Source organism: Parabacteroides sp. ASF519 (genome assembly GCF_000364265.2).
In the GTDB taxonomy this organism is placed as follows: Bacteria; Bacteroidota; Bacteroidia; order Bacteroidales; family Tannerellaceae; genus Parabacteroides; species Parabacteroides goldsteinii.
The window spans coordinates 5,940,007-5,997,677 of record NZ_AQFV02000006.1; the positions used below are offsets into that span (position 1 = coordinate 5,940,007).

49 protein-coding genes and 5 tRNA genes (2 of these 54 only partly in view) are annotated in these 57,671 nt (G+C 42.7%); 8 read left to right on the plus strand and 46 right to left on the minus strand.

All coding sequences use genetic code 11. The features are described 5' to 3' along the window. Window positions 1-816 carry the 3' portion of an NAD(P)/FAD-dependent oxidoreductase gene (locus tag C825_RS23855; protein WP_010800461.1) on the plus strand. 474 nt of this gene lie to the left of the window's left edge, so only the last 816 of its 1,290 coding nucleotides appear in the window; its start codon lies beyond the left edge, outside the window; it ends in the stop codon at window positions 814-816. A 37-nt stretch (window positions 817-853) separates the two neighbouring features. On the opposite strand, the gene C825_RS23860 is transcribed toward C825_RS23855, so the two are convergent. The 5 genes from C825_RS23860 to C825_RS23880 form a co-directional block, all read right to left on the minus strand. Further along, window positions 854-2,911, minus strand: coding sequence for an outer membrane beta-barrel family protein (locus C825_RS23860; protein WP_010800462.1), 2,058 nt, complete (start codon window positions 2,909-2,911; stop codon window positions 854-856). Between the two features lie 75 nt (window positions 2,912-2,986). Then, complete coding sequence (locus C825_RS23865) at window positions 2,987-3,211, minus strand: hypothetical protein (RefSeq protein WP_007654122.1); 225 nt, start codon at window positions 3,209-3,211, stop codon at window positions 2,987-2,989. 158 nt (window positions 3,212-3,369) lie between these two features. Next, window positions 3,370-5,034: an AMP-binding protein gene (locus C825_RS23870; protein WP_010800463.1), complete on the minus strand. Its 1,665-nt coding sequence runs from the start codon at window positions 5,032-5,034 to the stop codon at window positions 3,370-3,372. 109 nt (window positions 5,035-5,143) lie between these two features. Further along, entirely contained in the window at window positions 5,144-6,301 is a 1,158-nt protein-coding gene (locus tag C825_RS23875; RefSeq protein ID WP_010800464.1) for a 6-bladed beta-propeller, read from the minus strand. A gap of 177 nt (window positions 6,302-6,478) precedes the next feature. Beyond that, on the minus strand, window positions 6,479-7,162 hold the full coding sequence (locus tag C825_RS23880) for a hypothetical protein (protein ID WP_007654127.1): 684 nt from the start codon (window positions 7,160-7,162) through the stop codon (window positions 6,479-6,481). A gap of 207 nt (window positions 7,163-7,369) precedes the next feature. Here C825_RS23880 and mtaB point away from each other — a divergent pair, with 207 nt between their 5' ends. Genes mtaB through C825_RS23895 form a run of 3 tightly spaced genes read left to right on the plus strand, consistent with a single transcriptional unit; the run spans window position 7,370 to window position 10,691 of the window. Next, window positions 7,370-8,698 (plus strand): tRNA (N(6)-L-threonylcarbamoyladenosine(37)-C(2))-methylthiotransferase MtaB, encoded by a 1,329-nt coding sequence (mtaB, locus tag C825_RS23885; protein ID WP_044215218.1) that lies wholly within the window; start codon window positions 7,370-7,372, stop codon window positions 8,696-8,698. 1 nt (window position 8,699) lies between these two features. Beyond that, window positions 8,700-9,581: a lysophospholipid acyltransferase family protein gene (locus C825_RS23890; RefSeq protein WP_007654137.1), complete on the plus strand. Its 882-nt coding sequence runs from the start codon at window positions 8,700-8,702 to the stop codon at window positions 9,579-9,581. Between the two features lie 57 nt (window positions 9,582-9,638). Beyond that, on the plus strand, window positions 9,639-10,691 hold the full coding sequence (locus C825_RS23895; protein WP_010800466.1) for a glycosyltransferase family 2 protein: 1,053 nt from the start codon (window positions 9,639-9,641) through the stop codon (window positions 10,689-10,691). 222 nt (window positions 10,692-10,913) lie between these two features. Here the strand turns inward: C825_RS23895 and C825_RS23900 are convergent, their stop codons facing one another. The 5 genes from C825_RS23900 to folB form a co-directional block, all read right to left on the minus strand. After that, window positions 10,914-11,603: an HAD family hydrolase gene (locus C825_RS23900; protein WP_010800467.1), complete on the minus strand. Its 690-nt coding sequence runs from the start codon at window positions 11,601-11,603 to the stop codon at window positions 10,914-10,916. Next, a complete protein-coding gene (locus C825_RS23905) occupies window positions 11,603-12,247 on the minus strand; it encodes a MarC family protein (RefSeq protein ID WP_010800468.1) in 645 nt (214 codons plus the stop codon). The genes C825_RS23900 and C825_RS23905 overlap by 1 nt, the downstream gene beginning before the upstream one ends. A gap of 171 nt (window positions 12,248-12,418) precedes the next feature. Continuing rightward, the gene (locus C825_RS23910) at window positions 12,419-13,660 is read right to left on the minus strand and encodes a PNGase F N-terminal domain-containing protein (RefSeq protein WP_010800469.1); all 1,242 of its coding nucleotides are present in this window, start codon (window positions 13,658-13,660) and stop codon (window positions 12,419-12,421) included. A gap of 6 nt (window positions 13,661-13,666) precedes the next feature. Then, on the minus strand, window positions 13,667-15,103 hold the full coding sequence (locus C825_RS23915; RefSeq protein WP_007654143.1) for a monomeric [FeFe] hydrogenase: 1,437 nt from the start codon (window positions 15,101-15,103) through the stop codon (window positions 13,667-13,669). Between the two features lie 56 nt (window positions 15,104-15,159). Continuing rightward, the gene (folB, locus tag C825_RS23920; RefSeq protein WP_010800470.1) at window positions 15,160-15,522 is read right to left on the minus strand and encodes a dihydroneopterin aldolase; all 363 of its coding nucleotides are present in this window, start codon (window positions 15,520-15,522) and stop codon (window positions 15,160-15,162) included. Window positions 15,523-15,610: 88 nt separating this feature from the next. On the opposite strand from folB, the gene C825_RS23925 reads away from it, so the two are divergent. Then, window positions 15,611-15,991, plus strand: a complete 381-nt coding sequence (locus C825_RS23925) for a bactofilin family protein (RefSeq protein ID WP_010800471.1) — start codon at window positions 15,611-15,613, stop codon at window positions 15,989-15,991. A gap of 33 nt (window positions 15,992-16,024) precedes the next feature. On the opposite strand, the gene C825_RS23930 is transcribed toward C825_RS23925, so the two are convergent. The 10 genes from C825_RS23930 to C825_RS23975 form a co-directional block, all read right to left on the minus strand. Beyond that, window positions 16,025-18,718 (minus strand): 4-alpha-glucanotransferase, encoded by a 2,694-nt coding sequence (locus tag C825_RS23930; RefSeq protein ID WP_010800472.1) that lies wholly within the window; start codon window positions 18,716-18,718, stop codon window positions 16,025-16,027. Window positions 18,719-18,805: 87 nt separating this feature from the next. Then, a complete protein-coding gene (locus C825_RS23935) occupies window positions 18,806-21,349 on the minus strand; it encodes an adenosylcobalamin-dependent ribonucleoside-diphosphate reductase (protein ID WP_010800473.1) in 2,544 nt (847 codons plus the stop codon). A 254-nt stretch (window positions 21,350-21,603) separates the two neighbouring features. Further along, window positions 21,604-23,001, minus strand: coding sequence for a chromosomal replication initiator protein DnaA (gene dnaA, locus C825_RS23940; RefSeq protein ID WP_010800474.1), 1,398 nt, complete (start codon window positions 22,999-23,001; stop codon window positions 21,604-21,606). A 367-nt stretch (window positions 23,002-23,368) separates the two neighbouring features. Continuing rightward, window positions 23,369-24,253, minus strand: coding sequence for an MlaD family protein (locus tag C825_RS23945; RefSeq protein WP_007654149.1), 885 nt, complete (start codon window positions 24,251-24,253; stop codon window positions 23,369-23,371). Window positions 24,254-24,277: 24 nt separating this feature from the next. Beyond that, window positions 24,278-25,477: an N-acetylmuramoyl-L-alanine amidase family protein gene (locus tag C825_RS23950; RefSeq protein WP_370686665.1), complete on the minus strand. Its 1,200-nt coding sequence runs from the start codon at window positions 25,475-25,477 to the stop codon at window positions 24,278-24,280. 247 nt (window positions 25,478-25,724) lie between these two features. Beyond that, on the minus strand, window positions 25,725-26,168 hold the full coding sequence (rplI, locus tag C825_RS23955) for a 50S ribosomal protein L9 (protein WP_007654153.1): 444 nt from the start codon (window positions 26,166-26,168) through the stop codon (window positions 25,725-25,727). 21 nt (window positions 26,169-26,189) lie between these two features. Next, entirely contained in the window at window positions 26,190-26,459 is a 270-nt protein-coding gene (gene rpsR, locus C825_RS23960; protein ID WP_007654155.1) for a 30S ribosomal protein S18, read from the minus strand. 2 nt (window positions 26,460-26,461) lie between these two features. Next, complete coding sequence (gene rpsF / locus C825_RS23965) at window positions 26,462-26,815, minus strand: 30S ribosomal protein S6 (RefSeq protein ID WP_007654157.1); 354 nt, start codon at window positions 26,813-26,815, stop codon at window positions 26,462-26,464. Between the two features lie 120 nt (window positions 26,816-26,935). Beyond that, complete coding sequence (locus C825_RS23970; protein ID WP_010800476.1) at window positions 26,936-28,444, minus strand: sulfatase; 1,509 nt, start codon at window positions 28,442-28,444, stop codon at window positions 26,936-26,938. A gap of 245 nt (window positions 28,445-28,689) precedes the next feature. Beyond that, on the minus strand, window positions 28,690-29,910 hold the full coding sequence (locus C825_RS23975) for an alkaline phosphatase family protein (protein ID WP_010800477.1): 1,221 nt from the start codon (window positions 29,908-29,910) through the stop codon (window positions 28,690-28,692). Between the two features lie 379 nt (window positions 29,911-30,289). On the opposite strand from C825_RS23975, the gene C825_RS23980 reads away from it, so the two are divergent. Then, window positions 30,290-31,297, plus strand: coding sequence for an alpha/beta hydrolase (locus C825_RS23980; protein WP_007654165.1), 1,008 nt, complete (start codon window positions 30,290-30,292; stop codon window positions 31,295-31,297). Here the strand turns inward: C825_RS23980 and C825_RS23985 are convergent, their stop codons facing one another. Then, complete coding sequence (locus C825_RS23985) at window positions 31,298-32,683, minus strand: protein kinase domain-containing protein (RefSeq protein WP_010800478.1); 1,386 nt, start codon at window positions 32,681-32,683, stop codon at window positions 31,298-31,300. Between the two features lie 141 nt (window positions 32,684-32,824). Between C825_RS23985 and C825_RS23990 the strand changes: the two genes are divergently transcribed. Then, a complete protein-coding gene (locus tag C825_RS23990) occupies window positions 32,825-34,312 on the plus strand; it encodes a capsule assembly Wzi family protein (protein ID WP_010800479.1) in 1,488 nt (495 codons plus the stop codon). 2 nt (window positions 34,313-34,314) lie between these two features. Here the strand turns inward: C825_RS23990 and C825_RS23995 are convergent, their stop codons facing one another. After that, window positions 34,315-35,052 (minus strand): lysophospholipid acyltransferase family protein, encoded by a 738-nt coding sequence (locus C825_RS23995; RefSeq protein ID WP_044215226.1) that lies wholly within the window; start codon window positions 35,050-35,052, stop codon window positions 34,315-34,317. Window positions 35,053-35,191: 139 nt separating this feature from the next. On the opposite strand from C825_RS23995, the gene C825_RS24000 reads away from it, so the two are divergent. Beyond that, the gene (locus tag C825_RS24000; protein ID WP_007654169.1) at window positions 35,192-35,362 is read left to right on the plus strand and encodes a hypothetical protein; all 171 of its coding nucleotides are present in this window, start codon (window positions 35,192-35,194) and stop codon (window positions 35,360-35,362) included. 80 nt (window positions 35,363-35,442) lie between these two features. On the opposite strand, the gene C825_RS24005 is transcribed toward C825_RS24000, so the two are convergent. From C825_RS24005 to C825_RS24120, 24 genes are all read right to left on the minus strand, one after another. After that, window positions 35,443-35,760 carry a DUF3467 domain-containing protein gene (locus C825_RS24005; RefSeq protein ID WP_007654170.1) on the minus strand — a complete coding sequence of 106 codons (318 nt, stop codon included), beginning with the start codon at window positions 35,758-35,760 and terminating at the stop codon, window positions 35,443-35,445. A 385-nt stretch (window positions 35,761-36,145) separates the two neighbouring features. Beyond that, window positions 36,146-37,009: an endonuclease/exonuclease/phosphatase family protein gene (locus C825_RS24010; RefSeq protein ID WP_010800481.1), complete on the minus strand. Its 864-nt coding sequence runs from the start codon at window positions 37,007-37,009 to the stop codon at window positions 36,146-36,148. Window positions 37,010-37,296: 287 nt separating this feature from the next. Next, window positions 37,297-37,605 (minus strand): hypothetical protein, encoded by a 309-nt coding sequence (locus C825_RS24015; RefSeq protein WP_007657317.1) that lies wholly within the window; start codon window positions 37,603-37,605, stop codon window positions 37,297-37,299. Beyond that, window positions 37,602-38,555, minus strand: coding sequence for an IS110 family RNA-guided transposase (locus tag C825_RS24020; protein WP_010800331.1), 954 nt, complete (start codon window positions 38,553-38,555; stop codon window positions 37,602-37,604). Before C825_RS24020 ends, C825_RS24015 begins: the two co-directional genes overlap by 4 nt. A 227-nt stretch (window positions 38,556-38,782) precedes the next feature. Then, the gene (gene rpoC / locus C825_RS24025) at window positions 38,783-43,075 is read right to left on the minus strand and encodes a DNA-directed RNA polymerase subunit beta' (RefSeq protein WP_007654173.1); all 4,293 of its coding nucleotides are present in this window, start codon (window positions 43,073-43,075) and stop codon (window positions 38,783-38,785) included. Window positions 43,076-43,149: 74 nt separating this feature from the next. Next, the gene (gene rpoB, locus C825_RS24030) at window positions 43,150-46,962 is read right to left on the minus strand and encodes a DNA-directed RNA polymerase subunit beta (RefSeq protein WP_010800482.1); all 3,813 of its coding nucleotides are present in this window, start codon (window positions 46,960-46,962) and stop codon (window positions 43,150-43,152) included. 107 nt (window positions 46,963-47,069) lie between these two features. Beyond that, complete coding sequence (rplL, locus tag C825_RS24035; protein WP_007654177.1) at window positions 47,070-47,447, minus strand: 50S ribosomal protein L7/L12; 378 nt, start codon at window positions 47,445-47,447, stop codon at window positions 47,070-47,072. A 44-nt stretch (window positions 47,448-47,491) separates the two neighbouring features. After that, window positions 47,492-48,022, minus strand: coding sequence for a 50S ribosomal protein L10 (gene rplJ, locus C825_RS24040; RefSeq protein ID WP_007654179.1), 531 nt, complete (start codon window positions 48,020-48,022; stop codon window positions 47,492-47,494). A 17-nt stretch (window positions 48,023-48,039) separates the two neighbouring features. Further along, window positions 48,040-48,738 (minus strand): 50S ribosomal protein L1, encoded by a 699-nt coding sequence (gene rplA, locus C825_RS24045; RefSeq protein ID WP_007654180.1) that lies wholly within the window; start codon window positions 48,736-48,738, stop codon window positions 48,040-48,042. A gap of 15 nt (window positions 48,739-48,753) precedes the next feature. Then, on the minus strand, window positions 48,754-49,197 hold the full coding sequence (gene rplK, locus C825_RS24050) for a 50S ribosomal protein L11 (protein ID WP_007654181.1): 444 nt from the start codon (window positions 49,195-49,197) through the stop codon (window positions 48,754-48,756). A gap of 63 nt (window positions 49,198-49,260) precedes the next feature. After that, on the minus strand, window positions 49,261-49,803 hold the full coding sequence (nusG, locus tag C825_RS24055; RefSeq protein WP_010800483.1) for a transcription termination/antitermination protein NusG: 543 nt from the start codon (window positions 49,801-49,803) through the stop codon (window positions 49,261-49,263). A 12-nt stretch (window positions 49,804-49,815) separates the two neighbouring features. Then, on the minus strand, window positions 49,816-50,010 hold the full coding sequence (gene secE, locus C825_RS24060) for a preprotein translocase subunit SecE (RefSeq protein WP_007654183.1): 195 nt from the start codon (window positions 50,008-50,010) through the stop codon (window positions 49,816-49,818). Between the two features lie 19 nt (window positions 50,011-50,029). Then, window positions 50,030-50,102, minus strand: a tRNA-Trp gene (locus C825_RS24065). A 48-nt stretch (window positions 50,103-50,150) separates the two neighbouring features. Beyond that, the gene (gene tuf / locus C825_RS24070; protein WP_010800484.1) at window positions 50,151-51,338 is read right to left on the minus strand and encodes an elongation factor Tu; all 1,188 of its coding nucleotides are present in this window, start codon (window positions 51,336-51,338) and stop codon (window positions 50,151-50,153) included. Between the two features lie 51 nt (window positions 51,339-51,389). Next, window positions 51,390-51,461: transfer RNA gene (locus tag C825_RS24075), tRNA-Thr, on the minus strand. 11 nt (window positions 51,462-51,472) lie between these two features. Further along, window positions 51,473-51,545, minus strand: a tRNA-Gly gene (locus tag C825_RS24080). Window positions 51,546-51,596: 51 nt separating this feature from the next. Then, window positions 51,597-51,679 (minus strand) — tRNA-Tyr (locus C825_RS24085). A gap of 22 nt (window positions 51,680-51,701) precedes the next feature. Further along, window positions 51,702-51,775, minus strand: a tRNA-Thr gene (locus C825_RS24090). A 97-nt stretch (window positions 51,776-51,872) separates the two neighbouring features. Next, window positions 51,873-52,172, minus strand: a complete 300-nt coding sequence (hpf, locus tag C825_RS24095; RefSeq protein ID WP_007654185.1) for a ribosome hibernation-promoting factor, HPF/YfiA family — start codon at window positions 52,170-52,172, stop codon at window positions 51,873-51,875. Window positions 52,173-52,174: 2 nt separating this feature from the next. Continuing rightward, on the minus strand, window positions 52,175-53,071 hold the full coding sequence (locus C825_RS24100) for a tyrosine recombinase XerC (RefSeq protein ID WP_010800485.1): 897 nt from the start codon (window positions 53,069-53,071) through the stop codon (window positions 52,175-52,177). Between the two features lie 73 nt (window positions 53,072-53,144). Further along, entirely contained in the window at window positions 53,145-53,336 is a 192-nt protein-coding gene (gene rpsU / locus C825_RS24105; protein WP_007654191.1) for a 30S ribosomal protein S21, read from the minus strand. 163 nt (window positions 53,337-53,499) lie between these two features. Next, the gene (locus C825_RS24110) at window positions 53,500-54,918 is read right to left on the minus strand and encodes a TolB family protein (RefSeq protein WP_010800486.1); all 1,419 of its coding nucleotides are present in this window, start codon (window positions 54,916-54,918) and stop codon (window positions 53,500-53,502) included. After that, window positions 54,915-56,597 carry a DUF6057 family protein gene (locus tag C825_RS24115; protein WP_010800487.1) on the minus strand — a complete coding sequence of 561 codons (1,683 nt, stop codon included), beginning with the start codon at window positions 56,595-56,597 and terminating at the stop codon, window positions 54,915-54,917. The genes C825_RS24110 and C825_RS24115 overlap by 4 nt, the downstream gene beginning before the upstream one ends. Beyond that, window positions 56,594-57,671, minus strand: the 3' portion of a protein-coding gene (locus C825_RS24120) for a hypothetical protein (RefSeq protein WP_228100149.1). Its footprint extends 1,124 nt past the window's final position; 1,078 of the gene's 2,202 nt are visible here — the last part of the coding sequence; the start codon falls outside the window, past its right edge; the stop codon is at window positions 56,594-56,596. Before C825_RS24120 ends, C825_RS24115 begins: the two co-directional genes overlap by 4 nt.

Consider the following 57,671-nt stretch of genomic DNA (forward strand, 5'->3'; position numbering starts at 1 on the left):
CGGCAAGCACTAATGAACGTAGTTATAGTCGGTGGCGGTGCAACAGGTGTTGAAATATCGGGAGTATTGGCTGAAATGAAAAGATTCGTTATGCCCAAGGATTATCCGGACCTGAAACAGTCGGACATGCACATCTACCTAGTGGAAGGTTCTCCCCAGCTACTCGGAGTAATGTCGCCCGAAGCATCAGCCAATGCAGAAAAGTTCCTGAAAGGAATGGGAGTAAACATCATACTCAACAAACGCGTTACTGATTATCAGGACGGGAAAGTGATACTGGACGACAACTCCACCATCGCAACCCAAACACTCGTATGGGTTAGCGGAGTAACTGCCACCCACTTCGAACATATTGATAAAGAAGCGTTAAACCGTGGTGGACGAATAACGGTAAATGAATTTAACCAGATGCCGGGAATGGCAAACGTTTTTGCCATCGGAGATGTCTGCTTCCAAACAGAGGAAGACTACCCAAACGGCCACCCACAGGTAGCCCAGGTAGCAATCCAACAAGGTAACCTGCTTGCCGACAACCTCAAACGGCTGGAATCGGGCAAAGAATTGAAAGCCTTCCATTATCTAAATCTCGGAACACTGGCTACCGTTGGACGCAATAAAGCAGTGGCCGACCTGAAAAAGTTAAAGCTGCAAGGGTTCATTGCCTGGATGGTGTGGATGGGGGTACACCTCCGTTCTATCCTGGGTGTCAAGAACAAACTGATGGTACTGATCGAATGGATATGGAGTTACTTCACATACGACCAGTCCATTCGCCTGATATTGTATATTCCTAAAAAGAAAGTGGGGAAGAGTTAACATTCAGCCCCCTTCCCCACCTATATAGTTTCGTTTATTACAAACTATAGGTCAATGTCAGCCAGGTCACCCGTGCATCCCGGTTGCGTACTTGCTCCATGTGCATTTTGCTTGTATCGATAAGGGTCGTCTCTTCCAGGCCGTCAAAGATATTATTGATACTCAGATTGGCACGCAGTTTACGATGCATGAAATATTGGGAAAGCCCGGCATTCACACTGCTGTGGCTTTTGATTTTACCCTGCGGAGTCAGTTGGTCCGAGATAAAGAAGCCATCCAGCTGAAACTCCGTGGTCGGGGTGATATAGATACTCACACTTCCTTTCAGGTCGGTGCAAACCATTGACTTCTTCTCCTCATAGCCAACCGTTCTGCCATCGATCTCATCTCTGTACACATTACCGGAAAAACCGATATTCAGGATACGGATAGGATTCCAGTTTCCGGAAAGTTCAAAACCCAATGCCTGGCTGTGGCCTATATTCTCTTTCTGCCAGATAGACTCCTCGTTTATCACTTCCATAATCCGGTTCGATTTATTACGGTAATAAATGGCCGGAGAGAAACGGAAACGATTTGCAACCAACAGATAAGACAATTCCAATGAATGAATGAACTCATCCTTCAAATCCGGATTTCCCTGTGACAGATGAGTCGGGTCACTGTAATTGGTGAAAGGACTCAAATCCGCTCCATTAGGACGAATCACGCGTTGCAGATAACTCAATGACAAACTGCCCGCGTTGCCGGTCTGCAAAGAAAACTTTACCCGGGGATACACATGAAAACGAGTATTGCTTTTTTGTGTTTTGAATTTCTGTGCATTGACTTCCGCCTGCAGACCGGCTTCGGCAGAGAAGCGGTCCCAGTGTCTGTCGACCGAGGCGTACAACAAATGGGTATTCCGGTTGAAAGAATAATCGTATGTTTTATCTGCAACGGGAGTCCAGTTATTATCATCCAGGCCGATGTCGTTTGTCTCCGTCCTGTAAGTTTCATCCTTGATACGTCCGATATATCCGGCTTTGAAATACCATTCATCGGCAAACAACTTACTGAAAGCAGCAGAAAAATAATAATTATGCTTGTCCTGATTGATGAACATATTGTCTTTCTTCAGGATAGTTCCGGTTCCCGGCTTCTCATTTTCATAGTAATTGTCCTCATCATAACCGAAGTCATTATAATTGAATGTTACACTCAACTGATCCAACGGATTGGAAAAATAATGGTTCCAACGGGCCTCCAAGGCATAAGCATCCTGACGCTGGTCGTTATAACGATGGCGGGTCATTTGGTTCTTTACACTTCCATCCGGGTTCAAGACCTTATTATTGATTCCCCCATAACGGCTGTAATCCATCAAATGATATAATCCGTAGACAGTCAGCAAGTCTTTTGAAGTCAGGTCATACCCCACACTCAGGTCGGCCAGATGAACATCCGGACGTGCCGATGCATTATTATTCATGATGGTTGTACCGGCATCCGTTTTTGTCGTCTTGTCAAACGAACGTTCGCGGTATTCCTTCCGATAATTATATTTCCCAATGATATGAAATTTCCCCGGATGCAGATTTACGATTGCCCCGGCATTATACCGTTCCTGCAATCCCGCTCCCAACGTCACCGTCAGCGGTGAATCCGATTTTGTATAATTAGTAGAGGAAAGGTTCAGTACACCGGCATCCCCATCAGGCACCAGCGAAATATCAGGCAAGGCAGACATTGATATCCGGTTGAAAAATAAAGCTGGCAACTGGATAAGGACATCTCCGCTATATTCCTCCAGCAATCCGTAAGGAATACCATTAATCAGCATCCCGGCTTTACCCGACCCGCGATAAGTGACTCCCCCTTCGATATCGGTCACCAGCGAAGGCATTTGCCGGAAGGCCTCCGACACCGTGCCCGTCATACTGCTCAGGTTCTTGTCTACCTGAAGACGTTTAACCTCACCGCCATTGAGACCGGCAATACGTTTACCCTGTATTTCCACATTCTGCAACTGCAAATTCATGTCAACCGGGGTCTGGGCATACATCGTATGACTCAACAATGCGACAACTGGGATAATGATTCGATTTCTTTTCATATTGAATACCGTTATAAACAAAAAAAGTCTGTATGTTTGAGCATACAGACTGTCCTTTTAACTGATTACTGAATATTATTCAGCAGGAGCAGCTTCTGTTTCAGTAGCAACAGCAGTTGAATCGCCTTCAGCAGGAGCAACTTCTTCTGTTACTGTTTCTTCTTCAACAACTGCAGGAGTAGTTTCTTCTACTGTAGTTTCTGTTTCAGCTACTTCAGCATTTGATTCTGCAGATTTGTTACCACATGATGTGAAAGAAACGGCTGCAACGATAGCAGCAAATGCAACTAACTTTTTCATTTTGTCTTTAATTTAAACGGTCTATAATATCTTCTTGTTGTTGTAAAACGATGCAAATGTATGTATTAATTATATATGTTGTACAACATAAGATGCTTTTTTTTCAATTATTTTTTGCAACAAGCGTAATAGACTGTTAATCAAGACATGGATACGTATCAGTAGTTGCTATACAAATACCTCTTGATACTCTTCTTCGGTGTTTTTTCAAACTCTGTCGGGTATAATTGTATTTCTGAAACAACTTCATAGGAAGCCAGCTGCTTATTTAACTCAACCCGGTTCTGTTCCATAATGACCGGCAGGTCGGTATGGGATATTCCGGTACCGTCTACCGTATCGTAATCCGGATAGACCAAAGCTACCAGCTTGCCGTTTTTCTCGATAACGATACTTTCCATGACGAAAGGCAGGTTATTGATTTTCGACTCAATCTCTTCCGGATAGATATTCTGTCCGCTTGCTCCCAGAATCATCGTCTTGCTACGGCCCCGGATAAAGATACGGTTATCCGCATCAATCGTTCCCAGGTCGCCGGTATGAAGCCAGCCGTCTTCGGTAAAAGCATTCTTTGTCGCTTCTTCATTTTTATAGTAGCCTTTCATTACATTCTCACCCCGGACCTGGATTTCCCCTACCTTATTATAGGGGTCATCAGAATCGATACGTACTTCCATGATTCCTTTCAGGACTTGTCCGCAGGAACCGGGCACATATTCATAATTGTGGTCGTAGCTAATCAGCGGCCCGCATTCAGTCATTCCGTAACCGATAGTAAACGGGAATTTGATTTTATACAGGAAATCGCTCACTTCCTGGTTCATGGCAGCTCCACCGACAATCACTTCACGGAAGCGTCCTCCCATAGCATCCACCAGATGTTTACGAATCTGGGCATAAATGCGCGAATCCAGCAAAGGAATATTCAACGCCAGCTTCATCGTTGTTTTGCTCAACTGCGGAAGAATCATCTTTTTGTATATCTTTTCAAGAATCAACGGAACGGTCAGAATCAGGTTCGGCTTTACCTCTTCAAATGCTTTCAACAAGATTTTCGGAGAAGGAACTTTTCCCAACATATAGACATGGGCACCTACCGCCATCGGTACGAGGAAGTTGAAAGCACAGCTATAGGCATGTGCCAACGGCAGGAAGCATAATTCGCGGTCGCCACGATACATCAAATCGAGGGTCTTGGCATAAGTTACATTTCCCGCCAGATTATTTCCGGTCAGCATAACGCCTTTACTGAAACCGGTCGTACCGGAAGTATAGTTCAGCAGGACAACCTTGTCGTTATCCAGTTCGGCATATTTTATATCGCTCTTGCTGAATCCCTTCGGATACTTTTCCGCCATCTTCTCATCCATCGACTTCATCAATTTCTGAATGCTTTCGCCGTCACGCTGATGCAGGCAACGGAAATCGGAAAGAGAGAATACACCGCGTATCTCTTCTATCTTATCCTCTTCCAATGAATCCCAGATACGGTCGCTGACGAACAGGAAGACCGATTCGGAATGATTGATAATATGATGTACGTCGTTCGGATTGAAATCTTGCAAGATGGGGACTATGATTGCACCATACGTAACAGCCGCCATATAGACAATACACCAGCGGGCACTGTCTTTACCGATCAGAGCGATTTTATCTCCCCGGCGTATCTGACATTCCTCAAACAGGATGTGGATACGGGCTATTTCCTTCGCTACATCCTCAAATGTAAAAGTGACGTTCTTGCTGTAATCTGTCAGTGCGGGTAACGACCAGTTTTCCTTGAAACTGTTTTCGTATATCTTAATGAAGTTTTCTTGTATCATAGCACAGATGCTTATATTTCGTGCAAAAATACAGACTATCCGGCAGATACACAACAGACAGGCTGAGTTTAACCCTTACCCGGTCAAACTCAGCCTCTGTTTGATTTCTTTATTTCTTATGCTTTATCAGCATAATCACCGGATTCGCTTCCTCATCCAAGGTCGCTGCAATTTCTTTCAAACGGCCTTTCAGCTGTCCTTTTTCGTAAGCCTCCGTAAGGTCAGAGGCTTCTAATGACAGACTGACCGGTATTTCTTGATTTTTAGGCTTCGAGAAGAAAGAGACCTGTTTCTTATTCGAGTAATCAGCATTACATATAGTATAGTTGAAGATTGCTTTTTCCTGCTTGTCATACACCAAATCGGTACCGGGAAATCCTTTAAACGTTTTATAGTCCAATTCTTTCTTCATAGTCCGCATGAAATAATAGCGGTCGGTGATAATGGTTGGGAAAAGAAAGACTTCTACTTCCATGGATTGTATGGAGGGAGTCCTGACAATAGAAGGAGTTAGATTGCCCTTCGGCAAATAGTTGTACACAGTATCGGAAGATGTATTCACAAGCACCCAATGATCCTTGGCTGGAAATGTCATATGAAACTCAGGCGTTACAACCAATTCATCTTTCATCACAACCGGTGTCTTCATCTCTTTAAAGGGAATTGGTATTTCCTGGGTGACACTTCCGTCCTGCTTTGAAAACAGTATATGGCATGCTTGCCTGTTTTCTTCCGGCGTTCCGTAGTATTTCTTATAAGTAATCAGATGCTCCCGGTCGTAATCGAATACATCGTCATAATGACTGTTATCTGCAAATTTGAAACTTCTTTTAAAGTTTCCGGATAAGTCATATGTCAATATCTTCTTAGTATAGTCTACGACAAACAATTCGTTATTATCTTCATCCAGAATAATCCCTGAAATACCGGAATATTCCTCAGCTCCTTGCCCCAGACGGTTTATCTTTCGCAGGCCTTTACCTGTTTTCCTGTCAAAGACGAAGATATTTCCATCGTTCCGGTTTCTTACCAGCAGGAATTCCATACCGATAGCTTCCACAATACCATGAGTGATAAACTCGTCAGTGGTTTCCAGCGGAACGTATTCCACATCCATTATATCCTGGAGAATCAGTTCCTTTTCAGGGTAGCTGGCAGTGACATCGACGGTGATAATCTCGTCATTTTGGGAACCGGACTGTTGGCAACCAGTGCATCCCCCTATGAAAAAGAGGATAATTACCAGATTTACATTTAGTTTCTTCATTTCTTTCTGTTTGTTGTGAATACTAATTACGAACGACCTTACGTTTGCACGAATAAATCGTACGAAATATACGTACTTTATGGCGAATAAACAACTTAATATGTAAAATGGCATGCAGAGAGCATCTATATCTGCCCAATCTGCATGCCATTCTACATATTTCCTCTTTATTACCTGTTAACCCGGAATAACGGTCAATTCATTCAAATCTATTTCATCCAGTTTCTTATTCACAAAGAAAGGACAATAAAACAGTAAATCATTCATACCTTTTATCTTCTCGAAGCCTAGCTTTTGAAAATAAGAAGTCAATTTGCTGAACGCTTTCTTTTCATTCTTTTCAAGTCCTTTATACCAGTTCTTGTCTTCCCAGGGATCTTCACAAATACAATGTTCTCCCTCTAACTGCAAGGGGAAAGGATAAATAACGAACAAACCACAAGCCGTGCTAAAATGGAAGATCGTATCTTTAATTACTTTCTTAGAAATTCCGTATCCCCTATATTCAGGAATAAGTACCAATCTATCCAATACGCAAACATTGTTATTCATACAACACTCCGGATATTTTTCTATTATGGACTGTTTGAAAATATCCAGGTCCGACTCTGGCTCAAGATCCAGGATCTGCCCCAGTTCTCTATTCATATCCGCTAATTCAGCAAGGTCATACTGATTTTCCAGTGCCTGACTTAATAAAATAACTTTTACACAAGATTTACCAATCAGCACACTATCTCCCTCATTATCGGCATCTTCAGCATAGATATCAATAAATACAGTTTGAAAATATCTCTCACCTTCCAATTCACCAGTTCCTGAACTAAAGGAATACTTAAAACTTAAAAATAACTCTTTCATATCGTATCATTTATTAAATTGTTACAAATTTAGCAGAAAGCTTTTATAATAGACTTAGATAATCAATATTTATTATTCGCCACACCATTTATAAAACAGCGCATTTCATAAAACCCGACCCAATAACGAGATTACTGAAACCACACAAAACACCAACAATCTACATGTCAATAATTTTAATTACATTTGCGCGATAATTCAATCGCAATGATAGACAAAACCGTATTTGAAAATAAAATAGCTGCTTATTATACCCTGGGCTGTAAGCTCAACTTCGCAGAGACCTCCACCATCGGGAAGGTATTGGCAGAGCAGGGCGTACGTAAAGCCCGTGCGGGTGAAAAAGCAGACATCTGTGTCGTAAACACCTGCTCGGTAACGGAACTGGCCGATAAGAAATGTCGCCAGGCCATCCGTCGCATCAGCAAACAGCATCCGGGAGCCTTTATTGTTGTGACCGGCTGTTACGCGCAGCTCAAACCGGAAGAGGTGGCCCATATCGAGGGGGTCGACCTGGTTTTGGGCGCAGAGCAAAAACTGGATATATTAATGTATCTGGATGACCTGAAAAAGAAAGAAGAAGGCGGCGCAGTCGTTGCCTCACAAACTAAAGATATACGGACCTTCTCCCCTTCCTGTTCGGCAGACGACCGTACGCGTCATTTCCTGAAAGTACAGGACGGATGCGATTACTTCTGCTCCTATTGTACCATTCCTTTTGCCCGCGGACGAAGCCGCAACGGCACAATCGCCAGTATGGTGGAGCAGGCACGGGAGGTAGCTGCCAAAGGTGGAAAAGAAATCGTGCTGACCGGAGTCAATATCGGCGACTTCGGCAAGTCGACGGGCGAGACTTTCATCGACCTGATTCGTGCACTCGACGAAGTAGAAGGTATCGTGCGTTACCGTATTTCTTCCATCGAGCCGAACCTCATTACGGACGAGGCCATCGACTTCGTAGCCTCCAGCAAACGGTTCGCCCCTCACTTCCATATCCCTTTACAGAGCGGAAGCGACGAGGTGCTGAAACTGATGCGCCGCCGTTACGACACGGCCCTTTTCCGTCATAAGATCGAGAAGATTAAAGAAATCATGCCCCACGCCTTTATCGGGGTGGACGTGATTGTCGGGACACGCGGCGAAACGGACGAGTTCTTCGAAGATGCCCGCAACTTCATCAACAGCCTGGACATCAGCCAGCTGCATGTATTCAGCTATTCGGAACGTCCGGGAACACAGGCGTTGAAGATTGCCCATTCGGTCGACCCGAAAGTAAAACATGCCCGCAGCCAGCAACTGCTGGATATTTCCGACAGGAAACTTCATGCTTTCTACGATGCCCATATCGGCAGCCAGGCGGAAGTTTTATTCGAACATACCCGCAAAGACGGCCGGATGCACGGCTTCACAGAGAATTATATTAAAGTCGAGATACCTTACAACAGTTCGCTGGTAAACGAAACCCGACGGGTGACGCTGACCGGATGGAACGAAGACCGTACCGCATTAAATTGTGAATTAGTAACTATCGGTTGATATGTGGAATAAAATTCAATACGGATTAATCTTTGCATGGGCCAAGCTGCATGCATTTTTACCGATGTCGGTACTGTATGTACTGTCCGATATCCTGTATGTACTAATCTATTGGGTGATTCGTTACAGGATAAAAGTAGTGCGCCGCAACCTGGAAGCCTCTTTCCCCGAGAAATCGGAAATAGAATTACGCCGGTTGGAAAGGGCCTTTTACCATCATTTTGCCGACTATATTGTCGAGACAATCAAACTGGCGCATATCTCTCCCGAAGAAGTATTGCGCCGTGCCCATATCAAGAATCCCGAAGTGGCAACCCGTTTGCAGGCAGAAGGACAAAAAACAGTGATGATGCTAATGGGCCATTACGGCAACTGGGAATGGTTCAGCGCCTCCAGCCTGGTATATACCGATTCGTGCCTGTGGCAAATCTACCGACCGTTAAATAACAAAGCTGTCGACCGCCTGTTCATTTATCTGCGCACCCGCTTCGGTTCTTATGGAATGAAGAAGAACGACACGGTACGCGACATGATGACGTTGAAGAAAGAAGGCAACAACAACATCGTTATCTTCATAGCCGACCAGACACCCAGCAAGGCAAACCTGCATTACTGGACTACCTTCCTGAATCAGGATACCGCTATGCTGAACGGTGCGGAACGTATCGCCCGTAAACTGGATTTGCCGGTCATCTTCCTGGATGTACAGAAAGTGAAACGCGGCTACTATACAGTCGAAATGAAGCTGATGACCGCCCATGCCAAACAGACTGCCGAGAACGAGATTACCGAATCATACGCCCGCATGACGGAAAAGATGATTCTCCGCAATCCGGCCTATTGGCTCTGGACACATAAACGTTGGAAATATAAACGGGAGTAATCCCCTCCCCTCTCGAGAGGGGAAACAGTTACAACCAGTCACTATAATAAATATATCATGACAAATAATACGACTTCCTCCCCCCATCTGTCAACTAAAAAAGTAGCCATCGTCATCCTTAACTGGAACGGTGCGAAACTAATGGAAGAATTTCTCCCGTCGGTAATAGCATACAGTCCGGCAGAAGAGGCAGAAGTAGTCGTGGCCGATAATGGTTCTACCGACAACTCGATAGCCCTGTTGCAGGAAAAGTTCCCTTCCGTCCGCATTATCCGGCTGGATAAGAACTACGGCTTCGCCGAAGGATACAACCAGGCACTCAAACAACTCGACAACGAATATACCGTCCTGCTGAACAGTGATGTCGAAGTAACCCCCGGCTGGCTCGACGCACCATTGGCTGCCCTTGAGGCCGATGCCACCATCGCCGCCGCCCAACCCAAGATACGGGCACAGCGCAACAAGGAATATTTCGAATATGCCGGAGCGGCCGGCGGTTATATGGACATTTACGGGTATCCTTATTGCCGGGGACGCATGCTCCATGTCGTAGAAAAAGATGAAGCCCAATATGATACGCCTGCCGATATCCTCTGGGCAACAGGGGCCTGCCTGTTTATCCGTACCGCCGTCTATAAGGAAATAGGCGGCCTCGATGCCGGTTTCTTTGCCCATCAGGAGGAGATAGATATGTGCTGGCGGTTACGTTCGCGGGGGTATCGGCTGGTATGTACGCCCCAATCGGTCGTTTATCATGTCGGAGGGGCGACTTTGCAGGTGGAGAGTCCCCGCAAGACTTTCCTCAACTTCCGCAATAACCTGCTGATGCTTTACAAGAACCTTCCCGAAAAAGACCTGAAGCCTGTTATGCGTGCCCGCTTCTGGTTGGATTATATAGCTGCTACAAAATTCCTGTTATGCGGCCATATTCAAAATGCCAAAGCTGTATATGAGGCCCGTAAAGCCTTTTTCGATATGAAACCGGAATATGAAGAGAAACGCAGGGAGAACCTGGCAAAGACAACGCTTCCGATTATCCCGGAACTGATGCGCAGCAGCCTAATCCTCGCTTTCTATTTGAAAGGGAAAAAGAAATACTCCGACCTTTAAGTTCTTTCTTCATAATATCTAAGTGGAAAGGATATGACATCTAACCTTTTTTGTCAGGACTTTTAGAAAAGAAAGATTAAGCATACATATATGTAAGGCATGCTTTACATATCCGAAAGTTTAACCTTACATATTTGTAACGTATATATTACATATTTAAAAGTCATAACAAAAGGGATTAATTGTCAGGACCCAAAAGGATAAAACCAGTAATGAACCGGCTTAAGGAAGCAGAGAGATAATATCCCACAACGAATCGACAGTAAAGAACCGCGGGTTTACGACAGGCTCATCCACCTTTTCATGTTCCCAGGTGGTGTGGTAAGGAATATGAACGGCATAACTGCCAAGTTCCAAAGGCGGGAGGATATCAGAACGGACAGAGTTGCCAATCATCAGAAATTCTTCGGGACGAATATCCAAATGCTTCAACAGCAGACGGTATTCACGGTCGGTCTTATCGCTCATGATCTCGACGTGATGGAAAAGATGCTCGATACCTGAGCGGCGCAGTTTCTGTTCCTGGTCGAGCAAGTCGCCTTTGGTCACAACAATCAGACGGTAACGGCCAACCAACGCATTCAGTGTCTCCTCCACTCCATCCAGCAGTTCTACCGGCTTGGTGAGTTGTTCCTTTCCCAGGGCCAGGATTTGCTCCAGTACGTTTGCCGGGACTTTACCGCCGGTAATACAGATAGCTGTTTCCAGGACAGACAAGATATAAGCCTTTACCCCGTAACCGTAAAGAGGCATGTTGCGGCTTTCCGTACGGAACAGTTCAGCCGAGACAGTTTCGCCGTCTACATAGGGAGCAAGCAAAAGACGGAGTTTTTGCTCCGTCTCCAGAAAATAAGTTTCGTTTACCCAAAGTGTGTCGTCGGCATCGAAGCCGATCACCTGTATTCCTTCCATTATAAATTAGCTTGTTGCAATATGTCAATCATTATTGGTTTGAAACCGCTTACAAAACATTCCACGGCAATCACCATCAGGATAAGTCCCATCAGACGCATCATCACGTTGTTGCCCGTCTCACCCATATATTTGTTCAGCCGAGTGGATGCCCGGAGGATCAAGAAGGTGATAAAGTAGACCGAAGCAATCACGCTTACCAGCAATATCTTCTTTATCAGCGTATTCGCATCTTCCATCAGCATGATACCGTTGGCGATTGCACCAGGGCCGCAAAGCATCGGGATGGCTAGCGGGGTAATAGAGATATCGTTCACATACGTCTTTACCTCTTCATCCTTCAGTTTTGCCTTGGAATAACGTGCCTGAAGCATGTCGAATCCGATGGTAAAGATAATAATACCGCCGGCAATACGGAAACCGTTTGTAGAGATACCAAAGAACTTGAACAGGAACTGCCCCGAGAAAGTGAAAACCATCAGAGTGATAAAAGATACGATGGTGGCACGGCGCACAATGGTTTTGCGTTCATCGTCACTCATCCCGTTAGTCATCGTCAGGAAAACCGGCATAGTACCCAACGGGTTTGTCAGGGTAAAGAAAGAAGTGAAGCACAAGAGGGCAAAAGGGAGTAAGGTATCCATAATATGCTAGTTTAAAGTTATTTCATAACAAAGATCAAGCGACTGATGGTAACTGTTTCCCCTCTTGAGAGGGGATAAGGGGTGTGTTATAGTTCTGCCTAAACACTTGCTTTAACACACCCCCTGCCCCCTCTCAAGAGGGGAACAGTTACTCCTGTCACTAAATTGTTTCTATTCATCCCAGACTAAATAAGCAGATACCAACCAATGGTTCAATTTATTGCCATCTATCTCCTGAGCTTCGGGGATGCTTACGGTAAATGTGTGTTCGCCCGGTTGGATATCGGTCAATTCGACTTCCTCAGGCATCACATCGGAACCCGGACACCAGTTGGAACGTGAAAAATCGGAAGAAGCGACAGGCTCTTCCACTTCTTTCTCCGCATATCCTTTCTCTCCGATATAAGAGGCCAGACGTTTCTCCAACCACACGCCCGTTGCCGGATTGAAACGGCGGAAAGAGGCACAGTCATTACGCCACGGGATAAAGTTCAGCACTTCTTTGCCATCCACAGAAATAATATTGCGCTTCTGTACAAACTCGTCGCCACCACTATGACCACCATGTCCGGTAACGATATATTTCAGACGCACGTTCTTTGCTCCTTCCGGAACGGTAAAGCCGGTCGACACATCTTTACGGGCAAAAATATCAGGATAAGACTGACCGATATAGTAAACCGTATTCATCAACGGTTCCACATGTCTTTTAGGCAATGCGTCACAGGTTATATCCGATTCGTCCACATCAATTGTAACACTGGCAATATATCCTTCGGGAGTCCAGGTATCGATAAAGACACCTACATAAGCCCCGCCTTCCAGCAAAGGATACAGGTCGGTGATATTCTGCTCCCAACTCACACTATCGGCCCACTGGTCGATATAAACAGGCTTGCGTTTGCTACTCAGGCTATCGTCTGCACTGCTGTAATGACCGACACCGAACGGGGTCATAAAACGCATCAGTTCGACAGTCGGTTCATAATCCTCACCGGAAACAATACCAATCAAGTTTTCCAATTTCGTACTGTCTACTGCAGGGAATTGCTTCTCTCCTTTTGCTATGTTCAGCAGATTGATAGCCGACTCTTTGGGAAGGATGAAACAGGAACCGGACTTATCCCAACGGTCACCGTTGGAGGCGATTGTTACTTTCAGGTTCACGGAGACATTGCGTTTATAGTCGGGCAATGTAACCTTCTTCAGGATGATACGTCCGTTTACCAGATGGTAGATACTATCTGCTCCCGGTTCACTGTAACCGGCATACTGGTCCGGGGCGAACTTCACCGGAGTGTCGTGAAATACCTGCACGGAATAATCTCCCATCGCCGGTAATTCCCGGTGGTCGCATGCTGTCAACAGCATCGCACCGGCCAATGAGAATGATACTAAGATTTTCTTTGTCATTGTTGTTTAGAATTTAGTAAGTTCCTTAATCAACTGCTTCTGTCCGGTTACTTTATCGGCGTGAATACAAGGGCCGGTTACACACCCGCCTTCGCAGGCCATCACTTCGATAAACTGTGCCGGAGCCTTTCCCGTCTTGGCATAAGCACGAAGCAGGGCGACGTTCTTCTTTGTCAGGTTAGCTACCTGTACGGCATTTACCTGTTCTTCTTTCAGATAGACTTTCACGGCATTTATCACACCGCCGCTCTGGGCAAAGCCATGTGCTTCACGCACGGAATTATAGAGGACGGAGAACGGTTTCGCTTCTTCCACCTTTATACCCAGGCCTTCCAGCACCGAACCGATTTCCTCGAAAGTCAGCGTAAAGTCGACTGCCGGGTCCATCTTTACTTCTTTACGTTTAGCAACACACGGGCCGATGAAAACGACTTTGGCGTCCGGATGTTTTTCTTTCACGAGACGGGCCGTATAATACATCGGGGAACCGGTTGAAGAGATATATTTCTTCAGGTCCGGAATATGTTTCTCTGCCAGCTGGACATACGACGGACAACAGCTGGTCGTCATGAACGGTTGTCCTTCTTCCAGCTTTTCCTTCAGTTCTTCCGCTTCCCGGCGGGTCGTTTCCATCGCCCCCTGGGCGACTTCCACAATCTCCTCAAATCCCATTGCCTTAATCGCTCCGTACACACTTTCCACCGGTGCACTGAATTGTGCCAGAATGGAAGGGGCCACGATGGCAATCATCTTCTCCTTATTGCGCAAACGTTGCAGTATATCAAACACTTGTGAGATTTCGAAGATAGCACCGAAAGGACAGGCATTGATACATTTCCCGCAGTAGATACATTTTGATTCGTCGATATGCTCCACGCCGTATTCATCTTTGCTGATAGCCTTGACCGGGCAAACTTCTTCACAAGGAATCGGTATATAAACAATTGCATGGTAAGGACAGTTCTGGTGGCATTTGCCGCAACTGATACAAGTGTCATGGTCAATCCGCGCCTGTCCGTTCTTTTTGAACTGGATGGCGTCTTTCGGACAGTTCATATAACAGCTACGCGCCACACAACCACGGCAGAGGTTCGTTATTTCATAGTTTACCTGTACACAGGAGGAACATGCTTCATCCACCACGCACATCAGGTTCTCTTTCTTGTTTTCCGAACGGAGCAGCGCCCGTTTAGCATACTCGGAGAGCGGTGTCAGTTCGTCAACTTCGTCCTGCATATCAAAACCCAGAAGAGGAAGTGTCTTGTATTTCCATACGGCACGTTCCTTATGAACGCAGCAACGGCCTATTACTTTCGATTTACGGGGACTCAACTCTATGGGCAAACGGTCAATCTCGTCGAGCAGACGATTTTCCTTCCAAAGTTTAACTAACTTCGCCATCAATCCGTGGCGGACAATCATTACGTTGTTGGTAAATGCCATGGTGCTTTGTTTATTTGTGCTTTAAAAATGCAAAGATAGAGAAAGTTATCCAAATACTAACCGTAGCTCTCCCTTAGAATTATAGAGGCGCTGTAAACATCGCCTCCAAAAGGCGGGTTCAACTTGGAGAGTTTCAGTTCGATAGCCAGAAGTTGCGGAAAAGTATCCTTCAAGGCTGCCAGGATACGTCCCGCCGCATGTTCCAGTAATTTGGAAGGGATAGCCATTTCACGCTTTACAACTTCGTAGACAACGGCATAATTTATCGTATCTTCCAGGTCATCGCTGGCTACCGCCTTTTCAAGGGGAGCCGTCAATACAAGATTTACCACAAACGTATTGCCGACACGTGTCTCCTGCGGGGAGACCCCATGACAGGCGTAAAATTTCATGGTTTCCAGTTCTATTTGTACTGTCATTTTTCGTTATTTTATCTGTAAAAGTAGATAAAGTAAACCTATCTGCAAAAAAATAGTCTATATTTGCGATTAAGCAAACAAACTATTTATGATGGGAATAAAACAAAAAGATGAAAACTCTGCCGGTGGCCTACATAACACCCTCGCCGCCGGAACAAACGTAAAAGGTAATATTATTACAGAAACCGATTTCAGATTAGACGGACAGGTAGATGGCGACATCAATTGCAGTGGAAAAATCGTAGTGGGTCCAAAAGGACGTGTAGTAGGCAACATTATTTCTACCAATGCCGAAATTTTGGGCGAAGTGGAAGGTTCTATACGTATCACAGAAAAACTGATACTAAAAGCTACCGCCAACATTAAAGGAGACGTGTTTACCCAGTCGCTGGAAATAGAGCCAAATGCCCGTTTCAACGGAGTTTGCAACATGTCATCCGATATGACAAAGAAAACAAAAGCCCAGTAATTTACCGGGCTTTTTACTTTTATAGCCTGTTACTTATTTTCTTCCTGAGGCAACAATCAGTTGCGCAACCTTATCATTAAACTCCTCTTTCATCAACAGACTTTCCAACGGTATATGCATCCGGTAGCACCAGTAATGGTTTGAGTTGGCCGGGACATTGATTCGTTCGGCTTCGATGTCTTTCCTCTTCACCGTATCGTCAATAGCAAACCAATCCTGTAAAGGAATAATAGTCAGCATAGAGTTTGTTGCCAGATGGTTTGTGATAATCCGGGAGGCAATTTCCGATGAACATTCCCCGGGAGCCTGCCCTTCATAATGCAATACATTATTATAATAGCGCTGTATCTTTTCGCGATCTTCCTTCCACCAGTTGCGGAGCGGTGACATATCATGGGTAGATGTAGTACAAACAGAATTATACGGCAGACTGAACAAATCGGAAAACTCCCGCTGAGGAGTCTTTGGCATCCGTTCAATCTCCAGACTCAGAATCTGTAACTTGTTCATTACATCAGGTACCGATTCGGGAATCATCCCAAGGTCTTCCCCGCACACCAGCATATTGGTACTGCCCACTAAAGGAGTCAGCCGCTTGAATGCCTGTGCCTTCCAAAAGTCGTTATGACGGTGATAGAAGAAATCCCAATACAGCTGGTCGAAGGCATACTTTTCGGATGTATTCAATTCACTATATATATAGGAATGGCTGGCTGAAATACGCGGATGGAATTTTTCCTTTTCCTGTGGGTCACGCAAAAACAACACTTCATTGGCTATGGCAAACAATCCGTCTTTTATGCGTAAAGAGACTTCGTCTGTTTTCCCATCGAATATGGCTTCTATCTTCCGTTGCGTATCACAGAATGATTTCAGGACGAAATGATTGGATGAAGACTGTGCCAGATAAGTACCTTCTACCTCTTCTGCCAAATCGCCAAACAACTCGGGCAGGAACTTTCGGTTAATATGCGGTGTAGTAAAACGTGCTTCATTGAAAGTTAATCCGTACTGTTCAATCTCTTCCCGGGTAAAAGGCAAAGCCGGATTAAAATGTCCGCAAAGGCCTTGTATATAATCCAACGGAACTTCCCAGATACGGAAAAAGCCTAAGATATGGTCGATACGGAAACAGTCAAAATAGTCGCTCAACTTATGGAAACGTTTCTTCCACCAGGAGAAATGGTCTTTCTCCATAATATCCCAGTTATAAGTCGGAAATCCCCAGTTCTGCCCATTGACAGAAAAGTCATCGGGCGGAGCTCCTGCCTGGCCGTTCATATTGAAATACTGTGGTTCTGTCCAGGCATCGATACTGGTACGATTCACTCCGATAGGGAGGTCGCCTTTCAGGACAATGCCATTCTTACGGGCATAGTCGGATACCGACTTGAATTGAGTATGTAATATGTATTGCAGGAAATAATAAAAGGATATCTCCGGATAGGCGCCGCTGTCTTCCGAGCAAAGTTCGCGTATCTGAGACTTATTATAGATTGCATTCTTATCCCACTTCGTAAAGTCGGAAGTCTGGTACTTCTCACGCAGATAACTGTAAGCGGCATAAGGCATCAGCCAGGATTGGCTTTGTTCAAAAAACTCATGGTATTCCGGACTCGACAGAATGGCTTGTCCTTCCTGACTAAAGAACTCACGGCAATAAGCCAGCTTATATCCTACCGCCGCTTCATAATCGACAAAATCTTTTGCATTCAGCTCTTCCTGTTTTGCCTTGTAGAAGGCAACCCTGTCTGCATCCTTCAGTTCGCCCATCAAAGGCAGGCTGATATACATCGGATGGAGCGCATAAACAGAAATGGCACTGTAAGGATAGGAATCCCTCCAAGTATGGCTCATCGTCGTGTCATTCATCGGCAACACCTGGATAATGCGCTGGCGGGTTTTCTTTGCCCAGTCAACCAACATACGGAGGTCTCCCAAATCACCGACACCGAATCCTTGTTCCGAACGTAAAGAGAATACAGGGATAACTGTCCCCGCACACCGCCACAACGGTAAGTTATCACGAAAAGACAGACCGGAAACCACTACTGTTTCTCCGAAATCCTGCGGAGGCAAGTTCAGCTTCCTGTTTTCGTCTTCCTCCCAATATAATGGTTGGTGTTTGTCATTATCATATACCAGGAACTTATATTCCAACGGATAAATGATATCATTGGCATCCAGGTCGATATGCCAGTCGGGAAAGGTATCGCAACTAAGTATCAACGCTTTATCCGGATGCCAGTTTCCCAGGCATTCCTGGTTTCCGGTGATGGCAACACTCTGCCATTTCTCCACCCGGGGAGCCGATATCTTGATTGTCAGTTTCTTTCCGCTCTTAACAACTCTTTCGTATGTATTACAGGGATGTGCAAACAGACTTTTAGTAAAAGCCGACGAGTAGAATGACAGATTAGCCGGACGTATCTGCCAGTAGTCATATAAAGTATAATGATTGGCATGTCCTTCAAATGTGACCTGATGATTTTTCTCCCACTCTTCAAATATCTGCTTATCGTTTATACTTAAAAAGTAGCGGTATTCTATGGTCTGTTGCGGCGATGTAAGTTCCAACTCCAGCTCAAGCTGCCAGTTTCCATCCCCTTTGTAGTTCATCTCTTTAGCCAAAGCAGGCTCCCATGAGCCAAGCTCCGGAATAGACCCTACTATACATAACTTCTGTCCCCAAACGGTATGGAAGTTTATATTAAAGGTGACTTTCATGTGTATCAAATTTAGTTCCGGAGACGAAGGTATAAAAAATGCGGGGAAAATCCCCGCATTCCTATAAAAATATTTGTTATGTTACGCTTATCCACACTTTGAAGCTCCACAGTTCGTACAGATCAGACACCCTTCCTGATAGATAAGGGTTTCCAGACCACAGTTCGGACACACCTGTCCTTTTACTTCCGTACCATTCGGCAGATACTTCTTCAATGCACGTTCAACCCCATTCTTCCAGGTATTGATCGATTCATTGTTCAGTTCCATTCCCTGAACCAACTTGATAACCTGGTCGATAGGCATGCCGTAACGCAATACGCCGGAGATCAGTTTCGCATAGTTCCAGAATTCGGGATCAAACTTTCCGTCCAGACCTTCGATAGTCATCTTGTAACCACGCTTGTTCTTGAACTGGAAATCATAATGTTTCTTGCCGTCTTCATCATAACTCTTGATGATCGTTCCTTTGGATACATTCTTCGGCAACATGATACCTTCGTCATCATCGGCAAGACCGGTAAAGATCTCATACGGACGACCGTTCAGCAAACCGACAAAAGCAATCCACTTTTCGCGGTTGTTCTGGAACTTCACTACATCAGCTTCCAGTTCACGCGGACGGGTGGAAACAATCACCGGCGGTTGCATGCAATTACAATCATCTTTCTTCTCTTTTTTCTTTTCTGTCGAGAGCAGTACACCTGAACGGGAACCGTCACGGTAAACCGTACAGCCTTTACATCCGCACTTCCATGCTTCAACATACAAAGAATCCACTAATTCTTCCGATACGTCAGCCGGCAAGTTGATAGTTACACTGATAGAATGGTCCACCCATTTCTGGATACGTCCCTGCATCCGGACTTTCTGCAACCAGTCTACATCGTTTGAAGTAGCTTTATAATAAGGTGATTTAGCTACCAACTCATCAATTTCTTCCTGGGTATATTTCTTGATAACGGAATAACCGTTAGCCTGCATCCAGGTTACAAACTTATGATGGAATACGACATATTCTTCGAATGCGTCGCCGGTTTCATCCACAAAATCGACACGCGTTTCCGCATCATTCGGGTTAACCTTACGACGACGTCTGTACACCGGAAGGAATACCGGCTCGATACCGGAAGTTGTCTGCGTCATCAAACTGGTTGTTCCTGTCGGAGCAATAGTCAGACAAGCTATGTTACGACGGCCGTACTTCAGCATATCTTCATACAATCCCGGATCAGCTTCACGCAAACGGTTGATAAACGGATTCTTTTCCTCACGTTTCGAATCATAGATTTCGAAAGCGCCACGCTCTTTAGCCATCATGACGGAAGAACGATAAGCCTCCAAGGCCAATGTCTTCTGAATTTCTTCTGCACACTCTGTAGCCTCATCCGTTCCGTAACGAAGTCCCAAAGCCGCAATCATATCGCCTTCAGCAGTGATACCCACACCGGTACGACGGCCTTGTAGAGTCTTCTTCTGTATCTTTTCCCACAAATGACGTTCCGTTTCCTTCACTTCCATTGATTCCGGGTCAGAATCGATCTTTTCAAGGATCTTCTCGATCTTTTCTGATTCCAGATCGATAATATCATCCATGATACGTTGTGCCAATGCTACATGTTTTTTGAACAGATCAAAATCGAAGTAAGCATCTTTTGTAAACGGATTTAATACATATGAATAAAGATTGATAGCCAGCAAACGGCAACTGTCGTAGGGACAGAGAGGTATTTCACCACACGGATTGGTTGAAACCGTACGGAATCCCAGATCGGCATATGAATCAGGAACAGATTCACGCAAAATAGTATCCCAGAACAAAACACCGGGTTCAGCCGACTTCCATGCATTATGGATGATCTTCTTCCACAAAGCAGCCGCATCGATTTCCTTTACTGTAGTCGGTTCATTTGAATCAATCGGATATTGCTGTTTATATGAAGTTCCGCTAACAACGGAATTCATAAAATCATCATCAATCTTCACCGAAACATTTGCCCCGGTAACTTTTCCCTCAGTCATTTTTGCATCAATAAAGGACTCCGAATCCGGATGCTTAATCGATACACTTAACATCAGCGCCCCACGACGACCGTCTTGTGCAACTTCGCGTGTCGAATTAGAATAACGCTCCATAAACGGCACCAAACCAGTAGATGTAAGAGCTGAATTTTTAACAGGAGAGCCTTTCGGACGGATATGCGACAAATCATGTCCCACACCTCCGCGACGCTTCATTAACTGAACCTGCTCTTCATCAATCCGGATAATTGCACCATATGAATCGGCTTCTCCGTCCAATCCAATAACAAAACAATTAGAGAGTGAGGCAATCTGGTAATCATTGCCAATCCCCGTCATCGGACTTCCTTGCGGAACGATGTAACGGAAATGATCAAATAGGTCAAAAAGCTCCTGCTCTGATAAAGGATTAGGATACTTTTTCTCTACACGGGCAATTTCACTTGCCAGACGGTGGTGCATATCCACGGGAGATTCCTCATAAATATTCCCGAATGCATCCTTCAAAGCATACTTGTTTACCCATACTTTAGCGGCAAGCTCGTCGCCCGTAAAGTAGTCCAGTGAAGCCTTAAACGCTTCATCGAATGTGTAAGTTTTATGGTTCACGATAATTACTGTATTAATAATAGTGCAAGTTTAAGAATACTTTATTTATTGACCAAATTATTAAACAACTAAAATCGAAAAGAATATCAGGTTTTCCAATTCATTTCATACCATATATGAAAATCAACATATTAACATTTCGCAAATCCAAAAATATTTTCCAAAAAGAAAACCACTAACATTTCCATGTTTCCCAAAACAGAAAAAGGATGCCATATAAAACGACATCCTTTCCACCTATATAAAATGATTTATCAACTTCTTAATTTAACCTCGATCTCTTCAACAGACGAACGGAAAGACTTGCTCGTTTCCATCTGGTCCTTGATTGTTTTGCAGGCATGCAATACTGTGGCATGATCTTTCTTTCCTACAATCTTCCCAATATGGGAAAAAGAACAATCGGTATACTTTTTGGCAAGATACATCGTAATCTGACGAGCCTGCACAATCTCACGTTTTCTGGAACGTGTCTGAATGACCGCCTGATCCAGATTGAAATAATTACATACGATTTCCTGAATCATCTGAACAGAGAGCTGTTTTTTCTCCAGACGGACAGCCTGACTTACCACACGTTTAGTCAGAGGCAGATCTATTTCCTTATTATTAATAACAGCATTCGCCATCAATGAAACAAGGATACCTTCCAGGTCACGTACATTTTCAGTAACATTATTCGCAATGAAGTTGAATACCTCATCCGGAATAACAATACCATCATGGTTGATCTTATTCTTCAAGATCTTCTTTCTCAAATCAAGATCCGGACGGCTCAACTCAGCTGTAAGTCCCCATTTCAGACGGGTTATCAATCGCTCCTCCATTCCCTGCAAATCGACAGGTGCCTTATCCGAAGTAAGGATCAACTGTTTTCCCAGCTGATGAAGATGATTGAATATATGGAAGAATGTATTCTGAGTCTTATCCATACCGATCAATTCCTGGATATCATCCAATAGCAGAACATCGATATTCTGGTAAAAATTCAAAAAGTCATTCGTTGTATTCTTACGGATTGCATCAGTAAACTGAACACGGAACAGATGGGAGGAAACATACAATACCTTCTTTTCCGGATGAAGTTCACGGATACGGGTTCCTATGGCATGACACAAGTGTGTTTTACCAACCCCTGACGGTCCGAAAATAAACAATGGATTAAACGTCGTCTTTCCAGGATTCTGTGCAACAGCCTCACCTGCCGTACGTACTAATTTATTGCTGGTTCCTTCAAAATAGTTATCAAAGTTATACTTGGGATTTAACTGCGGATCCAAATCCTGAGGTGCAGTCTGTATAAATGGATTAGGAGCCTTATTCGCATCTTTGGGAGTTATCTTCTTTACTGCTACCGAACCATTCTCTGCCGGATAATCTACGGTACCACCAGTCGTCTTATCTACCATAACACGGTAGTTAAGAATCGTACCCTGACCTATTACACGATATAATGTAACTTTCAATACATTTACGTATTTCTCCTCAAGGTACTCATAAAAGAACTGGCTCGGCACCTGGATCGTAAACTTATTATCCTCATAGGATAAAGGTATGATCGGCATGAACCATGTGTTAAAAGCGGCCTCCGGCACGATGTCTTTAATGACAGCGAGGCATTTATTCCACAATGTCTGATATTCAGTCTGCATGATTTATTACTCTCCCAACTATACTTTTTTTATTTTTCCGACTACAAAGTTTAGAAATTAATTCGGAAAAAAAAAGTGCCGAATTATTTGGTTCTTTTGAATGTTTAATATAGCATTTAGTGTCAACAAGTTATAGAAAACAAGTCTGATTTACAAACACTTAAACACTTACACATCCAAGAGCCCTTTATTTTAGGACACTTTTAATTATTACGCTATCCCACTGTTTCTCATGCAAAAAGGCCCGTAGACTACGTTATTTTCCTCTATCTAAAGACCTTATGCATCTCTAAAAATACGTTTAGACAGTTTTTTCCTTAATTGGAAAAATTCTAAATAAGATTAGATGATTTAATATTCTTTTCGGTTAAAAAACAGAAAAATGAACATATCTTTTCGGATTCTGCTTCAGATCCAGTAACAACCTTGATGCATTTATCATCGTACTATCCAGATTATTATATAAACTTCTGTCATTCAGCAACAACCCTAATGTATTATCCTTCTGGTTCAACTTATCTGTTGTCAGTTGCAGATTTGCCAAAGTCGCATTAATGGAATTGACGGTAGTCGCCAGATCCAAACCTTTTAAACTGGTGCTCACTTCATTAAAATTACCGGTTATCACTTTCAAATCAGACATAATACCCGGCACGTCTTTACTCAGCATAGTATTCAACTGACGAGTAGAAGCCTCCAGGTTACCTGTAGTCTTCGCTATATGATCGAGAGACTGCGTAATAGCCGGATGATTGATCAGTACCTGCAAACCGCCCAGTATAGAATCCAGCTTAGGTAAAAGGGCTTCCACTCCCGGCAGAATCTTCTCCTGCACAGACTGCATCATATCCTCTTCCATCTTCCCTTCAATCGTAGCCCCGGGCTTTAAATAATCCTTTACATATTTATTCAGATGGATATGAAGTTCGCCACCACTCAGAAGCGTCTTTATAATCGTAATGTAACTTCCCGTCGTAAGTTTCATTTCATCATCCAGACTGATCTCTACCGTTATTTTATCTGTATTCTCATAATCATAAACAATACTTCTTACCAATCCCACTTTAAAACCATCGATATAAACAGGACTGGATACCGTCACATCCTTCACATTATGAAATGTAACGAAATAATGATTTACCGGTTTAAATAAATTTATACCTTTCAGATAATTAATCCCGAAATACAGCAACGCCAAACTAATAATACTTACAAGTCCAATCTTTGCCTCTTTGGTCAATATACTTTTCATCCTTTTAAATTATATGTTTCTCTTTTAATACTTTACCTTTTTGCCATCTTTAAATGCTACGATAAAAGCATCTTTAAAGTCTTTAGCAGCCTGTCGGCGCAACTTCCTGATCGAATCGAAATCGGTCGTTTCGCCATAGGTGTATTTATAGATTCCTTTCTCCACAAAGAAGTCTACATTCTTATATCCTTTAAACACTTTTGCCCCCGGAGAAAGTTTTTTATCCGAGGTAAGAATTTGCACTTTATAGACAATTTTCCCTGTTGCATTCGATTTTGTCCGAGTCGCAGCAGTAGTTTGTTTCTTTTGTGAAGAAACCGAAGCATTTTTCTTTTTATTCAGAATATCCTCTTCACTACCGGCAGGCACAGCCTCTTCCGTTGCTTCATATTCAACATAAGACACCTCCGAGCTTGTTATACCCTGCACAGATCCGGATAACCCTCCCTGCTTTCTGTCGTATTCTTTCTTATACCTGCTGAATGCGTCATACAAAGCACTCGCCAACCGGTTTTGCCCATCCGAAGATTTCATAAAACGCTCCTCATCCCGATTCGAAATATACCCCAGTTCGACCAAAACACTTGGCATACTAGTCTTCCTCAAAACCAGGAAACCGGCTTGCCTTACCCCTCTATCTGCCCGTTTTGCCGAGACAAAGCATTTTTGTATCTCTGAAGCAAAACTAACGCTCTGCTCCATATGCTTGTTCTGCATGAACTCAAAAATAATATAGGATTCGGATGAATTCGGATCAAAACCTTCATACTTCTGCTGATAGTCATCTTCCAGCAAAATAGCAGAGTTTTCACGCATAGCCACAGCCAGGTTTTCGTCGGTACGAGCCAAACCTAACGTATAAGTTTCCGTTCCACGAGCAGTGCTACCTTTTTTGACTGAGTTCGTATGGATGGATATAAAAAGATCCGCCTTATTACGGTTAGCTATATTCGCACGTTCATCTAGTTCTATAAAACGATCTGTCTTACGGGTATAAATAACTTTTACATCGTCATGACCGGCGGCTATCTTATCCCCAAGTTTTAAAGCCACAGAAAGATTAATAGCTTTTTCATTAATAACAGTACCGCGAGCCCCAGGGTCCTTTCCTCCATGACCGGCATCAATCACGACAGTAAAAGTCTTCTCTCTCGCTTGAAGTACAGGAAGAGTCAAAAACAAGGCCATCAACAGATTAATATATAGAAAAGATATTCTAGCCACAGTAAACGATTTTATGCAAATTCGGGGCAAATGTAGCATTTTTTTACTGATAAAGAGAAGTCTTTTTCTATAAATAATTAGTCATAGCCGGTTTAACGTCGTTCATTCCGGTATCCGGCTCATAGGATAACAGAACAAAACCAGATGAATCTTTATACAATATAAAAGTAGTCCACCCAACTATATAAAACCACAAAAGGGCAAATCCCGAAGGACTGCCCTTTTCAACTTTATATCGTTTACTGAATTATTCAGAAACCACTTCGAAAGGAATTTCAACAGAAACTTCCTTGTGAAGTTTAAGGATTGCTTTGTAGTTACCTACTTCCTTAACAGCATCCTTAATGTAGATAATCTTACGTTCTACTTCGAAACCAGCTTTTGCCAAAGCTTCAGCAACCTGGATATTTGTAACAGAACCGAAGATTGTACCAGTTGAGCTGGTCTTTGCACCGATAGTCAATGCAACGCCTTCCAACTTTGCTGCCAATGCCTGAGCATCTTCTTTGATCTTAGCCAATTTGTGAGCACGCTGTCTCAGGTTTTCAGCTAATACTTTCTTAGCAGACTCAGAAGCGATTACTGCCTTACCCGTGGGGATTAGAAAGTTACGTCCGTAACCGTCTTTTACTGTTACGATATCGTCTTTGTAACCTAAATTGATTACATCTTCTTTCAAAATAACTTGCATATTCTGTCTCCTCTCTTTTTATTATTTCATTAAATCGGTTACGTAAGGAAGCAACGCCAGGTGACGAGCTCTTTTTACAGCCTGAGCGATACGACGCTGGAACTTCAAAGAAGTACCTGTGATACGACGCGGAAGAATTTTACCCTGTTCGTTCAGGAATTTCTTCAGGAATTCAGGATCTTTGTAATCGATATACTTGATACCGTTCTTTTTGAAACGGCAATATTTCTTTTTCTTAACGTCTACTGAAGGCGGAGTTAAATATCTGATTTCTGATTGAGTTGCTGCCATGATTAATTCTCCTTTACTGTTTCTTTAGATGATTTCAGATTTCTTCTCTTAGCGGCATATTCTGCTGCATATTTGTCCTGGCGGAAAGTCAGGAAACGGATCACACGTTCGTCACGACGGAAGTGAACTTCCAAAGTAGCGATAGTTTCCGGATTTGCCTTGAATTCAACCAGCTGATAGAAGCCTGTTGTTTTCTTGTCGATAGGATAAGCTAATTTGCGCAATCCCCAATTTTCTTCGTTCACGATTTCAGCACCCTGTTCTTTCAGGAGGTTCGTGAATTTTTCTACCGCTTCCTTCATCTGTGCGTCAGACAAAACGGGAGTTAAAATGAAAACGGTTTCATAATTGTTCATAAAACGCTGTTTTATATTTGTTAGTACTTAAAAATTTGCGGGGGCAAAGGTAAGAAGTTTTTCCGAGTATACAACACATTACGTGTTATTTTTTACTCCAAACGTCTGCTACTTCCTCTTTTAATAAACCGGTCTCAGCACATTTCCGTTCGCATCTTCCGGATAAAGCGCACCTTCGGCATCGAGTTGTGCCGTCATTGCTTTTACCATCTTGACCAGTAATTTTGGATTTCTTTCCGACACATCCAATGATTCGCCCGGATCTTTCTTTAGATTATACAGACGGTAACGGGGTTCGGACGGATTTTCCGGATTATAATAATAAATCAGTTTCCAATCTCCTTCTATATAAGTAGTAAAGTAACTTCCCCGATGCTCATGTGGGAAATGCATCAGGACAGTTTCCGGACGGCTATTGTTTCTCTTTCCTTCCAATTGGTCCCGCAGGTCGACACCATCGATAATATGGTCCTTCGGATTTTTTGCTCCGCTCAAAGAAACAAGTGTCGGATAGATATCCATCACTGTACCCATCTGTAACTGGACACCACCGACTTCAATCGGTAATTGTTTTTGAAGCGGATTATTCATATCCGGCTTACCCCAGCAGGCAATAAACGGAACGCGGACACCACCTTCAAATTCAGAGCCTTTCTTTCCACGCAAAGGAGCAGAAGAAGTGTAACCTTTATCATCACCCAAAGGGGCATCGGAACCATTGTCACCCAGAAATATAATTAATGTATTCTCGGCAATCCCTAATTCTTCCAGATGATCCATAATATCACCCAGCGATTTATCCATTCCTTCGATCAACGTAGCAAAATCAGCCGCGACTTTCGGCCTTCCCGTATAACGGTAATGATCGGCAAAACGTTTATCTGCTTCAAAAGGAGAATGAACAGCATAATGGGACATATATAAGAAGAAAGGCTTCTTCTCCCCTACAGCCTCAGTGATCTGCTCATTGGCTTCCAACGTCAGAGCTTCGCTCAGGAATGTATCTGTACCATGATACTTTTCTAATCCCGGTACGGCACGAGCCTTCTGTCCTTTGATATGTCCGTATCCGTTCTCCCCGTAATAACTACCCGGATGCCCGATGGAAGAACCGGCAATATTCACATCAAAACCTATATTCTGAGGCAGTTCACCGTCGCTGTTCTGGCAACCGAAATGAGCCTTGCCGACATGGATCGTTTTATATCCGGCATCGTGCAGCACACGGGGCAATGTTACATCATTCTTCGAGATACCTTTCCAGTTCCAGTCTGTCGGCCCGAAAGGTGTTTTGTTATTTGTTTCAGAATTGATCCAGTTGGTCGTTCTATGTCGGGTCGAGTTCTGGCCGGTCATGATAGATGCACGGGAAGGAGAACTGACACTTTGCGCATAGAAAGTAGAAAAACGAATTCCCTGGCGAGCCATACGCTCCATATTCGGAGTCTGATACCAGTCATTCAGCGGATAACGGACCGGATTACCTGCCTCATCCGTCAGAAACGGAAGCGAAGTATCCATAAGACCCATATCATCGACCAGAAAAACAATAACATTCGGACGTTCCTGTGCCACGAGCGGCTGTCCGGCTAAACATAAAAGAGTTGATACACAAAGAGTTTTTTTCATGATATTTTATTTTAATAATATAAATGAAATCTATTTTTACATGACATATATTCCAACTAGCACTATAGTCTCTCCTGACATAGCATAGCTATCCTTGTTCAGACAGCTCCTTTTTTGACCACTTACAAGAACTTTTCGCAATCACCTTTCAGCATAAAACACCTAAACATCAAGCATTAAAAGAGCATAAAAGCTAAAACTTGACTATAAAAAGTCTCTGGAGAAAACAACCGACATAATTTCTTTTATTTCTGTAACCAACGATTTAGATGATTGCCCGGAGACACGACAACGAACTTATAAAACTGCGATGCCGGTAGAACCTGCAGATCGACCGTATAACTTTTCACGCCGGCCGGAAGTTCCGCGAGCTTAGTCCACTCATCCTTTCCGCCTTCCCTGAACTTATTAGCGGAAGCGGCATAGACTGTGACCGGGGCATTTCCTGTATAGGATTTCCAGGATAATTCCACTGTATTATCATAAGGCAGGGTTTGCAAATCATAAATATCGGTCTGCCCAATAAACGGCATGCCGTCCTGCTCCCAAAGTACAGCCTGCGGGATTTCAAATCCCATATAACGGCAAATGGAAGGAGCGATATCCGTGATAGCCAGGGAGCCTTTTGTAAAATGACTGTTTACAGGGATATTGGTCGATATCCAGGTAGTACGTTCGCGCCAGGACTGCCCTCCGTGACCGTGACCATTCTCTCCGCGTCCGTGATCGGTTGTAACAACAACCATCCATTCTTCATCAAAGTTCGCTTCGCGGTACTTGACGGCTTCCCAGATACGGGCAACCTGATTGTCGGCCTTCCGGACATATTCGTCGAAGAAAGCCCCGTTTCCGGCAATATGCCCAGCGTCGTCGGTGTACCACAGATAAACCCAGCTCAAGTCGGGCGCCTCTTTACAGATACCTTCTGCGGCATCCTTCGATATTTGTTCATCTATATCGAAGATATGCAAATCCTTCTCCTTTTTAGGAAAACGGACTGTATCCAGGTCGTAACCGTCTTTTACATAATCTATTTTAAGATTGTTTGTTTCCTTCTTCCCTTCCCCGATCAACACGGTACGGTTATCCGTCCAACTGGAATAAATGGCTGTTTTATACTCTTTGGGTTGTTCTTTCGCGATTCTAAAGATAGTCCAGTAGTTATAATTGGGTTTCAGGTCCGAATTGCCGCCCACATTATGCTTATTAAACCAAGTAGATGTCAGCAAATTGGTATATCCGATCGCCGAGATCGTAGCGGTCTGGGAATATCCTCCTATCTCACCTCCGGTATAAGCCCTGCCATAGGCTCCCCTCGATGCTATATCAAAAATCGCCGGAGTATGCAGTCTCTCGATCTGGTCGGCAGGAACCCCGTCGATGATTATATACACTGCCTTCTTCGTCTTGGCAAACAAACCGGTGCAACACAGCACCATCAGTAACAAAGAATAAAAACGTCTCATAACTATCTTCCCTTATTGATCATTAATGAAGTCCTAAAAGTACACAATTATTTTATTTAATGAAATAAAGAACAGCATAAATCAAACTAACCGGAAAGACTTGACTCTTTAGCTTGTTTGTCATAGACTTTTCGTATTTTCCTGCCTTATTCTATTTCTTTTGAGCAGGCTCAAAATCAATTTTTAGCTTGCTCATATTTAATTTCCAGCATGCTCAAAATTAAATTCATGCATGCCGGAATGAATAAAAAGACAAGAGGAAAGAACTAAATAGTAATATAGAAAAGATTAAAATACGATGTCTTCCGTTCTAATTGTTTACCTACCTTTGTGACCGGAACAATGATATACCCGTCGCGGTTATAAAAGGAAAACGATTATGAGACGCAAACTTTATTTTACATCTTTACTTATTCTACTGGCAGCCAGCCTGTATGCCCAATATATACCTGATGTACTGGGAGACGGATACCTGCGTCGTACTTTTCAAATGCCCGACGATTACGAAGGGAAAGTGGTCTGTACGCTGGTCAAGAAGCCTCAGTTGCCCGATGTAAAACAGGCGGTCCTGTATATTCATGGTTACAACGATTACTTTTTTCAGAAGCAACTGGGTGATAGCGTGAATGCACACGGTTACAACTTCTATGCGATGGACCTGCGAAAATACGGGCGTTCCATCCTCCCCAACCAGAATCCGTTTTTCTGCAAAAGCCTCACGGAGTATTTCGCAGATATCGATACGGCACTGGCAACCATACATTCGGAAGGGAATGACAGGATCCTGTTGATGGCGCATTCCACGGGAGGATTGATCACACCATTATACCTGGATAGTAAAAAGGATAACCTTCCGGTCGACGGGTTGATATTGAACAGTCCTTTCCTCGACTGGAACTTCGGATGGTTTATGGAAAAAGTCGCTATTCCGGCTGTGGCATTTATAGGGAGATTCTTGCCGAACCTGACCGTACAAGGCTATGGCATTGCATCTTACGCACACAGCCTGTTGAAGCAGTTCAAAGGAGAATGGGAATACGATACAAACTGGAAGATGATTAACGGGCATCCTAAAAAGGCTGGCTGGATAAAGGCTATTCAGGAAGGGCAACGAAAAGTAAGAAAAGGCCTGCACCTGGATTGTCCGGTTCTGGTCATGTCGTCCGACAAGTCATATCCGGAGACTAAAGAATGGCATAACGAATATCTATCTTCCGACATAGTACTGGATGTACACGATATCCAGAAGTATGCTCCGAAGCTGGGAGAGTATGTGACCCGCGACACGATACCGAACGGCATCCATGACCTGATACTCTCCGAAAAAGAATCCCGCGACCACACCTACCGGACGGTTTTCGACTGGATGAACCGGAAAGGCTTCTGATTATTTTCTTCCGAGAGCCGAGATATGTTGCTTCATCTGGTTATTCATATCTTCCAGAATGTAACGGTTGACATAACTAAAGCTAAAACGGAAAAAGTAATCGCGTAACGTCCCGGCATTGGCGGGAGAAGCCAGGCTATGCAGATGGTTCAGCGCGATAAAAGTATACCCCTCACGGGAGATGCGGTTGTAAAACTCAATTTTAGTCCGGTCCAGTGCGATAATATCCCCGTCGCTTTCGGCGAAACCGTTCATCGCTTCCTCCCAAGTGATCTGCGTACGTTCTTCATAAACGGCCCAGCGGTACACATCCTTGCCGTTTACCTTTTCGGGCAGTGTGTTCGAATGGTGAACCAGGATATAGTCGTTCCGCATATCGCTGTCACTGTGAATCCAGATATCCAACACCTTATATTGTGCTGAGTTATCGAACTTGATATATCCGTTCTTGCATATCTGAGGAGAAAAGACATTCCGTTCCACATCCGTGAAATAGATCAGGTTGCCGCCAAAGAAGTCTTTTCTGGAGACAAACTCGGAAAAGAGTTTTATGATCTTTGCCTGGTCCGAACAATGAACAAACTCGGGAAGTTCCTTAGGAAAGTTCTTCCGGCAGATCAGGCTGAACTCTTTCAATAATTCACTCGGATCACGTTCTTTCTGGATCTCTACAAAAGCCAATATCTCATCCACCGAACGGAAGCGCCGGCTGTTATCCTGTGTCAGACAACGTTCCACGATCTGGTCATACAGTTTCAATGCCGGGAAAACCTTGCTTATGCCAGCATCGTTACTGATATTTCCGAAAGCATACCATTGCAGTACCTCTCCGATCGCGGTGATATCTGAATAACCGGCATCGTTATTCTCCAGAATAGAGACATCCGTCAGGACAAAATCATTATGATCGTCCACCAGGATATTACGGGGAGTTATAGCTCCATGGCTGATTCCCATGCTATGTAGGAACTGTACGGTGTTCGTCAGGAAACGGAACAACTTTAGGAAAGTATCCATCGAAAGTATACTCCGGTATTCTTCCAACGAACATTTATACAATTTCATCACAAGGACCGGTATTTCCTCCCCTTCGACAGTTACGATATCAAAGTCGGCATACTGGACAATGTTATTTCTTGTCTCCAGAAGCGATATTTCCAGGTATCTTGCTTTAAGTTTATTTAACCACTTCCCTTTTCTTGAGTCATCGCCATTAAACAAAAAGAATTTCAAGGCAACATCTTTTCCATTCATTCTCGCTTTGAAGACTATGCCTGCCTCATTCCTCCCTAAAGGTTTGGAATCTAACTGACATTCCCCCAAAGATAATGAAATTCTATACTTTTCAGCATCAAGAAATTCAAACAAAAGTAGCTTATCATCCATATCAAACGTTGTAAATCAAGCAGTGACAACAAAGATACAATTATATTTGTATTTTTATAATGCTTAAGCTTCTTTTTTAAATGAGTCTCTTGAAGCATTATATTTATCATTACCTTTGTTGCGGACAAAAAAGTAAATTAAATGAAAGCCTTACATATTATATTAATAGGAATAAGTTTGCTTAGTATTTCTGTTCGCAGTTATTCCCAGATCAACAAGATACAAGATTCCACAATTTATAAAGCCGAGTTGTTCGGTTCGGCAGCAACCGGTTCGAACACCCCGTTCTGGATGGTCAGCAACCGCTATGGAGTTGTTCCGTTGGATGCAGGAAACGGGCTTTTGAATGCAGGAGTTTTTCATAACCAACATTTCGGTTCGAAGTTCTACTGGGGCGCAGGGTTGGATCTCGTTGCAGCCGTACCACGCCACCGTAATGTTTTCATTCAACAGGCTTATGCGGAAATAGGATACAGAAGCATGCTGCTCAGCATTGGAAGTAAGGAACGGTATAATTCGTTATGGGACCGTAACCTGAGTTCGGGTGATATGACTCAATCGGCTAATGCCCGTCCTATCCCGGAAATTAATATCAGTATGCCTGAATTTACGTTAGTTCCCTTAACTAAAGGGTGGCTACAGGTGAGAGGTGATTTTGCCGTAGGTAAGTCATTCGATACCGATTACCTGAAAAATTTCGCCAACTCGAAACAGACTTACGTGAAGAATGTATTATGGCATCATAAATCCTTCTTCTTCCGCATTAAGGACACAGAAAATAATTTTCCTTTATCCTTCACAGCCGGTGTTCAGCATTTTGCCCAATGGGGAGGTACTTCCACTAATCCCAGAATCGGCAAGCAACCACAATCTTTTAAAGATTTCATAAGAGTAGTTTTCGGACAAAAGGGTGGCGACGACGCAACAGCATCCGATCAGATCAACGTACTGGGCAGCCATTACGGTTCTTACGATTTCAAATTAAGTTACACACAAAAGGACTGGGGAGGACATTTTTATTATCAACATTATTTCAATGATAAGTCGGGGATGGAGTTTGCCAATAAAACGGACGGCTTATGGGGTATTCAAGTCGATTTACCGACTATTCCCTGGCTAAATAAAATTGTAGCCGAATATCTGGTAACAATGAATCAAAGTGGACCGATGCACTTTATCACATTCGACCGTGATAAATGGAAAGGCGGCCGCGGAGGTGGAAACGATGATTATTATAATAATGGAGAATACCGGACTGGTTTTTCTTATTTTAACCGTGGAGTAGGTTCACCGCTGATTCCCGCACCGGAATATAACACAGACGGTACTTTAGGCTTTGAGAACAACCGTGTTAAAAGCTGGCATTTCGGAGCAGAAGGCAATATTAACGCACTCCTGTCCTACCGCGTATTATTCACGGCAATGAACGGTTGGGGGACCTCTTATATCCCATACCTGAATAAGAAATACGGAACTTCCAGCCTGGTCGATATCAACTACACGCATCCCCGGTTAAAAGGATGGCAGTTTACCGGATCAGTTGCAGCCGATACCGGAACGATGCTGGGCAAGAGTGTCGGGTTCAGTCTGGGTGTAACCAAGACTGGTTTATTGAAAGCATGGAACTAATTTCACTTATACTTCTCCCATAAGGCAGAAGCAATGATCGCCTGCGTCCGGTCTGCAAATTGCTGCATCCCTTTATGGGAAGGGTCCATATCTTCGGTTGAAATAGCCGGATGAATGATCATCTCCATTTTATGCCGATGCACATTCAGCGATCCGATCGGCAAAACATCAAAAGGTCCGTTCAATGTAATCGGCACAATCGGCAAATGTTGATCGAGAGCCATCTGGTAAGCACCTTTTTTAAAACGGATCATTTTCCCGGTATAGGTCCTTGAACCTTCCGGAAAGACAACAACAGAGGCACCGTTTTTGAGACACCGTTCCGCCTCCTGCACACTGCGGGCTGCTGCTTTAGGCGTAGAATTATCCACAAATATAAAACCAGCAGCACGACAGGCGGCTCCCACAAAAGGAATCTTTCCGATACCAGCCTTCATCACCCACTTGATCGGGACGCCCAGAAAACCATAAATAAGAAAAATATCAAATGCCCCCTGATGGTTTGAGACAAACACGTATGATTGTTTACGATCTATATTTTCCCGACCTCTTACTTTTACGGGACAGAGTGCCAGATAACATGTCAGCCGGGACCAGATCATACCCGGATAATAAGCAAAAATCTTTTCTCCCCCCAGCAAACAACCAGCGATGACAGTTAAGGCTGTAACGATCGTGAGCACCAGAAAGACAGGCACAAAAAACAGCCATAAATAAACTAAGTAAAGTATTCGTATCATATATAACTGTATTGATCCTACAAATATAACCGCTAAATTTGATGGATTCATTATTTTTATTCTAAAATATTTTTGCAATCGGGTTATTATTACTTTATTTGCGGTAGAAAAGAAAATTATTATAAAAACATCTATAACCATGAGCGAATTAGTCAAAAATCTTGGGGTAATCGTACTCCTAATCGGTGTAATCATCCTTGCTGTACCGGCTATTACCGGAGGTGTAACCAACACTATCCTTATCGCAGGTTTGGCAGTTATCATCCTTGGTTACGTCGGTCACATTGTTATCAACAAGAAGATGGAGTAACACACACAAGCTTCAAAAAATTAAAAAGGGATCGTTTCTGATAATTGAAACGATCCCTTTTTAGTTTAAAACACGATAAATCAGGCTTCCCCCTGAACGCCTCCCATCGGTGGAATAAAATCTTCAAAATTAGCCGTCTTATTTCCTCCTTTCAACTGTTCTTCATATTTTGCCAGGTTATCCTGCAATGCAAAAAACAAGCGCTTTGCATTATCCGGAGTCAGGATCACACGACTTTTCACCTGTGCCTTCGGAGCTCCCGGTACCACACGGATAAAGTCGAGTATAAACTCTGATGTTGAATGTGAAATAATTGCCAGGTTTGCATAAGTACCCTGTGCCATTTCTTCTGACAGTTCTACCTGTATCTCGTTAGAAGGTTTGTTATTGTTCTCCATTTTCTTTATGTTTTATGTTTAACAAATCGAACGCAAATATACTGATATAAGAAGTATCCATGAAATATATTGGAAATAAAAAGGGCCACCTTCACAGGCGACCCTTTTCCAGTTGTGTTTTTAATTCTCAATTCTTTAGACCAATGTAAAAAAAATACCTTATTGTGTTTAATATTTATTATCCTGACTTTTAGGCTAAGGTTTTTTCTGTTCAGACGTATATCTACATTCAGAACGATACAAAGATACAAACTGTAGAAAAAAACACCAAACACAAATTAGTCATTAACTAATATTCCTCCGATAATTAACAAAATAAAACACATATAAAATAGGTTATAAATAGATTTACTCCGAAGTGCATTCCATTACAGACCAATATTTTCTATTTAATTACCAAAGTTGCAATAACCGGACAATGATCGGACGGATACAGATGATTAAGTGTATCTGTAAGCACACCGTTAATCAAAACCTTTATGTCTCCTTTCATGAAAATATAGTCGATCCATTCTCTCTTTTCAAGAGGAATACGTCCGTAGTCATGGAAAGTCCATTCCGGGCCATATTTCAAATCTGCCACTTCACGGGTATGGATCACATGGCGCGGATCGCTTTTATCTGTCAATACTTTTATCGGATCATCATCCGGAGTCGCATTAAAGTCGCCTGTAACAATAACCGGTAAGCCTTTAGATAGCTTATGTGCTTCTTCAAGCACTAAAGAAGCTCCCTCATGGCGGGCTACTTTTCCCATATGATCCAGATGAGTGTTCAGGAAGAAAAACTTTTTCCCGGATTCTTTATCTTTAAAGATACCCCAGGTAGCAACACGTTCGCAAGCTGCATCCCAGCCTTTTTTACCTACGGCATTCATATCTTCGGCCAACCAGAAATTACCACTGTCTTCAAGTTCGAAACGGTCTTTTTTATAGATAATCGGAGCATATTCACCTTTGGTCTTTCCATCTTCCCTACCAACACCGACATAGGCATATTCCGGCAGACGTGTCAAAAGATCCGTAAGCTGGTGATTCAATACTTCCTGCGCTCCAAAGATATCCGTATTATAAAATTTAACCAGATTAGCCGCTAAATCCTTTCGGTTACTCCACTGATTATCTCCGTCAGCATTCGTATCCATACGAATATTGAACGTCATTACCTTCAAAGGAGCAACCGGCTGTTTAGCCGACAAAAAGCCTGCAAACAATAATACAGACAGAATACTTAACAAAATCTTTTTCATATGTAAATAAATTGCGCTCCCTATCTCAAGAGAGCCGTTTAAACCATTAATAAATTGATTTTTTTAGAGTTCAGACAAAACAAAAGAGAGCACTTGTATAGATACAAATGCGGTTGGCTATTATCTTTGGGCATTTTATAATTTTACAACAGCTAAGAAAAAAAATTTCATACACGCGTTAAAGGACTCGCAGTCTTGACCGCTTAGCAGTTGAGATCAGTTTCATGAGCGACCTCTTGCTGTTTCTTACGACAACAAGCCAGTAAAAATCGACCTTCTCTATGTTTTTAACCTACTTCTGGGATTGGACCATCATCACGGCTGATTTTAACTTTATAGCCAAGTGCTTCCAGCTCTTTCTTCAAGTAATTTTTCCGTTTCTGCTCCATCCTTTGGTTGAGATATTCCGCACCGAGTTCCTTATACTCACAAGCCTCTTTCAGTACATGCCATACCGATTTCAGGATCGAGTGTCCTACTGCTACTAAAGCCCTCTTTTTCCCTCGACGGGCGGCTAAACGGTGATAACGTGCACTGTAAAAGGTGTTCTTGGTACGGGTGGCTGCCCACGCAGCCTCCGTGATTACGGCTTTCAACTGTTTGTTGCCATGGGTGGTTCTACCACTTTTTTTTTACCTGCGCTCTCGTTATTGCCTGGACAGACACCGGCCCACGAAGCCAGGTGCTTTTCGGTTGGAAAGGCTTCCATATCCACACCTATCTCTGCTATCAGGTCTTCAACCGTTTTCCGGCTAAGTCCGGGGATCTTCTGCAAGAGTTCCATCACATTCTCATAAGGAGATAAAACCTCTTTTATACGGCAGGTAAGGTCAGCTATGATGGCTTTCGTCTGTTCCATATCTTTACGGATGGTCTGCAACATATAGATGTGATGCGGTTCTATAAAGCCTTCACAAGCCTGATAAAGAAGTTCCGGACTGGCTTCAAGTTTTTTATGATAGATGCAAGTTATCTCATCCATTGTTACATGACCCTTATCGATCAACATATCTATCAGCTTGTTCGCCACGACTCCGTCCAGGCTGCACACCACGCTGGAAAGTTTGATGTTACAATCTTCCAGGATACGAACAATACGGTTTTTCTCAGAAGATACATGCTGGATCAACTTGTTACGGTAACGGGTTAAATCACGAAGCTCACGTTGTTCACGCTCCGGGATATAACTCGGTTTCAACAAACCTGCTAAAAGCAGTTTGCAAATCCAGGCACTATCCTTTTTATCCGTTTTGTGCCCGGGAACATACTTGATGTGCCGTGCGTTCACGATCCAGACTTTCATATCTGGACATTCAAGAATCTTATAAACCGGCTTCCAGTAAACACCGGTACTTTCCATGGCTACATGCGTAATGCCACTGGATAATAACCATTCTTTTAATTCTGTCAAAGAACTACTGAAGGTCTTGTAACTGCGGGTTTCAGTTTTGAGACCTTCGCCACTTATCGTAGCAACTACCATGTCCTTGTGGACATCTATTCCACAACCCCGGAGGATGACTTGTTCAAAAGGTACTGTTTTCATTGCATTCGTTTTTTCGAGTGAATGACACTAAAGTAAACAATACCCCCCTATTTACATTCTCTTGGACGAAATTTATTTCATGGATGTTTCATGATACTTTATATAGTTAGTTAATATAGGCGACAGACAAAAGTAAGAGTTCTATACTGATTAAGCAAATTACTAAAAACAAAAAAGGCTTCCGGAAATAAACCGAAAGCCTTCTTTTATATTATATGATAAGCTATTTACTCATCATCTCTGTCCATCGCATTGAAATCAACAACATTCTTGCGGTTGGCAAAGATACGTTCGAATTCATCTTTAGCACCGACAACCAACTTGTCGAAATCTCTCTGACCTGTACCAGCCGGGATCAAGTGACCGCAGATAACGTTTTCTTTCAAACCTTCCAGACGGTCTACCTTTCCGTTGATAGCAGCTTCGTTCAACACCTTCGTAGTTTCCTGGAAAGATGCGGCAGACATAAAGCTGTTTGTCTGCAATGCAGCACGTGTAATACCCTGAAGGATCTGATTTGCAGTAGCAGGAACAGCGTCACGAACTTCTACAAGTTTCATGTCACGACGTTTCAACATACTGTTTTCGTCTCTCAGCTTACGGGCTGTTACGATCTGACCAGCCTGCATTGTCTGAGAATCTCCCGGATCCATAACAACTTTCTTGCCCCAGATACGATCGTTCTCATCCATTACTTCCAGCTTATCAACCACCTGCTGTTCCAGGAAGCGAGTATCTCCCGGATCAACCACTTCTACCTTACGCATCATCTGACGAACGATAACTTCGAAGTGTTTGTCGTTAATCTTCACACCCTGCAGACGGTAAACGTCCTGTACTTCGTTCACGATATATTCCTGAACAGCCGTCGGGCCCTTGATAGCAAGGATATCCGAAGGAGTGATAGCACCGTCGGACAACGGCATACCGGCACGGATATAGTCATTTTCCTGAACCAAAAGCTGTTTTGACAATGGCACCATGTACTTCTTCACTTCACCCAATTTAGAGGTTACAGTGATTTCACGGTTACCACGTTTGATCTTACCGAATCCAACTTCACCGTCGATTTCAGAAACGACAGCCGGGTTAGACGGGTTACGAGCTTCAAACAACTCGGTAACACGGGGAAGACCACCGGTGATATCACCAGCCTTACCTACTGCACGCGGTATCTTAACCAAAACTTCACCAGCCTTAACAGGATCGCCGTTCTCTTTGACAACGTGAGCGCCCAGCGGCAATGAATAGTTTTTCAGATAATTACCGTTTTCATCAACGATGTGAGCAGCCGGAGCTTTTGTCTTATCCTTAGACTCGATAATGATCTTTTCTTTCAAACCTGTAGTTTCGTCACTTTCAACTTTGTAAGTAACACCTTCTACAACGCTTTCAAATTCGATCTTACCGGAAACTTCCGATACGATAACGGCATTGAACGGGTCCCATTCAATAATTACGTCCCCCTTGCTAATCTTGTCTCCGTTATTGAAGAACAATTTAGAACCGTAAGGGATATTATGAGTCAGTAATACAATCTTCGTATTCGGATCAACGATACGCATTTCAGCCAGACGGCTTACTACTACCTGATACTTCTTACCTGCTGATGCATCATCAGCTTCTACGGCACGAAGTTCGTCGATTTCCAGAATACCGTCGTATTTAGATGTAATACTGTTTTCTGTTGCAATGTTAGATGCGATACCACCGACGTGGAATGTACGCAGTGTCAACTGTGTACCCGGCTCACCGATAGACTGTGCTGCGATAACCCCGACAACTTCACCCTTCTGAACCATACGGCCTGTAGCCAGGTTACGTCCGTAACACTTAGCACAAACACCTTTCTTGGATTCACAGGTAAGTACCGAACGGATTTCCACACTTTCGATAGGAGAATCCTGGATCAGCTTAGCAGCGTCTTCGCGAATTTCTTCACCGGCAGCAACAATCAATTCACCAGTCAACGGATGCTGGATATCATGAACAGATACACGTCCCAGGATACGTTCATACAGAGAAGCGATAACTTCTTCGTTATTCTTCAATTCCGTACAAATCAGACCACGAAGCGTACCACAGTCTTCTTCATTGATGATAACGTCATGCGATACGTCTACCAGACGACGAGTCAGGTAACCGGCATCGGCAGTCTTCAACGCGGTATCGGCCAAACCTTTACGAGCACCGTGGGTAGAGATGAAGTACTCCAACACAGACAAACCTTCTTTAAAGTTTGAAAGGATTGGGTTTTCAATAATCTGACCACCTTCAGCACCACTCTTCTGCGGTTTTGCCATCAAACCACGCATACCGGACAACTGACGAATCTGTTCTTTAGAACCACGGGCACCAGAGTCCATCATCATGAATACAGAGTTAAATCCGTCGTTATCATTAGTAAGCTGTTTCATAAGGATATTAGACAACTTACTGTTGACATGTGTCCAAGTATCGATAATCTGGTTGTAACGTTCGTTGAAGGTAATGAAACCCATGCTATAGTTAGCCAGAATCTGTTCCACTTCATCGTAACCTTCTTTTACCAAGTCATCTTTTTCTGGCGGAATAAGCACGTCGGCCAGGTTGAATGACAGACCGCCCTTAAATGCCATGTAGTAACCCAGGTTCTTGATATCATCCAGGAACTGAGCCGTACGGGCAACACCACATATCTTGATTACTTTACCGATAATATCACGTAAAGATTTCTTTCCTAATACTTCATTGATATAACCAACTTCGAAAGGAACGAATTCATTTACCATCAAACGACCGATAGATGTTTCGATCATTTTACGCACCAGCTTGCCATCTTCTTCTACGTTATCAACGTAAACCTTGATAGGTGCATGGATATCTACTTTCTTTTCGTTATATGCAATAGTCGCTTCTTCCGGTCCGTAGAATACCAGACCTTCTCCTAATGTACCCTTACGCATCTTGGTGATATAATACAGACCAAGCACCATGTCCTGAGAAGGAACGGTGATAGGCGCACCATTAGCCGGGTTCAAAATGTTATGAGAAGCAAGCATCAGCATCTGTGCTTCCAGTACAGCTTCATTTCCTAAAGGCAAGTGAACAGCCATCTGGTCACCGTCGAAGTCGGCGTTGAATGCCGTACAAGCCAACGGGTGCAACTGGATAGCCTTACCTTCGATCAGTTTAGGCTGGAATGCCTGGATACCCAAACGGTGCAGTGTCGGTGCACGGTTCAGCAACACAGGGTGACCTTTCATTACATATTCCAGGATATCCCAAACAACCGGTTCCTTACGGTCCACAATCTTCTTGGCAGACTTAACCGTTTTAACGATACCGCGTTCGATCAATTTACGGATAACGAAAGGTTTATAAAGTTCGGCAGCCATATTCTTCGGCAGACCGCACTCATGCATTTTTAATTCAGGACCTACAACGATAACCGAACGGGCAGAGTAGTCAACACGTTTACCTAACAAGTTCTGACGGAAACGACCTTGTTTACCTTTCAAACTGTCGGACAATGACTTCAACGGACGGTTAGCATCTGTCTTAACGGCACTCGATTTACGAGAGTTGTCGAACAGAGAGTCCACAGCTTCCTGAAGCATACGTTTTTCATTACGTAAGATTACTTCCGGAGCCTTAATATCGATTAATCGTTTCAGACGGTTATTACGGATAATAACACGACGATACAAATCATTCAAGTCGGATGTAGCGAAACGTCCGCCATCCAACGGAACCAACGGACGCAATTCCGGCGGAATAACAGGAACGACCTTTACGATCATCCATTCCGGTTTGTTACGGCCTCTGGATGCACGGAAAGATTCAACAACCTGCAAACGTTTCAACGCTTCGTTCTTACGTTGCTGTGAACCGTCCGTACTTGCACGGTGACGCAGTTCGTAAGATAGAGAATCCAAATCCAGACGAGCCAGCAAATCATAAACGGCTTCAGCACCGATCTTTGCAATGAACTTGTTAGGATCCGTATCTTCCAGCATCTGGTTTTCCTTTGGCAGGTTATCCAGAATCTGCAAGTATTCTTCTTCCGAAAGCAGGTCTAATTCAGCAACAGTGTCTACACAACCCGGCTGAATAACCACATAACGTTCATAATAAATGATAGAATCCAGTTTCTTGGTAGGCAAGCCTAACAGATACCCGATTTTGTTGGGTAGAGAACGGAAATACCAGATATGAGCGACAGGAACAACCAGATGGATATGTCCCATACGTTCGCGACGCACTTTCTTCTCTGTAACTTCTACCCCGCAACGATCGCAGACAATACCTTTATAACGGATACGCTTGTATTTTCCGCAATGACACTCATAGTCCTTGATCGGACCGAAGATACGTTCGCAGAAAAGACCGTCGCGCTCAGGTTTGTACGTACGATAGTTAATCGTTTCCGGTTTCAGAACTTCACCACTAGAGTTTTCAAGAATCTCTTCAGGAGAAGCCAGACCGATGGTTATTTTTGAAAAGTTACTCTTTATCTTGTTTTCTTTTCTAAAGGCCATATTGTTTATTTATAAAGAGTTATCAATAGATAAAGTAGATGAGCCGAAACCCACCTACTTATATTGTTGTTGAATTAATCCAGAGTAAAGCTTAAACCTAAACCTCTCAGCTCATGGAGCAATACATTCAGAGATTCCGGAATACCCGGTTGTGGCATCGGATCACCCTTCACAATTGCTTCGTAAGCTTTAGAACGTCCTACAACGTCGTCAGACTTAATTGTAAGAATTTCCTGAAGAACATGTGCGGCACCGAAGGCTTCCAGTGCCCAAACTTCCATTTCTCCGAAACGCTGACCACCAAACTGAGCTTTACCACCCAGAGGCTGTTGAGTAATCAAAGAGTACGGACCGATTGAACGGGCGTGCATCTTATCATCAACCATGTGACCCAGTTTCAGGAAGTACGTAACACCTACGGTTGCCGGCTGGTCGAAACGCTCACCGGTTCCACCATCGTACAGGTAAGATTTACCATACCGAGGAATACCAGCTTTGTCAGTCATCTCGTTCAGGTCATCCAGTGATGCACCGTCGAAAATCGGAGTAGCAAACTTCACTCCCATCGTTCTACCGGCCCAACCTAATACTGCTTCAAAAATCTGTCCCAGGTTCATACGGGAAGGCACACCCAGCGGGTTCAAGCAGATATCAACCGGAGTTCCGTCTTCCAGGAACGGCATATCTTCCTGACGAACGATCTTGGAAACAATACCTTTGTTACCGTGGCGACCGGCCATCTTATCACCTACCTGAATCTTACGTTTCTTAGCAATGTAAACCTTTGCCATCTGAACGATACCTGTCGGCAGTTCATCACCGATAGTAAGGTCGAATTTCTTACGTCTCAGTTCGGCATCCAGTTCTTTATATTTCTTCAGATAGTTCAGGATCACCTGCTTGATAAGTTCGTTCTTATCAGCATCGGCAGTCCATTTACTAACCTGAACAGCATTGTAATCCAGATCTTCCAAAGCCTTGCGACCAAACTTAGCGCCCTTCGCAATCACTTCAGTATTCATGTAGTCTTTAACACCCTGAGAAACTTTATTGTTAGTAAGCGTCAATAACTTTTCTACCAGTAAGTTCTTCAGGTCGGCCATCTTCATTTCGTATTCTTCATCCAACTTCGGAAGAATAGCCTTATCTGTCAATCTAGACTTACGTTTCTTAACAGCTTTAGAGAATAAAGCCGTATCGATAACAACACCACGAAGAGACGGAGTCGCTTTCAAAGAAGCATCTTTCACATCACCAGCCTTATCACCGAAGATTGCACGCAGCAATTTTTCTTCAGGAGAAGGATCCGATTCGCCCTTCGGAGTAATCTTACCGATCAGAATGTCACCCGGTTCGATACGGGCACCCACACGAACAATACCTCTTTCATCCAAATCTTTGGTAGCCTCTTCACTAACATTAGGGATATCGGATGTAAGCTCTTCCATACCACGTTTAGTTTCGCGCACTTCTAGGATATATTCATCCACGTGAACAGAAGTAAAGAAGTCCTCACGAACCATACGTTCGTTCAGTACGATAGCATCCTCATAGTTGTAACCTTTCCAAGGCATGTAAGCCACTTTCACGTTACGTCCCAAAGCAAGTTCACCCAGTTGAGTCGAATAACCCTCAGTCAGGATATCACCAGCCTCTACACGTTGGCCACGGTGACAAATCGGACGAAGGTCTACAGTCGTACTCTGGTTAGTCTTACGCCACTTCGGAATAACATAGGTCTTAACCGCATCTTCGAAGCTTACGAAATCTTCGTCTTCAGTACGGTCATATTTAATCTTGATACAAGTTGCATCAACAAAAACAACTTCACCGGCACGTTCTGCCATAATCTGAGTACGGGAGTCGCGAGCAACCTGTGCTTCGATACCTGTACCAACGATCGGAGCATCCGTACGCAACAAAGGAACTGCCTGGCGCATCATGTTAGATCCCATCAATGCACGGTTAGCATCATCATGTTCCAGGAACGGAATCAAAGAAGCTGCGATAGAAGCAATCTGCTGCGGAGCAACGTCCATCAAATCTACTTCTGAAGGCGGCACAACAGGGAAGTCTGCTTCAAAACGAGCTTTAACCCTTTCTAGAATAAACTTACCGTTTTCATCCAACGGAGCATTACCCTGTGCAATGGTCATTTCTTCTTCCTCTTCCGCTGTATAATATTGCAAAGAATCTTCTGAAAAATCTACCTTACCATCCACAACTTTACGATATGGGGTAGATATAAATCCCAGGTCATTGATTTTTGCATACACACAAAGAGAAGAGATCAAACCAATGTTCGGTCCTTCCGGTGTTTCAATCGGACAAAGACGGCCATAGTGTGTATAGTGAACGTCACGAACCTCGAATCCGGCACGCTCTCTTGACAAACCACCCGGTCCAAGGGCAGACAGACGACGTTTGTGAGTAATTTCAGCCAACGGGTTTGTCTGGTCCATAAACTGCGACAAAGCATTCGTTCCGAAGAAGGAGTTAACCACAGAAGAGATAGTCTTCGCGTTAATCAAATCGATCGGAGTAAATACTTCATTGTCGCGAACGTTCATACGCTCACGTACAGTACGTGACATACGAGCCAGACCGATACCGAACTGGTTGTATAACTGTTCACCTACAGTACGAACACGACGGTTACTTAAATGGTCGATATCATCCACGATCGCTTTTGAGTTAATCAATTCGATCAGATACTTGATGATCTCGATTATATCTTCTTTTGTCAAAACCTTAACATCATCACTGGTAGTAAGGTTCAACTTTTTATTAATCCTATAACGGCCTACTTCACCTAAATCATAACGTTTTTCAGAGAAGAACAGGTTCTGTATAACTTCACGGGCACTTGCTTCGTCTGCAGGTTCTGCATTACGCAACTGACGGTAAATATATAATACAGCCTCTTTTTCAGAGTTACTGGGGTCTTTCTGAAGCGTATTATAGATGATTGCATAATCTGAAAGATTCTGGTCTTCACGATGTAACAATACATTTTGTGTACCTGATTCCAGAATTGCTTCAATACTGTCGCTATCCAACACCGATTCACGGTCGATGATAACGTCATTACGTTCAATAGAAACAACTTCGCCAGTATCTTCATCTACGAAATCTTCCACCCAGGTTTTCAATACACGGGCAGCCAGCTTACGACCGATCAGTTTCTTCAGGTTTGCTTTTGAAACTTTTACTTCTTCAGCCAGGTTAAAGATTTCAAGAATATCTTTATCGCTTTCAAAACCAATAGCTCTTAAAAGGGTAGTTACAGGTAATTTCTTTTTACGGTCGATATATGCATACATCACATTGTTAATGTCTGTTGCAAATTCGATCCATGAGCCTTTAAACGGAATGATACGTGCTGAATACAATTTCGTTCCGTTGGCATGTGTACTCTGACCAAAGAATACGCCCGGAGAACGATGTAACTGTGAAACAACAACACGCTCAGCACCATTTATCACAAAAGTACCGCGATCAGTCATATAAGGGATCGGGCCCAGATATACATCCTGGATAACCGTATCGAAATCCTCATGATCCGGGTCTGTACAATACAGTTTTAACTTTGCTTTTAAAGGCACACTATAGGTTAATCCGCGGGCAATACATTCATCTATGCAGTAACGGGGCGGATCGATATAGTAATCTAAGAACTCCAACACAAAGTTGTTTCTGGTATCTGCAATAGGGAAATTCTCTGCAAACACCTTATACAAACCCTCCTTCTTTCTCTTCTCAGGAGGTGTGTCAAGTTGAAGAAAGTCTTGGAATGACTTCAATTGAACTTCGAGAAAGTCCGGATACGGAAACTGATTCTTAATCGAAGCAAAATTAACTCTTTGGTTTTCAGCTGTTGAAGACATCTAGTAAGGAATTTATTGAACTTATTGAAATTATAGACACAAAAAGGTTAAGAATCTCCTTTTAGGGAGACTCTTAACCAAATCACCTGGAAACCAGGTTATAAATACTATTTAAGCTCAACTTCAGCTCCAGCTTCTTCCAACTGTTTCTTTAATCCTTCAGCGTCAGCTTTAGCGATTCCTTCTTTGATTGCGCTAGGTGCACCGTCAACTAAATCTTTAGCTTCTTTCAAACCAAGACCAGTTAATTCTTTTACTGCCTTAACAACAGCCAATTTATTAGCACCAGCTGCTTTCAAAATTACATCGAAAGAAGTCTTTTCTTCTTCTGCAGCAGCAGCGCCACCAGCAGCAGGACCAGCAACAGCAACAGCTGCAGCAGCAGGTTCAATACCATATTCTTCTTTAAGGATTGTAGCCAGTTCGCTAACTTCTTTTACGGTCAGGTTTACTAATTGTTCTGCAAAAGCTTTCAAATCTGCCATTTTTGTATGATTTAAATGATTGTTTACTGTAAAATATTAAATAATTATCTTTCTTCCAAAGTCTTCAACAGACCATGGATAGTTTGTCCTGATGACTGAAGAGCAGAGATAACGTTCTTCGCCGGAGATTGCAACAATGCAATAACGTCGCCGATAAGTTCGTTTTTGCTCTTGATATTTACAAGGGCTTCCAGGTTTTCAGCACCGACATAGAAACTTTCCTGTACATAGGCAGCTTTCAATTCCGGTTTAGCCACTTCGCCTTTCTTGGCACCTTTAGTAAATTCTTTTATCAGACGAGCAGGAGCGTTAGCTGTCTGTGAAAACATAACAGCTGTATTGCCTTTCAAAGCAACCTGCAGCGGTGAGAAATCACCACCTACATTTTCCAGTGCTTTTTTAAGCAAGTTGTTCTTAACAACAACCAACTTGATTTCCTGTTTGAAACATTCTCTTCTCAATTTGCTTGTTTTCTCAGCATCCAATGCTTCGATATCAGTCAAATAGAAATTAGGATATTCCTTTACAGTTTCTGTAAGCTGGCTTATAACTATGCCTTTATCTTCCTTTTTCATTGTCCAACAATTTTAAATTAGTTTTCTTCAACTGATTTCGGGTCAATCTTAATACCCGCGCTCATTGTACTAGAAAGATAAATGCTCTTTATATATGTACCTTTAGCTGCAGACGGTTTCAACTTCAAAAGAGTTGAAATAAATTCCTTAGCGTTATCACGAATCTGATCGGCATTGAAAGATACCTTTCCGATTGATGTATGAACGATACCAGATTTGTCTACTTTAAAGTCGATCTTACCTTGCTTAACTTCCTTCACTGCGTTGCCGATTTCATTGGTAACCGTACCGCTCTTAGGGTTAGGCATCAAACCACGAGGGCCTAATACACGACCTAAAGCACCGATCTTACCCATGATAGAAGGCATAGTGATGATAACGTCAATATCAGTCCAACCACCTTTAATTTTGTCTATATACTCATCCAAGCCAACATAGTCAGCTCCAGCAGCAGTTGCTTCAGCTTCCTTGTCTGGTGTACATAATGCGAGAACCCTAACTTGTTTTCCTGTTCCGTGAGGCAATGAAACCACGCCTCTAACCATTTGATTGGCCTTACGGGGGTCAACTCCTAAACGAACATCCACATCTACAGATGCATCAAACTTAGAAGTAGTAATTTCTTTTACTAATGCTGATGCTTCTTTTAATGTATATGCTTTCCCAGCTTCAATCTTGCCCAAAGCCAACTTTTGATTTTTTGTCAGTTTACTCATTTCAATTGAAGTTTATTAATTATTACCCGGGAATGTCCCTTTAACAGTTATACCCATACTTCTAGCTGTTCCGGCAACCATTTTCATGGCAGCTTCAACAGTAAAACAGTTCAAGTCGACCAGTTTGTCTTCTGCAATAGTTTTTACCTGATCCCAAGAGATTTCTGCAATCTTCTTACGGTTCGGCTCAGCAGAACCACTCTTCTGTTTAGATGCTTCCAATAACTGGATAGCAACAGGAGGGGTTTTAACGACAAAGTCGAAAGACTTATCAGCATAGTAAGTAATTACCACAGGTAATATCTTACCAGCCTTGTCTTGGGTTCTGGCATTAAATTGCTTGCAAAACTCCATAATATTAATACCCTTAGAACCTAAGGCAGGTCCTACTGGGGGAGAAGGGTTTGCTGCTCCTCCTTTAATCTGCAATTTGATTTGTCCAGCAACTTCTTTAGCCATTTTTCTAAAATTTAGATATATAACATCAATAACAGAAAGAAAATACTTCTCGTAACAAAAGTATTACTCCTTCTCAACTTGCATATAACCCAACTCAAGCGGGGTTTTACGTCCGAAGACCTTCACCATCACTTTAAGTTTCTTTTTCTCGGCGTTGACTTCTTCGATTACACCAGTAAAACCGCTGAACGGTCCGAAGGTGATCTTAACACTCTCGCCAACATAAAATTGGACATCCAGTTCTTCCTGTTGATCCTGCAATTCGTCAACCGTACCTAAAATACGATTCACTTCAGAAGGACGCAACGGAACCGGGTTATCAGACCCACCCAAAAATCCGATTACATTGGGAATGTTTCTTAATCGATGAGCGACTTCTCCGACTAATGCAGCTTCTACCAATACATAACCCGGCAAGTAAGCTCTTTCTTTCATCACTTTCTTACCATTACGCACCGTAAAAGTCTTCTCCGTAGGTATCAGAACCTGGTTGACATATTCACCCAGATCTGTGTTCTTCAACTCAGCCTCGAGATACTCTCTGACTTTATTCTCCTTACCACTGATGGCACGCAGAACATAAAATTTCTTTTGGATATCAGACATATCTAAAACTGATTAAAAGATTTTCTCGTAGAAGAAACGCATTACGCTTTCGAAGCCTAAGTCCACAACAAAGATTACTGCTGCAATTATAAGGGAAGCAAACATAACAACCACAGCACTATTGGAAAGCTCTGTTCTAGTAGGCCAAGAAACTTTATAAACAAGTTCGTTATAAGATTCCTTAATATAAGTAATTATCTTTTTCATCGAATCTATAGATTTTTAGCACGGAAGGAGAGGCTCGAACTCCCGACACCTGGTTTTGGAGACCAGTGCTCTACCAACTGAGCTACTTCCGTAAAAATAGCCAGTCATGTTACAGACTGGCTACATGATTTATGTATGAATTAGTTTTCTAATTCTGTAATCTGACCAGCACCTACTGTACGTCCACCTTCGCGGATTGCGAAACGAAGACCTACGTTACAAGCTACCGGGTAGATCAGTTCAACGTCGATTGTTACGTTATCACCAGGCATAACCATTTCAGTTCCTTCTGGAAGAGTAATTTCACCTGTTACGTCCAATGTACGGATATAGAACTGAGGACGATATTTGTTGTGGAACGGAGTGTGACGACCACCTTCTTCTTTTTTCAGGATATAAACCTCAGCTTTGAAGCGAGAGTGTTCTTTAACCTTGCCCGGATGGCAGATAACCATACCACGTTTGATTTCGTTCTTGTCGATACCACGAAGCAACAAACCTACGTTGTCTCCAGCTTCACCCTGATCCAACAGCTTACGGAACATTTCAACACCAGTTACAACTGATTTCTTTCCGTCAGCACCCAGACCGATGATCTGAACTTCTTCACCAACTTTTACGATACCTGCTTCAATACGACCTGTTGCTACAGTACCACGACCAGTGATAGAGAACACGTCTTCAACCGGCATCAAGAAAGGTTTATCAACATCGCGCGGAGGCAGAGGAATCCATGTATCAACAGCTTCCATCAACTCCATAACTTTGTCTTCCCATTTCGGGTCGCCATTCAATGCACCCAGAGCAGAACCACGGATGATCGGAGTGTTGTCACCATCGAAATCATAGAAAGAAAGAAGTTCTCTCATTTCCATTTCAACCAATTCCAACATTTCTTCGTCGTCAACCATGTCACATTTGTTCATGAAAACAACCAGCTTCGGTACGTTTACCTGACGAGCCAACAGGATGTGTTCACGAGTCTGAGGCATAGGACCATCAGTTGCAGCAACTACGATGATAGCACCGTCCATCTGAGCAGCACCAGTTACCATGTTCTTTACGTAGTCGGCGTGACCCGGACAGTCTACGTGAGCATAGTGACGGTTTGCAGTCGAATACTCTACGTGAGAAGTGTTAATTGTAATACCTCTTTCTTTTTCTTCAGGAGCGTTGTCGATAGAATCGAATGAACGCAGTTCTGAAAGACCTTTCTTTGCCAATACTGTTGTGATAGCAGCTGTCAAAGTTGTTTTACCGTGGTCAACGTGACCAATCGTACCAATGTTCACATGTGGTTTCGATCTGTCAAATTTCTCTTTTGCCATAACTTAATTGTTCTTTATTTGATTAATGATCATGTTCTAAATATCATCTTGAGCCGGTGCCGAGACTTGAACTCGGGACCTCTTCCTTACCAAGGAAGTGCTCTACCGCTGAGCTACACAGGCGAAATAAAAAGAGCGGAAGACGGGGCTCAAACCCGCGACCCTCAGCTTGGAAGGCTAATGCTCTATCAACTGAGCTACTTCCGCAATTTTAAATCTTTCATGAACCAATTCTCGCTTAGAATTGTTCCTTAGTAGTGGGCAGTGATGGATTCGAACCACCGAAGTCGAAAGACAGCTGAGTTACAGTCAGCCCCATTTGGCCACTCTGGTAACTGCCCATTTCAAATTTCAATTCTTTTGAGCCTCTTGTCGGATTCGAACCAACGACCCCGAGATTACAAATCACGTGCTCTGGCCAACTGAGCTAAAGAGGCAAACCTTCTTTCTAAAAGAAGCCGTTTCGTCGGGTAGGCGAAACGGCTGCAAATTTAGATATTATTTCTTACATACCAAATTTATCTACCGTTTTTTTTATTTGGCTCTGATTTTTTCCTTGAATTTAACTAATTGCTTTTCCAAAGCTTCAACACATTCGTCAATTGACTCTTCAAAAGTGTCGTTTACCTTCTCCGCAAAGCAATCGCCATTCTTTATTTTTAAACGTACAGCAGCCTCTTTATTCTTAGCAGCTTCAGGCTTCACGACCTTTAATGTTACTTCTGCCAATATTATGCCGTCGAAGTATTGCTCCAACTTACTAACTTTCTTCTGAATAAACGCTTCTAACTGCGCTGTAGCGTCAAAATGGATTGCTTGAATTCTAATGTCCATAATTAACCTCCTTCTTTTTTAGCTCTTGGATGAGCATGATACACTTTTTTTAATTCCTCAAAGGTTGTATGTGTGTAAACGCTGGTTGAAGCCAAACTACTGTGTCCGAGCAACTCTTTCACAGCGTTCAACTCTGCTCCATTATTCAACATACTTGTTGCAAACGAATGTCTCAATACATGAGGGCTACGTTTCGCCAATGTTGGGATCTCCGACAGTTTCTTCTTTACTATAGTATATACGATACCTGCCGACAACTGCTCCCCGTTTTTTCTTACAAAAAACCATCCGCTCTCCGAACCAACTTCACGATTTCGAACTTCAGTGTATGCTTGTATCAAGTTCTTTAACCCTTCTGCAAATGGAATCAACCGCTGCTTGTTACGCTTACCTGTCACACGTATCTGCATCGCTCCGAAATCCACATCGGAATCTTGTATTCCGATCAATTCCGAACGGCGGATACCTGTATCATACAGCATTTCAAGTATCAGACGATCCCTTACACCTTCAAAATCCTCATCAAATCCATCTCCATCCAACAACAACTCCATTTCCTTATCTCTTACAAAATAAGGTAACGGCTTTTTTGTCTTCGGTCCGGTTATTAACCTTAATGGATTCACAGAGATGCTTCCCTGCTTCATAAGGAATTTAAAAAAAGACTTCAAAGAACTTAATTTCCGATTGACCGACACCGGAGAAATCTTCTCGTCCATTAAAGAAACGATCCAACTTCTGACTAAATCCGCATCGACATCTCCCGGAACAAATACGCTTTCCTTATTCAATTTCACATATTCTTCGAACTGACGCAAATCTTTCGAATAAGCCTCTATCGTATAATTGGAGTAATTCCTTTCATACCGAAGATAATCTAAAAATGAATCTACCAACATATCTGCGTTGCATCAACTATTATGCAACGAAAATAGGAATAAGAATTCAATAAAACAAGCCTGACAGGATATTTTATTCTTCTACCTGCTGCAATTGCTGAACGTAAACCGCACGCATGTTTTGTTTTCTCTTTTCAACAGAGGGTTTTATAAAAGCCTGACGACTTCTCAGTTCTTTTACCACACCTGTCTTTTCGAACTTTCTTTTAAATTTCTTAAGCGCTTTTTCAATGTTTTCGCCTTCTTTCAATGGAACTACGATCATAATTTAATTTATTATATTGTTTTTAATTACATCCTCAAAATGGGCAGCAAAATTACTGATTCTTTCGTTATTAGCAAAACTTTCCGGAATTTATTTTACGAAGCCTCCACAAAATAAGCTAAAACCCGATCCGTTATAAAACTCTTTGTAGCAGCAAGACACATCATCTCTCCATAACCGCCTCCAGATCCTTTTCGCTTGTGCAGACCGGCCCCTTCATAAATTCGGGTACATTATAAGACTTATATTGAAAAAAATAAGAATCACTCCTTTTTTGTGGTAATAAAAAAGGCTTTCCTGCATGTCCGGAAGAATCTATATGAGCCAGATACAAGCAAGTAAAAAGCCCTGTCATCCGACGGCTACTAAAAACGATCCAATGACCTTCCGACGACCAGGAATGATAACTTTCCGTTTCTTCCGAATTTAAGATCGATGTATCTACTTCTCTTTGGTTATGCAAATCAAACATACATAAGTCCGCATCCCGATGCCAGATAGAAAAATTACCATAAGCATGTCGTGTGTATAACATAAAACGCCCGGAGGGTGATATTTTAGGGAAAGAGATACTGGCATTTAGTGTATCGACTCGTATCACCGTATCAATTTTACTTCCCAAAGTCCCTTTCTCCAAATCCACATCCAGGCTACATAAATGATATCGTACGTAATTAAATGAATCCGGTAACGATATTGCAGGAGCAGAGCAAAAGTATAACTTTTTTCCATCGGAAGAGAAACAGGGAAAAGTCTCATAAGCATCAGCCGACGATAATAGAGAACTGGTTAAAAGTATATTCTTTTGTACATCCAGGATCACAATATCCGAGTGCAGATCCATCACCTCAATGCGATTCCTGTGCTGTGAATGTACTGCCTGTACCATCTTGTTTACTGAAAAAGCTATATATTTACCTGATGAATGCCAAGATGGATAAACTAAAGTTTTTATTTTTTCGGAATAATCCGTATTCAATTTACTAACAACTCCATCTTTAACTAAAATAGTTCCTGCCGGTTTAGGGCGCTGATGGAATATATACTCTTCCGGGTTTCCTTGATTGGTCGCATGACAATTCACACAAATTTCTTTTACTCTTGAATTTTCAAAAATGGCATCCTCTTCATAATTAGCCAAACAACGTTGATAAATCCCCATATTCCCCCACACCTCATATCCTGGCTCAATCAGGCGATATGAAAGATAAGGATCTATCGGATCCGAGGATATATATATCTTAAAAGAATCAACGCAGTTCCACAAATGGTCAGTCTTTTTCTGAATATAAACATTCATTACACTATCAGATGTCACTAACTCTCTCCATTCGAGTGAAGAAAAACGCACCTCTTTACCCCGGCGATTTAACTGTTTGGTTCGTGTACATAATAATACCTGAACATTCTCATTCACTTCCGGCAGATTTACATAAAAAGATAACGGTGCAATATCAACCGGAATTGTAACATTTCTGTAATCAGGAAATATAAGTTCTCTCGTTGCATAACCAGGTCTCTCTTCTTCACAACAAGACAAAAACAAAATTACATACCAGCAAAACAATAAATATTTAATCATAAACGAACAGGATTAAAATCGTAATAATACCAATAACTACTTGTATAACAACGAATATTCCTATTCTCCATATTCATAGATATATCCAAGTGATTCGTCTTACAAAAGGATTGATAAGCCAGAAAACGCTCTTTCAACGAATCCGGTATAAAGAAATAATCAAGTATTTGAGGGTTGCTTTGTGCTCCCAGAAAAATTGCCTCCTGATAAATAACCGGGACATTTTTCTCATTTTTATAGAAATAGTAAAATGCTTTCAAAAACTCATTCAGGTTCTTATCCAACAAATATGAGCATAGAACAAAATCTGCCAACTTCTTATTATGCACATTATCATAAGCCAACAGGTCTATGTCTTGGAGATATACAAAATTATCGGCCTGAGATTCGACTCGTCTCAAACAAAGAGTGTCCACCTCCCAATTCCGATAAACCCATGTTTTGTGTAAATAGGAAAGATATTTATCTACAACTGCATACTCTCCCATCTCCCAATTACATGTTGCCAGCATTTTTAAAGTCTGTGGATATCCGACTGATCGTGCACAAACATTACATTCAAAAGCATACTTCCGAGCCGATGCTATATCTCCATAGTAATAACATATCTTTTGTAGTGTCATAGAAACAAATGGCGTCATATTCCAATCGACAAACAGCCCTTTACTCCCCTGCTGTGTATACATAAGCAAAGAGTCTGCCAAAACGCCCTGTTCTGCCAAAGCCAAGTTTTGATAATTAAGACATAATAAATCCGTAGGTTTCTGTTTCTTACAACTATGTAATATCTTTTCCCATTTTTTGTGATCTGCATAATACGCATATTTTTTTACCGGCAAAGACTTTCTATCATCATATTCTGACAATAAAAAAGCACCACAGAGTAAAAATATAACGACCTGAGTACCTATCCTCCAATATTTATTCTCTATCGCAACAAAGACTAAGTCAAATAATGGACTCAACAATGGACTGAAAGCCAATAAAAACCACGGAGCATAAATCACCCATCCGGCTTCCCCTTTCAATACATATATCCCATCAGCAAAACATATGATCTCCGAATAATACAGATATCCGGCATAATTCAAATAAAACACCAGTAATATTGTGAATAGCGCAGGAATAAGAAGCAGACCGATTTTTAGCCTGTACACCTTTATTTCCTGGATCAATAAAGAAACAGCAAAGGCGACAAAAACCGATCCGGCTATCAGATATAGCAAGCAGATCATTAAACATCCGGTCAGGATACGTACGGACTCTTTTTGAATACGCTTATAAACCAACAGAAAAACCACACAAAACAAATAAGCAACGACTCCTGCATAAAGAAAATTAAAATCAAGAATATCAATCAGTAGAAATAATAAAATGAAACCCTCCAATAAAAAACAGTTTTTATTGAAAGAGACGTATTGCTTTATTAACCCGGCTATACATACTAATAATAATGCTGAAACAAACTCACCTACCAGCGGATAATAAAAAAACTGTACCAGAAACTCACCCAAGTACACTGATAAGCCTCCAGGATGAGAAACCGTTTCAAACAGATAGTCCTCCGAAAACATAAACAACTGAAACTGCTCGATATAGAAAAAATGATAACTATATCCAATCTGCAACAATAAAAATAATAGAATGAACAGGCTTATATAAAACAATTTACTCATCATTCTGCATTTTTCAATAAATTACCCGAATACCGATACAACTGTCCGCTCTCATCCACGCCCTCAATTACCACATGATATGAAGCCGGGAGATCCGAAGCATAAAATTCCACACTTCCTTCTCCCTGAGAGTCTATTTCCAAAGTAGGATTCCAATAAAGAGTACTGCGTATATCCATTTTTTCCGACTTTTTTTCATCAGGTGTCTCATATACCGGATGATAGAATTGATCCGGTTTCACATACCCTTGCGAATGGAATAAAGCTACCCCCTTCCTCTTGCGATTCATTGCTTCCGGTTTCAATGTAATTACTACGGCAGGAGTCGACTTACTTATAGAACCGTATTTACACCGTTTCTGATCCCTAAACACATCAAAGCTCCTCATATCATCCGGATAAATTGTTTCCAATATATAATTATCATCCCAACAGCACATCCCATCAATCACGACAAGTGGATCACTTACATCTGCGCCTCCCATAGCTTGTCTGAATAAATCTTTTGCAGTCCTGGACACCGACTTTCCAAGCATATCTTCTGTCATGGAATAATCAGCCCACACACGTTCAGCTTTTTCTTTGGCTGTCTGAGTCCGTTTTCCTTCAATCACGACATCTTCCAGATTGATTACACGCATACCACCGGCGTCCATTGCAGAGGATAGATAATGTGGATTAAAAACAAACAATGAATCAGGGAATAAATTTTTGTCTTCTACAACAGGAACGGTTTCTTCGTCCATCTTTATATCGACAACTGCCAGACCTTTTTTACTTCGGGCTTGTACGACAAAAGTCGTTGAGTCACAATAATCAATCCCATCCAACAAAAAACAACCTTTTTCATCCGACTCCAACGTCCTGACTAGATTATTTGCAGGATCGACTGCGACTATTGCCGCATCTTTTGCCTCTTTACCGAAAAAATTCAAAATCCTTCCACTTATATATTGCCCCTTCTCCACAAAATAATCAGGCATTAACGATTGCTCTGCAAAAGGAGTAATATCAAACCGACTCCAGCCATGTGTCAACATCAATAAATCCAACCCTCTTATAGTTGTTCTGGACTTC

Excerpts from the sequence above, each read along its gene's own strand:
- C825_RS23860 (WP_010800462.1), bottom strand. The coding sequence starts at position 2,911 with ATGAAAAGAAATCGAATCATTATCCCAGTTGTCGCATTGTTGAGTCAT.
- C825_RS23865 (WP_007654122.1), bottom strand. The coding sequence starts at position 3,211 with ATGAAAAAGTTAGTTGCATTTGCTGCTATCGTTGCAGCCGTTTCTTTC.
- C825_RS23870 (WP_010800463.1), bottom strand. The coding sequence starts at position 5,034 with ATGATACAAGAAAACTTCATTAAGATATACGAAAACAGTTTCAAGGAA.
- C825_RS23875 (WP_010800464.1), bottom strand. The coding sequence starts at position 6,301 with ATGAAGAAACTAAATGTAAATCTGGTAATTATCCTCTTTTTCATAGGG.
- C825_RS23880 (WP_007654127.1), bottom strand. The coding sequence starts at position 7,162 with ATGAAAGAGTTATTTTTAAGTTTTAAGTATTCCTTTAGTTCAGGAACT.
- mtaB (WP_044215218.1), top strand. The coding sequence starts at position 7,370 with ATGATAGACAAAACCGTATTTGAAAATAAAATAGCTGCTTATTATACC.
- C825_RS23890 (WP_007654137.1), top strand. The coding sequence starts at position 8,700 with ATGTGGAATAAAATTCAATACGGATTAATCTTTGCATGGGCCAAGCTG.
- C825_RS23895 (WP_010800466.1), top strand. The coding sequence starts at position 9,639 with ATGACAAATAATACGACTTCCTCCCCCCATCTGTCAACTAAAAAAGTA.
- C825_RS23900 (WP_010800467.1), bottom strand. The coding sequence starts at position 11,603 with ATGGAAGGAATACAGGTGATCGGCTTCGATGCCGACGACACACTTTGG.
- C825_RS23905 (WP_010800468.1), bottom strand. The coding sequence starts at position 12,247 with ATGGATACCTTACTCCCTTTTGCCCTCTTGTGCTTCACTTCTTTCTTT.
- C825_RS23910 (WP_010800469.1), bottom strand. The coding sequence starts at position 13,660 with ATGACAAAGAAAATCTTAGTATCATTCTCATTGGCCGGTGCGATGCTG.
- C825_RS23915 (WP_007654143.1), bottom strand. The coding sequence starts at position 15,103 with ATGGCATTTACCAACAACGTAATGATTGTCCGCCACGGATTGATGGCG.
- folB (WP_010800470.1), bottom strand. The coding sequence starts at position 15,522 with ATGACAGTACAAATAGAACTGGAAACCATGAAATTTTACGCCTGTCAT.
- C825_RS23925 (WP_010800471.1), top strand. The coding sequence starts at position 15,611 with ATGATGGGAATAAAACAAAAAGATGAAAACTCTGCCGGTGGCCTACAT.
- C825_RS23930 (WP_010800472.1), bottom strand. The coding sequence starts at position 18,718 with ATGAAAGTCACCTTTAATATAAACTTCCATACCGTTTGGGGACAGAAG.
- dnaA (WP_010800474.1), bottom strand. The coding sequence starts at position 23,001 with ATGCAGACTGAATATCAGACATTGTGGAATAAATGCCTCGCTGTCATT.
- C825_RS23945 (WP_007654149.1), bottom strand. The coding sequence starts at position 24,253 with ATGAAAAGTATATTGACCAAAGAGGCAAAGATTGGACTTGTAAGTATT.
- rplI (WP_007654153.1), bottom strand. The coding sequence starts at position 26,168 with ATGCAAGTTATTTTGAAAGAAGATGTAATCAATTTAGGTTACAAAGAC.
- rpsR (WP_007654155.1), bottom strand. The coding sequence starts at position 26,459 with ATGGCAGCAACTCAATCAGAAATCAGATATTTAACTCCGCCTTCAGTA.
- rpsF (WP_007654157.1), bottom strand. The coding sequence starts at position 26,815 with ATGAACAATTATGAAACCGTTTTCATTTTAACTCCCGTTTTGTCTGAC.
- C825_RS23970 (WP_010800476.1), bottom strand. The coding sequence starts at position 28,444 with ATGAAAAAAACTCTTTGTGTATCAACTCTTTTATGTTTAGCCGGACAG.
- C825_RS23975 (WP_010800477.1), bottom strand. The coding sequence starts at position 29,910 with ATGAGACGTTTTTATTCTTTGTTACTGATGGTGCTGTGTTGCACCGGT.
- C825_RS23980 (WP_007654165.1), top strand. The coding sequence starts at position 30,290 with ATGAGACGCAAACTTTATTTTACATCTTTACTTATTCTACTGGCAGCC.
- C825_RS23985 (WP_010800478.1), bottom strand. The coding sequence starts at position 32,683 with ATGGATGATAAGCTACTTTTGTTTGAATTTCTTGATGCTGAAAAGTAT.
- C825_RS23990 (WP_010800479.1), top strand. The coding sequence starts at position 32,825 with ATGAAAGCCTTACATATTATATTAATAGGAATAAGTTTGCTTAGTATT.
- C825_RS23995 (WP_044215226.1), bottom strand. The coding sequence starts at position 35,052 with ATGATACGAATACTTTACTTAGTTTATTTATGGCTGTTTTTTGTGCCT.
- C825_RS24000 (WP_007654169.1), top strand. The coding sequence starts at position 35,192 with ATGAGCGAATTAGTCAAAAATCTTGGGGTAATCGTACTCCTAATCGGT.
- C825_RS24005 (WP_007654170.1), bottom strand. The coding sequence starts at position 35,760 with ATGGAGAACAATAACAAACCTTCTAACGAGATACAGGTAGAACTGTCA.
- C825_RS24010 (WP_010800481.1), bottom strand. The coding sequence starts at position 37,009 with ATGAAAAAGATTTTGTTAAGTATTCTGTCTGTATTATTGTTTGCAGGC.
- C825_RS24020 (WP_010800331.1), bottom strand. The coding sequence starts at position 38,555 with ATGAAAACAGTACCTTTTGAACAAGTCATCCTCCGGGGTTGTGGAATA.
- rpoC (WP_007654173.1), bottom strand. The coding sequence starts at position 43,075 with ATGGCCTTTAGAAAAGAAAACAAGATAAAGAGTAACTTTTCAAAAATA.
- rpoB (WP_010800482.1), bottom strand. The coding sequence starts at position 46,962 with ATGTCTTCAACAGCTGAAAACCAAAGAGTTAATTTTGCTTCGATTAAG.
- rplL (WP_007654177.1), bottom strand. The coding sequence starts at position 47,447 with ATGGCAGATTTGAAAGCTTTTGCAGAACAATTAGTAAACCTGACCGTA.
- rplJ (WP_007654179.1), bottom strand. The coding sequence starts at position 48,022 with ATGAAAAAGGAAGATAAAGGCATAGTTATAAGCCAGCTTACAGAAACT.
- rplA (WP_007654180.1), bottom strand. The coding sequence starts at position 48,738 with ATGAGTAAACTGACAAAAAATCAAAAGTTGGCTTTGGGCAAGATTGAA.
- rplK (WP_007654181.1), bottom strand. The coding sequence starts at position 49,197 with ATGGCTAAAGAAGTTGCTGGACAAATCAAATTGCAGATTAAAGGAGGA.
- nusG (WP_010800483.1), bottom strand. The coding sequence starts at position 49,803 with ATGTCTGATATCCAAAAGAAATTTTATGTTCTGCGTGCCATCAGTGGT.
- secE (WP_007654183.1), bottom strand. The coding sequence starts at position 50,010 with ATGAAAAAGATAATTACTTATATTAAGGAATCTTATAACGAACTTGTT.
- tuf (WP_010800484.1), bottom strand. The coding sequence starts at position 51,338 with ATGGCAAAAGAGAAATTTGACAGATCGAAACCACATGTGAACATTGGT.
- hpf (WP_007654185.1), bottom strand. The coding sequence starts at position 52,172 with ATGGACATTAGAATTCAAGCAATCCATTTTGACGCTACAGCGCAGTTA.
- C825_RS24100 (WP_010800485.1), bottom strand. The coding sequence starts at position 53,071 with ATGTTGGTAGATTCATTTTTAGATTATCTTCGGTATGAAAGGAATTAC.
- rpsU (WP_007654191.1), bottom strand. The coding sequence starts at position 53,336 with ATGATCGTAGTTCCATTGAAAGAAGGCGAAAACATTGAAAAAGCGCTT.
- C825_RS24110 (WP_010800486.1), bottom strand. The coding sequence starts at position 54,918 with ATGATTAAATATTTATTGTTTTGCTGGTATGTAATTTTGTTTTTGTCT.
- C825_RS24115 (WP_010800487.1), bottom strand. The coding sequence starts at position 56,597 with ATGATGAGTAAATTGTTTTATATAAGCCTGTTCATTCTATTATTTTTA.